At 44.5% G+C, this 55,076-nt stretch carries 46 protein-coding genes; 25 read left to right on the top strand and 21 right to left on the bottom strand.

All coding sequences use genetic code 11. The features are described from left to right. Positions 1-297: 297 nt before the first annotated feature. The 6 genes from JC606_RS13260 to JC606_RS13240 all read left to right on the top strand — a co-directional run bounded on the left by JC606_RS13260 (position 298) and on the right by JC606_RS13240 (position 7,075). Positions 298-1,818 carry an ISNCY family transposase gene (locus JC606_RS13260; RefSeq protein ID WP_082040340.1) on the top strand — a complete coding sequence of 507 codons (1,521 nt, stop codon included), beginning with the start codon at positions 298-300 and terminating at the stop codon, positions 1,816-1,818. A gap of 205 nt (positions 1,819-2,023) precedes the next feature. Next, complete coding sequence (locus JC606_RS23670) at positions 2,024-2,488, top strand: hypothetical protein (RefSeq protein WP_233090328.1); 465 nt, start codon at positions 2,024-2,026, stop codon at positions 2,486-2,488. Between the two features lie 30 nt (positions 2,489-2,518). Then, complete coding sequence (locus JC606_RS13255; RefSeq protein WP_233090325.1) at positions 2,519-3,406, top strand: hypothetical protein; 888 nt, start codon at positions 2,519-2,521, stop codon at positions 3,404-3,406. Positions 3,407-3,843: 437 nt separating this feature from the next. After that, positions 3,844-5,598, top strand: a complete 1,755-nt coding sequence (locus JC606_RS13250) for a YncE family protein (protein WP_198778735.1) — start codon at positions 3,844-3,846, stop codon at positions 5,596-5,598. Positions 5,599-5,921: 323 nt separating this feature from the next. Continuing rightward, on the top strand, positions 5,922-6,056 hold the full coding sequence (locus JC606_RS13245; RefSeq protein WP_008218904.1) for an L-threonine 3-dehydrogenase: 135 nt from the start codon (positions 5,922-5,924) through the stop codon (positions 6,054-6,056). Between the two features lie 173 nt (positions 6,057-6,229). Further along, on the top strand, positions 6,230-7,075 hold the full coding sequence (locus JC606_RS13240; protein ID WP_137408387.1) for a hypothetical protein: 846 nt from the start codon (positions 6,230-6,232) through the stop codon (positions 7,073-7,075). 73 nt (positions 7,076-7,148) lie between these two features. Here JC606_RS13240 and JC606_RS13235 read toward each other — a convergent pair whose 3' ends face one another. The 4 genes from JC606_RS13235 to JC606_RS13220 all read right to left on the bottom strand — a co-directional run bounded on the left by JC606_RS13235 (position 7,149) and on the right by JC606_RS13220 (position 12,181). Beyond that, positions 7,149-7,286, bottom strand: coding sequence for a hypothetical protein (locus tag JC606_RS13235; protein WP_170222464.1), 138 nt, complete (start codon positions 7,284-7,286; stop codon positions 7,149-7,151). Between the two features lie 612 nt (positions 7,287-7,898). After that, on the bottom strand, positions 7,899-9,122 hold the full coding sequence (locus JC606_RS13230; RefSeq protein WP_137408388.1) for a DUF819 family protein: 1,224 nt from the start codon (positions 9,120-9,122) through the stop codon (positions 7,899-7,901). Positions 9,123-9,637: 515 nt separating this feature from the next. Beyond that, positions 9,638-11,563 carry a monovalent cation:proton antiporter-2 (CPA2) family protein gene (locus JC606_RS13225; RefSeq protein WP_061031172.1) on the bottom strand — a complete coding sequence of 642 codons (1,926 nt, stop codon included), beginning with the start codon at positions 11,561-11,563 and terminating at the stop codon, positions 9,638-9,640. Positions 11,564-11,566: 3 nt separating this feature from the next. Beyond that, positions 11,567-12,181: an NAD(P)H-dependent oxidoreductase gene (locus JC606_RS13220; RefSeq protein WP_198778734.1), complete on the bottom strand. Its 615-nt coding sequence runs from the start codon at positions 12,179-12,181 to the stop codon at positions 11,567-11,569. A gap of 304 nt (positions 12,182-12,485) precedes the next feature. Between JC606_RS13220 and JC606_RS13215 the strand changes: the two genes are divergently transcribed. Beyond that, positions 12,486-13,562: a threonine aldolase family protein gene (locus tag JC606_RS13215; RefSeq protein ID WP_198778733.1), complete on the top strand. Its 1,077-nt coding sequence runs from the start codon at positions 12,486-12,488 to the stop codon at positions 13,560-13,562. A gap of 99 nt (positions 13,563-13,661) precedes the next feature. Here JC606_RS13215 and JC606_RS23540 read toward each other — a convergent pair whose 3' ends face one another. Further along, on the bottom strand, positions 13,662-13,787 hold the full coding sequence (locus JC606_RS23540) for a hypothetical protein (RefSeq protein ID WP_008218887.1): 126 nt from the start codon (positions 13,785-13,787) through the stop codon (positions 13,662-13,664). Positions 13,788-14,021: 234 nt separating this feature from the next. Between JC606_RS23540 and JC606_RS13210 the strand changes: the two genes are divergently transcribed. After that, entirely contained in the window at positions 14,022-14,456 is a 435-nt protein-coding gene (locus JC606_RS13210; RefSeq protein ID WP_004740303.1) for a YccF domain-containing protein, read from the top strand. A gap of 85 nt (positions 14,457-14,541) precedes the next feature. Here the strand turns inward: JC606_RS13210 and JC606_RS13205 are convergent, their stop codons facing one another. The 3 genes from JC606_RS13205 to JC606_RS13195 all read right to left on the bottom strand — a co-directional run bounded on the left by JC606_RS13205 (position 14,542) and on the right by JC606_RS13195 (position 17,299). Beyond that, positions 14,542-15,465 carry a hypothetical protein gene (locus JC606_RS13205; RefSeq protein WP_137408391.1) on the bottom strand — a complete coding sequence of 308 codons (924 nt, stop codon included), beginning with the start codon at positions 15,463-15,465 and terminating at the stop codon, positions 14,542-14,544. A 195-nt stretch (positions 15,466-15,660) separates the two neighbouring features. Continuing rightward, a complete protein-coding gene (gene yiaY, locus JC606_RS13200) occupies positions 15,661-16,809 on the bottom strand; it encodes an L-threonine dehydrogenase (RefSeq protein ID WP_198778732.1) in 1,149 nt (382 codons plus the stop codon). A gap of 238 nt (positions 16,810-17,047) precedes the next feature. Continuing rightward, positions 17,048-17,299: a hypothetical protein gene (locus JC606_RS13195; RefSeq protein WP_137408393.1), complete on the bottom strand. Its 252-nt coding sequence runs from the start codon at positions 17,297-17,299 to the stop codon at positions 17,048-17,050. A 127-nt stretch (positions 17,300-17,426) separates the two neighbouring features. Between JC606_RS13195 and yjjG the strand changes: the two genes are divergently transcribed. Both yjjG and yddG read left to right on the top strand, forming a co-directional pair. Next, positions 17,427-18,101, top strand: a complete 675-nt coding sequence (gene yjjG / locus JC606_RS13190) for a pyrimidine 5'-nucleotidase (RefSeq protein ID WP_004740299.1) — start codon at positions 17,427-17,429, stop codon at positions 18,099-18,101. A 202-nt stretch (positions 18,102-18,303) separates the two neighbouring features. Next, complete coding sequence (gene yddG, locus JC606_RS13185; protein WP_198778731.1) at positions 18,304-19,233, top strand: aromatic amino acid DMT transporter YddG; 930 nt, start codon at positions 18,304-18,306, stop codon at positions 19,231-19,233. Positions 19,234-19,267: 34 nt separating this feature from the next. Here the strand turns inward: yddG and JC606_RS13180 are convergent, their stop codons facing one another. After that, positions 19,268-20,164 (bottom strand): cation diffusion facilitator family transporter, encoded by an 897-nt coding sequence (locus JC606_RS13180; RefSeq protein ID WP_137408395.1) that lies wholly within the window; start codon positions 20,162-20,164, stop codon positions 19,268-19,270. 290 nt (positions 20,165-20,454) lie between these two features. Between JC606_RS13180 and JC606_RS13175 the strand changes: the two genes are divergently transcribed. Continuing rightward, the gene (locus JC606_RS13175) at positions 20,455-20,805 is read left to right on the top strand and encodes a hypothetical protein (RefSeq protein WP_008218874.1); all 351 of its coding nucleotides are present in this window, start codon (positions 20,455-20,457) and stop codon (positions 20,803-20,805) included. 10 nt (positions 20,806-20,815) lie between these two features. Here the strand turns inward: JC606_RS13175 and JC606_RS13170 are convergent, their stop codons facing one another. Beyond that, positions 20,816-21,694: a LysR family transcriptional regulator gene (locus JC606_RS13170; protein ID WP_063522763.1), complete on the bottom strand. Its 879-nt coding sequence runs from the start codon at positions 21,692-21,694 to the stop codon at positions 20,816-20,818. 162 nt (positions 21,695-21,856) lie between these two features. On the opposite strand from JC606_RS13170, the gene JC606_RS13165 reads away from it, so the two are divergent. The 3 genes from JC606_RS13165 (at position 21,857) to JC606_RS13155 (ending at position 25,245) form a co-directional block, all read left to right on the top strand. Then, positions 21,857-22,438 carry a class I SAM-dependent DNA methyltransferase gene (locus tag JC606_RS13165; protein ID WP_198778730.1) on the top strand — a complete coding sequence of 194 codons (582 nt, stop codon included), beginning with the start codon at positions 21,857-21,859 and terminating at the stop codon, positions 22,436-22,438. Positions 22,439-22,749: 311 nt separating this feature from the next. Beyond that, positions 22,750-24,306: a YjjI family glycine radical enzyme gene (locus JC606_RS13160; RefSeq protein WP_198778729.1), complete on the top strand. Its 1,557-nt coding sequence runs from the start codon at positions 22,750-22,752 to the stop codon at positions 24,304-24,306. A gap of 24 nt (positions 24,307-24,330) precedes the next feature. Next, the gene (locus tag JC606_RS13155; RefSeq protein WP_102423161.1) at positions 24,331-25,245 is read left to right on the top strand and encodes a YjjW family glycine radical enzyme activase; all 915 of its coding nucleotides are present in this window, start codon (positions 24,331-24,333) and stop codon (positions 25,243-25,245) included. Positions 25,246-25,292: 47 nt separating this feature from the next. Here JC606_RS13155 and JC606_RS13150 read toward each other — a convergent pair whose 3' ends face one another. The 5 genes from JC606_RS13150 to yccS form a co-directional block, all read right to left on the bottom strand. Then, positions 25,293-26,204 (bottom strand): LysR family transcriptional regulator, encoded by a 912-nt coding sequence (locus tag JC606_RS13150; RefSeq protein WP_198778728.1) that lies wholly within the window; start codon positions 26,202-26,204, stop codon positions 25,293-25,295. 74 nt (positions 26,205-26,278) lie between these two features. Continuing rightward, positions 26,279-27,541 carry a hydroxymethylglutaryl-CoA reductase gene (locus JC606_RS13145; protein ID WP_198778727.1) on the bottom strand — a complete coding sequence of 421 codons (1,263 nt, stop codon included), beginning with the start codon at positions 27,539-27,541 and terminating at the stop codon, positions 26,279-26,281. A gap of 208 nt (positions 27,542-27,749) precedes the next feature. Then, positions 27,750-28,091: a hypothetical protein gene (locus JC606_RS13140; RefSeq protein ID WP_198778726.1), complete on the bottom strand. Its 342-nt coding sequence runs from the start codon at positions 28,089-28,091 to the stop codon at positions 27,750-27,752. Between the two features lie 121 nt (positions 28,092-28,212). After that, positions 28,213-28,398, bottom strand: a complete 186-nt coding sequence (locus JC606_RS13135) for a hypothetical protein (protein ID WP_061031158.1) — start codon at positions 28,396-28,398, stop codon at positions 28,213-28,215. A 332-nt stretch (positions 28,399-28,730) separates the two neighbouring features. Beyond that, positions 28,731-30,914 carry a YccS family putative transporter gene (gene yccS / locus JC606_RS13130; protein WP_198778725.1) on the bottom strand — a complete coding sequence of 728 codons (2,184 nt, stop codon included), beginning with the start codon at positions 30,912-30,914 and terminating at the stop codon, positions 28,731-28,733. 177 nt (positions 30,915-31,091) lie between these two features. Here yccS and helD point away from each other — a divergent pair, with 177 nt between their 5' ends. Both helD and JC606_RS13120 read left to right on the top strand, forming a co-directional pair. Further along, positions 31,092-33,167, top strand: a complete 2,076-nt coding sequence (gene helD, locus JC606_RS13125; RefSeq protein WP_137408401.1) for a DNA helicase IV — start codon at positions 31,092-31,094, stop codon at positions 33,165-33,167. A gap of 84 nt (positions 33,168-33,251) precedes the next feature. Continuing rightward, positions 33,252-33,602, top strand: a complete 351-nt coding sequence (locus JC606_RS13120; protein WP_102422972.1) for a VOC family protein — start codon at positions 33,252-33,254, stop codon at positions 33,600-33,602. 92 nt (positions 33,603-33,694) lie between these two features. Here JC606_RS13120 and JC606_RS13115 read toward each other — a convergent pair whose 3' ends face one another. After that, complete coding sequence (locus tag JC606_RS13115) at positions 33,695-34,150, bottom strand: methylglyoxal synthase (RefSeq protein ID WP_008218843.1); 456 nt, start codon at positions 34,148-34,150, stop codon at positions 33,695-33,697. 62 nt (positions 34,151-34,212) lie between these two features. Further along, complete coding sequence (torT, locus tag JC606_RS13110) at positions 34,213-35,241, bottom strand: TMAO reductase system periplasmic protein TorT (RefSeq protein ID WP_198778724.1); 1,029 nt, start codon at positions 35,239-35,241, stop codon at positions 34,213-34,215. A gap of 92 nt (positions 35,242-35,333) precedes the next feature. Here torT and torS point away from each other — a divergent pair, with 92 nt between their 5' ends. Beyond that, positions 35,334-38,348, top strand: a complete 3,015-nt coding sequence (gene torS, locus JC606_RS13105; RefSeq protein WP_198778723.1) for a TMAO reductase system sensor histidine kinase/response regulator TorS — start codon at positions 35,334-35,336, stop codon at positions 38,346-38,348. A gap of 127 nt (positions 38,349-38,475) precedes the next feature. On the opposite strand, the gene JC606_RS13100 is transcribed toward torS, so the two are convergent. The 3 genes from JC606_RS13100 to JC606_RS13090 form a co-directional block, all read right to left on the bottom strand. Beyond that, the gene (locus JC606_RS13100) at positions 38,476-40,830 is read right to left on the bottom strand and encodes a fatty acid cis/trans isomerase (RefSeq protein ID WP_198778722.1); all 2,355 of its coding nucleotides are present in this window, start codon (positions 40,828-40,830) and stop codon (positions 38,476-38,478) included. Positions 40,831-40,974: 144 nt separating this feature from the next. Further along, positions 40,975-42,639, bottom strand: a complete 1,665-nt coding sequence (locus tag JC606_RS13095; protein ID WP_198778721.1) for a VRR-NUC domain-containing protein — start codon at positions 42,637-42,639, stop codon at positions 40,975-40,977. A gap of 56 nt (positions 42,640-42,695) precedes the next feature. Continuing rightward, positions 42,696-43,931, bottom strand: coding sequence for an L-lactate MFS transporter (locus JC606_RS13090; protein WP_137408982.1), 1,236 nt, complete (start codon positions 43,929-43,931; stop codon positions 42,696-42,698). 597 nt (positions 43,932-44,528) lie between these two features. On the opposite strand from JC606_RS13090, the gene JC606_RS13085 reads away from it, so the two are divergent. Further along, a complete protein-coding gene (locus tag JC606_RS13085; protein ID WP_061031149.1) occupies positions 44,529-44,909 on the top strand; it encodes a hypothetical protein in 381 nt (126 codons plus the stop codon). A 137-nt stretch (positions 44,910-45,046) separates the two neighbouring features. Here JC606_RS13085 and JC606_RS13080 read toward each other — a convergent pair whose 3' ends face one another. After that, entirely contained in the window at positions 45,047-45,391 is a 345-nt protein-coding gene (locus tag JC606_RS13080) for a YajD family HNH nuclease (protein ID WP_004740276.1), read from the bottom strand. A gap of 274 nt (positions 45,392-45,665) precedes the next feature. Between JC606_RS13080 and yghU the strand changes: the two genes are divergently transcribed. The 7 genes from yghU to JC606_RS13045 all read left to right on the top strand — a co-directional run bounded on the left by yghU (position 45,666) and on the right by JC606_RS13045 (position 55,002). Beyond that, on the top strand, positions 45,666-46,523 hold the full coding sequence (gene yghU, locus JC606_RS13075; RefSeq protein ID WP_137408984.1) for a glutathione-dependent disulfide-bond oxidoreductase: 858 nt from the start codon (positions 45,666-45,668) through the stop codon (positions 46,521-46,523). Positions 46,524-46,723: 200 nt separating this feature from the next. After that, positions 46,724-47,950, top strand: coding sequence for an NAD(P)/FAD-dependent oxidoreductase (locus tag JC606_RS13070; protein ID WP_137408985.1), 1,227 nt, complete (start codon positions 46,724-46,726; stop codon positions 47,948-47,950). Positions 47,951-48,170: 220 nt separating this feature from the next. Next, entirely contained in the window at positions 48,171-48,494 is a 324-nt protein-coding gene (locus JC606_RS13065) for a DOPA 4,5-dioxygenase family protein (protein WP_004740273.1), read from the top strand. A 278-nt stretch (positions 48,495-48,772) separates the two neighbouring features. Further along, complete coding sequence (locus tag JC606_RS13060) at positions 48,773-49,660, top strand: ABC transporter six-transmembrane domain-containing protein (RefSeq protein ID WP_233090317.1); 888 nt, start codon at positions 48,773-48,775, stop codon at positions 49,658-49,660. Continuing rightward, a complete protein-coding gene (locus JC606_RS13055; RefSeq protein WP_198778719.1) occupies positions 49,650-50,825 on the top strand; it encodes an efflux RND transporter periplasmic adaptor subunit in 1,176 nt (391 codons plus the stop codon). The genes JC606_RS13060 and JC606_RS13055 overlap by 11 nt, the downstream gene beginning before the upstream one ends. Beyond that, entirely contained in the window at positions 50,822-53,971 is a 3,150-nt protein-coding gene (locus JC606_RS13050; protein WP_198778718.1) for an efflux RND transporter permease subunit, read from the top strand. The genes JC606_RS13055 and JC606_RS13050 overlap by 4 nt, the downstream gene beginning before the upstream one ends. Next, positions 53,968-55,002, top strand: a complete 1,035-nt coding sequence (locus tag JC606_RS13045) for a helix-turn-helix transcriptional regulator (protein WP_198778717.1) — start codon at positions 53,968-53,970, stop codon at positions 55,000-55,002. The genes JC606_RS13050 and JC606_RS13045 overlap by 4 nt, the downstream gene beginning before the upstream one ends. Positions 55,003-55,076 lie beyond the last annotated feature (74 nt).

The raw sequence follows: 55,076 nt of genomic DNA, 5'->3' as shown, positions 1-55,076 counted from the left end.
CGAATATCTATCGTTCTTTTTGTTGAAACGGGGGAGTCCATATAAGAGACTATGGTTTCAAGATACTTTTTCATACCTGATCTTGATGCAATTAAGTCATTTAAGCTAACAAGGTTTTGTCCAAAACCTTCACAGGCTGAATTTTTACCCGTGTGTGATCACCAAGCGATTCTGTCGTACCTTAATTACCAAGCGACTTTGTCATTACACTAACTACCGAGGGAAAATGTCGGGACTGATTTAGCGTACTTTTTAAAGTAATCAAATGAGCTTTAAAGGGTGCTAAGGATGCTAAGGATGTTCTATATGGATTCAAAATCACAGTTTACTGTCGATATTATTAGCAAAGTCATTGATGGCAAAATTACTATCAATAGTGCTACGCAATTACTGCAAAAATCACGAAGAACCGTTGAACGTTACTTGAGTCGCTATCGCAAGGAAGGCATTCGGTTCGTGGTTCATGGTAACACTGGTCGTGCTCCCATCAATAAAATCCCTGAGTCACTCAAGAAGGAGGTTCAAGCCCTCATTCAAACCAAGTACTACGACTTTAATCTTCAACATCTCTCGGAGCTTTTGAGCAAAAATGAAGGACTGTCGATTAAGCGTGAAACGTTGCGTTCTTGGGCTCATGACATTCACCATGTGAAGCGTTCTAAACGCCGTAGAAGTCGAGTAAGGAAGTATCGAGAGCGTATGCCGTTGCCTGGGCTTATGCTGCAAATGGATGGCAGCCCTCATCGCTGGTTTGGTGATGAGAAGTCTTGCTTGATTGCCATCATTGATGACGCTACTAGTGATATTCATGCGCAGTTCTTCCCTTCAGAGACCACCGAAGGCTGTATGAAGGTGATGCGAGCTTATATTGAAAAGCGAGGCATATTCAAAACTCTCTACGTGGATCGAGCAGGTATCTTTGGTGGGCCGAAACGCAGCAACTTCTCGCAAATGCAGCGAGCTTGTGATGAACTCGGTATCGAAATTATCTTCGCCAACTCACCTCAAGGGAAGGGACGAATCGAACGAGCCTTCGACACCTTCCAAGACCGCCTTGTCCCCGAACTGCGCCTCAATAACATCGCTGACATGGAGAGCGCAAACCGATACTTGCAAGAGGAGTTTATCCCCAAATACTGGGTGAATAATGTGATGGTTCAGGCGACTAAATCGAGCTCTGCGTTCAAGTCGTTGCCACCTGACCTAGACCTTAACAGCATCTGCGTACAGAAAGAGTATCGAACGATACGACGTGACCACACGTTTAGCTTTGATAGCAAAATGTACGTTATCGACTCGCCAGTACGTTACTCCATAGAGAACCAAAAAGTAGAAATACGATGTCAGTTCGATGGTACCTTCTCTGCTTACTTCGGTCATCGAAGATTAGACATCACTGAGTTAGTAGAGCCACGTAAATGCAACGAATACGGCAAAGAGGTACAACGTAAAATAGAGGCTCTGGAGTTGGTTGCAGAGCTTGGTAGTGTCTCTAAAGCCGCTCGTATCTTAGGTTGCTCACGCCAAACCTTATATACCTATCAGCAAATAATGGAAGAGGAAGGGCCACTAGGCCTCAAACGGATTAATAAACCACTGAAGCGCAGTAAAAACGCAATCCCAGAGAGCACCGAAGATAGGATTATCGAGTTGACGTTGCTCAACCCGCATAATACGTCGATACAAGTGATGAAACTACTCAAACAAGAAAACATTACCGTGAGTATCAGTACCATCCAGACTATCTGGAAAAGAGAAAAGCTCAATACACGAGAGATGAGGATCAAGCAATCCCAATCAATGAGTATCGATGTGTGAGGCAGTTGAACGATATGAATACTAGAATATAAAGGCATGACAGAATCGGTTGGTACTTATCCCGTCATGTTCCCTCAGTAATGACATTGAGTTTTTACCCGTGGCACTTTCTAGCTCGAAAGTGCCCCAAAATTGGTTTCGCTAAAAAGTCCAACCTGCAGCCAACGGTTACCACAAGCTCACGGTCAAAGAGCTAACAGGCATCTTGTCTAAACGCTGGGCGGTTAGCCTAGAGTACCCAACCGCAGAGCTGGCGCTCAGCGTTCTTTCGGATATGACAGGGCTTGAATTCAATCTGCCTGATGCTGACTACATCAAAACCACGATCCCAAACTTTGTTTGCCAAGGAACTGGCTACCAATGTTTAGAACAAATCGCCAAGGCGTTTTCTATTCCTGACTGTGTTAGGTTCCAACATACCGATCAGGTGGTTTACTTCGGTTCGTATCAAGATAGTCACTTCCACAATAAACCTATGCCGATACAGGAAGAGTTCACCAGTCGCCAAAGTGGTAACAGTGTCACCTTTGTTCCGTTCCCTATGCTAAGGCCGGGCAGAGTCATGAACGACAAGCGCGTGAATCGAGTGGACTTGATTCAAGGCGAAATGACCGCTTATTGGAAGGCTGAGCAATCCGAAGTACCACTAAATAAACGTGAAACGCTGTAGAACTTCCCAGAGTTGGCAGCAGGTTTTCATTTGCCGAAGTTTGGCCGTGTTGAGGTAGTAAGAGATACAGCGACAGCCGGGCAAGTTGCTGACCCGTTCCGGCCAAGGTTTGCGGTAGATGTTCAGGTGTTTGATGAAAACTTAAACCCAAATAGTAACGTGCCTGTCTATCGCTCGATTCCACTGCCTGTTCATATGAGTGGGCATGAATCTGGATTGCTGGCTTACCCACTAGAGGGAACACTTGTCGAAATCGCCTTCGCATATGGCCGGAACGACAGGCCTATCATTCGTGGTGTTTATGGCCGTGAATATGCTTTGCCGTCGATAGAGCCAATGGAGCAACTGCAGCAGCAACGTGAAGAGGTCAGCCATCGAATTGATGTAGCAGGAAACACCACCCAGAAAACTGACCAAACGCAAAGCCAAAGAGCATTTGAAAAGCTGGACCAAGTGGAGCGCTATCGTGGTGAATTTGGTCAGCACCATATTTTGGTTGATGAGCACAGCATTGAAGAAGTGGTAGGCAAAAAGCTCATTGAGGCACTCGGCGCGATTAACATAATTGCAGGTGATGACATCGTGCTAGGCAGTTTGGGTAACATGCAAACTGCGACTGCTGGCGAACTGGTAGAGACGATTGGCAAAGTACGCAAAAGTATTGCTGCTGATCACCAATTGTTGCAGTCACCAAAAACGTGGGTAGGCTCTAAGCAAGAGAACATCTTGATGATTTTGTCTGAACTTATGCAGGTAGTGAAAGAGTTGGCCGACACATTGGCGACTCATACGCATAGTGGCGTAGTAGCTGGCCCGGCAACAACTAAAGCACCAGTTCAAGCGAGTGCCATTAGTGGCCATGGATCGGATAGCTCCAACCTTAAAGGGCGACTCGACCCAATTACACAAACAAGTTAGCTCACAGAAACGCCCACAATCCCAAATTACAGCGTAAGCTGTTTGTAATTTTGGTCGACGTTTTAGCGTTGTCACGGCAAGTACCCCGGGTATGCCCGGGTGAATCTTTTCGTTGCGTGCTGGCACTGGGTTTTAAACTGCTTGGCATCAAAGAAGGTGTCAGCCTTAAATAGTTACAAAGACAGGCTAGTAACAACATTATGCATTCAGTGGATTGATATTAAAGGTCGGTTTATGTAAATTGATGCTGATCATGTTGCACATGGTATTGGAAAGATGTGAGCGTGATGGGAGTCAAACGTGAGCATTTACGATACTACTGTCAACGTTGATGGTGAGTTTAGTGACTGAGAGCATGACCTTGTTCGTAAGAGTTAACAAGTTATGTCTAGGATGAACTTTGAATGAGTATAATCATATAAAAATTAGGATACATAATGTTCGGTAGTGGTAAACATATTTTGGGGCCTTTAATTGCACTGTTCATCCTTAATGGATGTGGTGGTGGTGGTGGTGGCGGTTTGTCTATTAAACCCAAAAGTCAAACAATTGATATTCAGGCAAAAGCTGACACAACCTCCTTAGGGGTAATTGATGTTTCAATCGATAATTATGAAGACAAAAAAGTTTTTATAAATGTTGAGTCTGAAACTTATAAATTAATTAAAGATGTATCTGCTAAATTTACCTCAAAAACTGATGGGTTTATAAAACTAAAATATAAAGCGCATTCATCTATGGCACCAGGTGTTTATAATGATAATATGAAAGTCAGGTTCTGTTATGATAGAGAGTGTAATAATCTTGTTAATGGTTCACCTTTTATCGTTAAGACGACCTATTCAGTACCAAATAAGTCTATTTCAATTAGTAAAAATAATACAAGCATTGATCTTTTAGATGTTAAGTTTGAACCTGGAAGACTATCTGCCGAAAAAAAAATACCTCTGAATGTTAATGGAATAGGTATAAATGGCGTATATATTAAACAATCTTATACTGGTGATGCAACGCAGTATTCATATGTATCTTGGACTGAATCCAATCGTTTAGATTTATTTGTAGAACTCAAAAATCCAGACATTTTTGATCTTGAAGAAGATGATGATAGTGAAATAGAAATCAACGCATGTTATGACTACCAATGTAATTACCTTGTTCATGGTAGTCCAATAAAAATATCCGTAAACGTGAAAGCTACAGAAACTATAAGTCTAACTAGTCAAAAGTTACTCGATCACAATATTGTTGACGCGGAGTTTAATCCTGTTTTAAATTCTATAGTTATGGTTTCATCTGAGCCATCAAACTCTGCTTATATATATGATACTGACTCTGAACTGAGCTATAAAATTGAACTTAATAAAGAGCCAACAGCTGTAACGGTTGCAAATGATAATGGTGCTATTGCAATCGGTCATGATGATAGTATAAGTGTTATTGAACCTAATACTCTACAGTTAGATAAGTCAACAGTCTCAGAGTTTGAAGTTTCTAGTGCGGTTTATGATTTGGTGATGAACAATAAAAAAGTACATTTTGTACCAAAATCTGGCCAATGGACTGATGTTGTTACAGTTGATACAAACACAAAGCAAGTAAGTACATCAACCGGACCTAATATTTACGATAGTTCTAAGATAAAGCTTAGTCCATCGGGTAATTCTCTTTATATAATTTCAACATCTTTATCGCCCTCTGATATTGCTAAACTTGGTATATCACCAGACTCAGTAGAGTATAAATATGATTCACCATATCATGGCGATTATGGTATGTGCGATGGAATGTGGCTCTACCAAACAGATCGGATTTATACTAGATGTGGGAATACATTTAGTACGAGTGATAACAAAGATGATGATATTATCTATACTGGTACATTACCATTGGTTGAATCTATGCCTTGCTCGAAAATAGAACATTTAGTAGAAGCGAATACTAGTAATGAGGTTATGTATATTGAAGACAATGGCTGTTATCCGTATGACCCAGACGCAAAGCAACGGTTAAGGTTATCTGAAAGTGATACTTTAGAAAACAGAGGTTATTATAGCTTACCAAAGGATAATGGCTCTCGCCTACGCGGAGATTACGTTTTCTATAATAACAATGATAAACGTTTTTTGATAAGCCATACAAAAGAAGATAGTGAGCATTATTTGAGTGAGATAAATATAATCTCAAAATAACACATGAACATGGCGACTTAAGAAATATATTACCTTAAGTCGCTAAATTTTAATTATTGAATACATCAAAACTCTCAGTGCTAGTTCACTTAACAGTTATTCGAAATACATGAAAAACCGTGACTACTGGGGTAGTTAATTGTTTGTCCGCTTGTTATTTCTATCGTAAGGGACAATTTTTCTCCCACTCTGAAAGTGTTTTTTCTTTCTTCATATCTTGCCGTACTTTATAGATCAAAAGTCGTCACCACTTTGTCGCCATGAACTTTATGTTTTTTAATTAAACTGTTGTTTTATATCGTTTAATTTTGGTTTTGTACATAATGGCTTCACTAATCCAGTCTGGCCTAGATCTGTCTCCAATCATTACTCACCACTACAAAGTAGACGACTTCCAAGCAGGCTTCGACATGATGCGCTCTGGTATGTCTGGTAAAGTAATCCTAGATTGGGAATAAGCAAATAGGGGAGACCCTTAGCTAGTTCCACAATGAAAATGCCCCAAAGAAATTTGGGGCATTTTTGTTTTTTGAGGGCGAACAAATTCCCATGTCGCCTAATGGCTATTTTGAATATCGGCAATCTTTAAAATACGCGTAAATACACAGCGTTTATATTTAGAGAGGGCTTAATGGCTTGTAAATCACTTGCTGTAATAATGAGTGGATTATTATTAACGTCTACTGTTGCGATTGCTAATGAAGAAAGTAATCAAACAGCAGACCAGGCAGCAAAGGAACTTGCAAACCCGAACACGGCTTACGCGAGCCTTAACTTAAAACTTCAATACTCTGGCGGATATGACGGAGGAGGGGACAGTTTTGCTACAGTTCTGCAGCCGACGCTACCTTTCCCTATGGAGAACGGCGACAAAATCATTTTCCGCCCGGCTATCTCTTATGTTCAGAATGATTTCAATGTGAATACGCCGACAAGTTCCCAACATATGGATCAGTCGGGAGTTAGTGATATTTCCTTTGACCTAGCTTATGCGCCCAAAATGGAAGGCGGGACCATTGCCGCTTTTGGTGTGTTTGCTTCGTTACCAACCGGAAGTAGTGAACTCACGGCGGATCAATTTGCTGTTGGCCCTGAGTTTATGTACGGCAAAGTAAGCGCCGATCGCGTGGTAGGTGTGTTCCCAAGCCACCTTTATGGTGTATCTGGCAATGGTGCGGATAACTCAGATACTCGTATTAACAAGACGTCTACGCAGTTATTTTGGGTAGAGTTATTAGAGGGTGGATGGACGGTGGGCTCAGCGCCGACACTTTCTTATGACTGGAATAAAGATCAGGCTGAAATTCCGTTGAATATTAGCGTAAGTAAAACAACAGTGTTCAACGGTCGTCCTTGGAAGTTTGGTATTGAAGCCAATTACTATATCGAGAAAGACGAAAAGACACGCCCGGATTTCATGCTGAGCTTTAACGTCAGCCCAGTCGTTGAGAACAAACTGGCATCTTTGTTCGATTAATCTTGTTTTAGCTGGGTTCGAAGAGAGGCTGGACGGTCGTCGTTTGGCCTTTTTATTAAAACCAATAAGTTAGCTACAAAGCAAATAAAGACACAGCTGAGAGCGTAGCAACCCGCTTGCTAAACATAGGCTTGTTCCAACCAAGGCGAGCGACATCTTGCTCTGTCAGTTCTAGGTTGATTTGTTCACAATATCTATCGAGTTCGCTCATCGTCATCACCTCGTTAATCACTTTGATAAGCAATATAACTGGATAGATTTGTTCGTATAAATCAATGATTTTATAATAGGTGTTTAGCTAGACTGAACGATAGATTGTTTTAGTATCAATAGGATGAAATTAGGTCTAAATCTTCCTACAGAAAAGCTAATGAAAACAAAACCAAAAGCGGTTTGAAACTAAGAATAAACTTAAAACACACGATTCATTTTGAAGTGAGATACGACTTATTCTGTATGATAGATTTCAAGCACTTAATTTAATTATTGGTGTTTCAAATGGTACGAGTAGACGTTAGAAAATTATCTAACACCCTGATTAAGGCAGGCGTTCCAGAGAAGAGGGCGGTGTTACTTGCCCAAAGCATTTAAAGATTCAATTAATGAAGTCGACCCGGTATCTCAGTCGTATGTGAACAAAAAGATTGAGAAGTCCAAAAATGAAACTCTTCAGTATCTGCTGGCATTCTTGGGGCTACAGATGATCTTAATTCCTTGTTTTCATTACATCATGACTAATCTGTAGACATAAAAAAGCCCGATATTGGCGTACCAATATTGGGCTTTGATGTTTAATGGATAGCTTGAGCTAAGGTGAGCTCACTTAACCCGCAGCAGCCTGCATGATTAGGCCACAGATGTAAGCGCCGTATGTACCTAACGCGTAACCTAGTACCGCCATCAAGATACCTACTGGAGCTAATGCTGGGTGGAATGCTGCTGCAACGACTGGAGCTGATGCCGCGCCACCAACGTTAGCTTGGCTACCTACTGCCATGAAGAACAGCGGTGCACGAATGATTTTCGCCATCGCAATCATGAGCAGGGCATGGATAGTTAGCCATGTGATACCAATGAAGAAGTAACCTGGGTTGTCAAAGATTGCTGTAACGTCCATTTGCATACCGATGGTAGCAACTAAGATATAGATGAACGCTGAACCAATTTTCGATGCGCCACTGTGCTCTAGGCTACGTGTCGATTTGAAGCACGAAGCGATCAACGCGAACGTTGTAACTATAACGATTAGCCAGAAGAAGCCAGATGTTAGACTGTATTTTGCTAGTTCTGGAGCATTCGTTGAGATCCATGGTGCGATTATGTCACTGAAGAAGTGAGCAAGGCCTGTTAGACCAAAGGCAATACCAGCGATCTTCATGAGATCGGTTGTTGTTGTCGGGCGAGCGTTTTCTTCTTGGTATTTCGATACCGTTTCTTTCAGTTCTTCGATTGAAGAAGTGTCTGCTTTTAGCCATGCGTCAATTTTCTTCTGACGGCCAGCCATAATTAGTAGCACTGCCATCCAGATGTTTGCACAGATAACGTCAACCGTAATCATTGCTGAGAACAGGTTATCATTTACATCGAACACTTCTTTCATCGCAGCTTGGTTTGCCCCACCACCAATCCAAGAACCTGCTACTGTCGTTAGGCCGCGCCACACGTCACCAGAGACAAGGTCAGGGTTTACTTGGTCGATGATCAGAATCGCCAGAGGACCACCAATGATAATACCTGCAGTACCAGTCAGGAACATGATGACGGCTTTTGAGCCAAGACCAAAGATCTTACGAAGATCCGCTGAAATGATCAGTAGTACCAGTGCCGCTGGTAGTAGGTAGCGGCTTGCTACGAAGTATAGTTTTGAGTTTGACGCATCGATGATACCAAAGCTGTTCAACAATGAAGGAACAAAGTAGCAGAGCAATAGGCCTGGGATGAATGAATAGAATTTTTTCAGTGCGCTGTTTTGGCTACTTTCCGTGATAAATACGCCGCCAAGAATAACAGCTAACATGCCCATAATTACGGCATCATTAGTGATCATTATTATATCTCCTTTAAGGTGAGCGCATAGGTCTCACTTTTTTGATGGCAGGACTATACCGACAACTTCAGTTCGTTACAAATTGTAACGATAGACATCTCTTGAAACATTTGTGTTAATTAGATTGGTTTTGGTTTGTGAATCAGACGCTTCAGGCATTTGTTGTGTGAATGTTTTTGTAATAGTTAGTAAGGTCGACTTTGATATATGCAATGGTGTTCAAAGCCCTGAAACTGGTTATTGGAATTTTAGCTGAGTTCAGTATAGTTAAAGGAAGTGCATATAAAACCATATTTTTACTGAGGTTTATGCATGGCGAGTATGTTTCAAAAATGTAAAAAGTGAATTCGTTTTTGAAGAGAGGGATGAGATTAAAAATTATAGCTTGATCACATAAATTGCGATTATTATCCGCTTAGGTATCAATAAATGGCACTTGTTTGCGGTATTTAGGGGCCATAGATAAAGAAAAAGCGGCTAAATAGCCGCTTTTAATTGGGATTGAGAATCGAAGTTTATGATTCCTCTTCTTCAAAACCGTCTGCATAACCTTTTGGAGGCGGTGTCCAACCACGCTCTGAGCGAGAGTGCTTATCGGATCGGTCTTTCTTCATGTCTTCTTTCATCGCTTCTTCAAGGTGAATAAATATCTGTCGATAGTTGTTGTCGTACCTTGGGTTGTCTTCCGCTTCCGACCAAGCTTTGAATAGCTTTTCAGACTTACGGCTTTCAACACGTTGATAGGTCGATTTCTGCTGTTCTACGAAGAATGGGTGGTGACCCAACGAGCGTAGGGCTTGTGCGCCCATTTCTAGTGCTGAGTGGTAGGTTTCTGATTCCACGAAATCAGCACCAGCCTCTCTTAAGCGGTAACTATGACCACGGTCGAACGCACGAGCCAAGATTTTTACGTTAGGGTAGGAGTGCTTAACGTACTTGACGAGCTCCACGCTTGAGTCTTGATTGTCGATGGCAACAACAAGCATTGCTGCTTCTTCGATACCCGCAGTGTGCAACAGATCGTGACGAGTCGCATCACCAAAGTAAGATTTGATATTAATAGAGCGCAACACGTCGACTTGGTTAGCCTGATGGTCCAGAACCACCGTTTTGACATCGTTCGATACCAATAAGCGGTTAACGATCTGACCGAATCGCCCGATACCCGCAATGATTACTGTGCCTTTCTCTTCGATAGTGTCCTCTTCACGGTCATTCGATTTTTGCTCGTAACGAGGCAGAATCACCTTATCAAACAAAATAAACAGGCCCGGAGTTAGGAACATTGAAAGAGCAACCACTAGTGAGAGCGTTTGAACAATGTCAGCCGGCAATACGTGGTTTTGCGCCGAGAAGCTTAATAGTACGAATCCAAACTCACCGGCTTGCGCCAAGCTCAGTGTAAATAGCCAACGATCACTGTTCTTGATTTTGAAAATCAATGCCAAGGTAAAAAGCACAGCTGCTTTTAGTAACATGACACCCAGAGTTAGCCCTATGATTAGGATGAAATCATTGAATAGAACATCGAAGTTGATTCCCGCACCTACCGTAATAAAGAACAAGCCAAGCAGCAGTCCTTTGAACGGGTCGATGTTCGATTCCAGTTCGTGTCTGAATTCACTGTTCGCCAGTACAACACCCGCAAGGAAAGTGCCTAGTGCAGGCGATAAGCCGACAAGGCTCATCAGTGCAGCAATACCAATAACCAGCATCAGTGCCGTTGCCGTGAAGATCTCACGCAGGCCAGAGCTTGCGACGAAGCGGAAGAGTGGACGGCTTAAGAAGTGCCCGCCAACAACCACAATCGCGATAGATGCAGTAATCACAAGACCATAAGCCCAACCAGGTAGGCCAGCAACCAGACTTAACTCTTCATGGTGGTCAGAAGCTGAAGTGACCGCGCTTTGTGCAGCTTCTATTAATTCTGGCAACGCCAACAGAGGAATGAATGCCAGCATCGGAATAACGGCAATATCTTGGAACAAAAGAACCGAGAAGGCATTCTTACCGCCTTCAGTCTTAGATAAGCCTTTCTCGTTGAATGTTTGCAGTACAATCGCTGTCGATGACAACGCAAAGATTAAGCCGATAGTGAGAGCGATAGTCCAAGGTTGGCCAAAGGCTAGAGCAATGCCCATTACAATGGCTGCGGTGCCCCCCACTTGCAGACCACCAAGGCCCATCAAGCGATTTCGCATTGCCCATAGCATCTTAGGCTCAAGTTCAAGGCCAACTAAGAACAGCATCATCACAACCCCGAATTCGGCAAAGTGCTGAATTGTGGTGGTTTCTTCACCGACAAGGCCGATGATAGGTCCGATAACCACACCTGCGATTAAATATCCCAGTACTGAGCCTAAGCCAAGACGCTTAGCTATCGGCACTGCGATCACGGCGGCGACTAAGTAGATAAAGGCTTGTAAAAAATATCCAGTCATTCTTTAGTCCTTGTTGATGATTTCGTCGAGGTAGTGGTTTAACTTCGCGGCATTCTTTGCTTTTTTATAGTCAATATTGCCCGCGACTAGCGACTCCAACAAAAATTTATAGCGCTCAACATGCCCGCTGATGCGGCTCTCCTCCAAGGCGGTTCGCGAGCCAAATAGCGCATAAGGTGCTAAATATTCCATACCACACAAAGCAGCGGTTTGCTCAAGAGGGTGGAGTAGCTCACGAATGGTAAAATGATTGTAGCCGTCAGTTTGGTAGGCATCTTCTTTAGCCCCCGCAGTAATGCTGCAAAGGAACTTCTTACCTTCTAATTCATTGCCATCCGTGCCGTAGGCAAAACCATACTCAAGAACAAGGTCTTGCCACTCTTTTAAAATTGCCGGAGTTGAATACCAATAAAGTGGGAATTGAAAAATGATGATGTCATGGTCCAACAGGCGTTTCTGTTCACGATCGATGTTAATTTTGAAAGTTGGGTATTCAGCGTAGAGGTCAACACAGGTCACGCCATCAATACACTTGGCTTGTTCGAATAAGGGTTTGTTTGCTTCAGAGCGATGCTGAGAAGGGTGGGCGAATAGCACCAAGACTCGATTTTTCGACATAAAGCCCTCTTTGTCCGTTAACGAATAATGCTTATTGGAATTATAGATATACAATAATAGAAGAATGATTGAAGAACAACGAATTAGCCCATACTTATCTATTTAGATACATAGGTTTATCGAGTGCTTAATTATATAAAACACTCGTTAGTTTGCGTATTTCTGGCACACGTAGACTATGACTAAGTAAAACTAATTATTCGCGAATAATAAAAGCGAATAGACGTATTTTATGTCAACGTTGGTAGCGAACGTAAATAATTCAATCTCTCTACATAGAACAACAATGAATAAAGGAAAAAGTATGAGCATGGACTTGCGTCAACAGTGCAATTTGTTTCTTTCAGGTCACTTCGATCCGACTCCGGCCCAAACATTTGCTCAGATGGCTGAATGGTGTGAAGAGCACAACATACATCACGATACTTACGGTGATGGTGAGTTCATCGAAGGCTTTGAAGCCAAAGTTGCAGATCTGCTTGGATATGAAGCGGCTGTGTTTGTGATCACTGGCACTATGAATCAACCCACGGCACTAGAGATCGCCTGCCAGGAGAAAAGAAACCCGCTGGTTGCGATGCATGAATCGAGTCATATTCTGCGTCATGAACGTCAAGGGTACCAGCTCCAGAACCGCTTTAATGTGTTGCCAGTGGGCAATGTGTTTCGCACTTGGAATGTCGATGACTTGAAAGCGTGGCCAGATGAAATCGCAGCGGCACTGTATGAGTTACCGATGCGAGAGATAGGTGGTCAGCTACCAGGGTGGGAAGAGCTCGAAGCGATTAAGCAGTATTGCAACGAACAATCCATTCATTTGCATATGGATGGCGCGCGCTTGTGGGAGTGTGGTGCATATTATCAAAAACCTTACAGCGAAATCGCAAAGGGCTTTGATACTGCTTATGTCTCGCTATACAAAGGGCTCAATGGGCTTGGTGGCTCACTGTTGTTGGGTGATAAAGCGTTTGTTGCGAAGGCGTCAGCTTGGATGAAACGACAAGGCGGTAATGTGTATCACCGTACACCTTATGTTGTATCGGCAGCAATGCAGTTTGATCAACGACTAGCGCAGATGCCCGCTTTGTATGAACGCACGAAACAGATCTACCAAATCTTGTTAGATTACCCTCAATTCAAAGTGAACCCACAACAACCGCAAGCGAACATGCTACATCTTTATTTGCCGGCAAGTTACGAAGATGGGATTGCTTTAAGAGACAATATTGCTAGTAAGCATAAGGTATGGATAGGAAACCCAGCTATCTGTGAGTTACCGAATCAATGCAAGATTGAGTGGTATGTGGGGGATAACTTATTAAACCTGCCGGATCACGAGTTGATCGATATCTTGGACCTCATTAGCGAAGCACTGATTTGAGTACCGAACGGCTGGACTGAATCTAGTGAGGAGTGCTAACTAGGATGAATACAGGTGTGTTTACCTGTATTCATTTAAGTCGGGACAATAGAGGGTGTGTTACATATATTGGTTGATGTACACGTCGACTAGGAACATGAATACTGGAACGGTGCTAAGAACTCCGAAGAAGACGATAGGCACCCAGTTTTTCATTTTCTTTTTAGGTTGCTCTGTATTGTTCATAGATTCGGCCTTAAATTCGTTGTTGAGTCTGCGCTTGGGTTAGAACTGAATGGTATCAAATAAATTAGCACTGCCCTATGCGGATTTGGTATTTCGTGGTGTGCATCAAACACAGAAAATCGCGTTGATTCATAAACGGTTCATAAAGGCTCAACAATAATGAACTTATTGAAAGAAGCACAGCCTTATTTGGCATAGTAATTAAACAGCATTCAAAGAGTTGGAGAATACAGAATGAAAACAATAGGTAACATCATTTGGTTTCTGTTCGGTGGCGTATTTATGGGATTGGCGTGGTGGTTCTTTGGGCTGCTTGCATTCCTTACCATCGTTGGTATTCCGTGGGGTAGAGCGTGTTTTGTTATGGGGAACTTCTCGTTCTTTCCATTTGGTCAAGAAGCCATTTCTCGTGATGAGCTGACCAATGAAATGGATATTGGTACCAGTCCGTTAGGTATGATAGGTAACATCATATGGTTCTTGTTTGCAGGTATTTGGCTTGCGATTGGTCATATCATGTCAGCGGTGGCATGTTTCATTACCATCATTGGTATTCCGTTTGCGATTCAGCACCTTAAGCTAGCGGTTATCTCACTGGCGCCAATCGGTAAAACGGTGGTTGATAAACGCGAAGCAGAAGCGGCACGAGTGAGAAATTACAAAGGGTAAGATTTTAATTCGAGCTGTAGAGAACTCAAAAGCACATCATTTGATGTGCTTTTTTCATAGAGTATGTCTAACGCTTCTGATAACGCTAAACGTTATTGAACAAGACTTCGACTCGAAAGGTGATGTTGGCTTCTTCAGTGTGTTTCTCGTATGGCTCTCGCTCCCACTGATAGCGCGGAGTAATCTCGTAAAATAGCCACTCTTTCCAAATGTTTTCTCGATAGGTAACCGACACTTGCGAGTATTCGTAGTGGTTATATGGCTCGCTGGTCGCGGTTATCGTGGCGCTGTATTGCAGAGCTTGGTCTTGAGAAAGGTAATGGTACAAGGTAATGCCCGTACCATACTCCCAGCCTTTGAGGTCATCGTTATAGCCAGCAAAGTTAGACCAACGCGCTAAGAAATTGTCACTCAAAGAGAGGTCAAAATCGATATCAGTGATCTCTCCCGTCTCTTTCTTCTCTTGATACACACGTTGGGTTAGCCGAAGCACTGCATCTGTGGTGAGCGGGTAGGTAAAACGGTAGCGAGCCTCGATACGAGGGCGCAGAGTCGCTTTGATATTAAAACTACTGTAACCCTTGGCATAGGCGTCATAACGAAGGCCAAGTGCATTCTCTAACTCTTCAGAATCTTGCGGGAAGAAGTCTAAGAATTCTTCATCGCCAACAGACTCGTAGATTAGCTTAAGCCTTTTGCTGACAAAGGGTAAATGTAAGCGTGCGTTGAGCTTGGTGGAGTAATCCACGTCACCGCCCTCAGAATAGATGAAATCATTATACCAACGTACAGAGGTTCCGGCTCTGGCGTCCTCGGTAATACGGTCATCCACAAAGAAGTTATCGAACCATATTGCGGGCTGACAAAACTTGCTGTTTAGGTAGTGGTAAGCTTTTTCGACGCGCGTGTCTTCTAACGGTTGGCTGTGACACTCATCCTGTTCCTCCGCGAAGGCAGAGTGGGAAACGAGCGATGCTAATAATGAGGAGCTAACTATCCAACGACTCAATGGAACCTGTTTGTCATTCTATGTATCAATAGTTTAACTATAACTAAGCAGTTACGACAATGCGACTTTTAAAGAGATTTATCAGGATCAGTGGCTATTCAAAACAGAGACTTGAATAGCATATGGTAGGTAAAGAAAACGGGCTCAGTAGGTGAGCCCGTTTGTCGATAAGTTTATAAGTGACTTAATGGCCGATTACATTGCCGCTTCGAAAATCGCAGAGATTTCTTCGTGGGTCGCTTGTTTAGGGTTAGTAAAACCACATGCGTCTTTCAGAGCGTTGTCAGACAGAGTAGGGATATCTTCTAGCTTCGCACCAAGTTGCGCGATACCTGTTGGGATGTTCACGTCATTTGCTAGTTGAACAATCGCTTCGATCGCAGCTTCTGCACCTTGCTCTGGTGACATACCTTCAACGTTAACGCCCATTGCTTTTGCAACATCACGTAGACGCTCAGGACAAACTTGCGCGTTGTAGCGTTGAACGTGTGGTAGCAAAATAGCATTACATACACCGTGTGGAAGGTCGTAGAAACCACCCAGTTGGTGCGCCATCGCGTGAACATAACCTAGTGACGCGTTGTTGAACGCCATACCCGCCATGAACTGTGCGTAAGCCATTTGCTCACGTGCGTCAATGTCTTCGCCGTGCGCTACTGCCGTTCTTAGGTGAGCTTGTACAAGTTCAATTGCTTTAATCGCTACAGCGTCTGTTATTGGTGTCGCTGCGATAGAAACGTAAGCTTCGATTGCGTGTGTTAGCGCATCCATACCTGTTGCAGCAGTCAGTGATGAAGGCTTAGCAAGCATTAGTTCAGGATCGTTTACTGAAATAAGCGGTGTTGTGTGCTTATCAACGATAGCCATCTTAATGTGGCGCTCTTCATCAGTGATGATGCAGAAACGTGTCATTTCTGAAGCGGTGCCCGCAGTCGTGTTGATAGCGATAAGAGGCATCATAGGTTTTTCAGATTGATCGACACCTTCGTAATCTGCAATCTTGCCGCCGTTAGAAGCAACCAAAGCGATACCTTTTGCGCAGTCGTGTGGAGAACCGCCACCTAGAGAAATAACGAAATCACAGTCGTTGTCAGTCAGTAATTCAAGACCATCATTTACGTTTGTGATGGTTGGGTTTGGTTGAGTGCCGTCGAATACCACAGCGTCTACACCGCGCTCGCTAAGAAGGTCTTGTACCTGCTTAACCACGCCAATTTGGTTTAGGATTTTATCGGTTACGATAAGACCTTTTTTAAAGCCTTGAGACTGAATGCTATCAGCAGCATCCTTTAGACAGCCAGTACCCATGAAGTTGATTGTAGGGATGTAAAATGCACTAGACATTGGAAAACTCCGGTTAATTATGATTTTTAATTGCCTATATGTTGTCGGCAAACAACTGGTCGACCATTGATCTGGAACAACTTTGATTTCGAACTACCACTTTCTGGTTATTGGTTGTGATAGGGCTCATATAGCAATCGTTTTTATGGTTTTCTGATGTGTATATTGTCAGTTATGGATGGTGAATAATTGATCGTTCTAAGACTGGTATGATGCTTTATAACCATTGAAAATAAGGCTATTCAGTCAACGCTGGCTCATGTTCTTCTTGTGTCGATTCTTGAGCTGGGTTGACAGTGCATTCGACCTGGCTTTCCTTTTTCCCAGGTGAATCTGACGCTTCTTGAGGCTCTTCATCGTAGTATTTGACCAGGAATGGAGTGAGCATGACGGATGACGGTAAGAAGTGCTTCATAGTACATCCCGGTACATTTCGTGTATTTCCTTTATGGTATTGGTTTAATATGTGGCAAAATTTGCGATACATCATGACTTGTTGCTTGTTTTCTATAAATTCTTAGAACTATATTCAGGCTCACAAAAATGGTAGTAGAATGCACACTTAACCGTTGAGGTTAGGAAAATTCGGCTCGATAGCGCGAATAATAGGAGAGATAATGAAGTACGATTGGATATTCTTTGATGCGGATGAAACCTTGTTCCACTTTGACGCTTTTCAAGGAATGAAGCTAATGTTCTCACGTTTTGGTGTGGATTTTAGCGAGCAGGATTATTCTGTTTATCAAGAAGTTAACCTACCACTATGGGTAGACTATCAAGATGGCCGAATTACGGCTGATCAACTGAAGCACACACGCTTCGAAAGCTGGGCAGAAAAGTTAGAAACAACAACTGCAGAATTAAACAGCGCATTCCTAACAGCAATGGCGGACATCTGTTCTTTGCTACCGGGTGCCAAAGAGCTAATGGAATCGTTACAAGGCAAAGTGAACATGGGCATTATTACTAATGGCTTCACTGAGCTGCAATCGATCCGTTTAGAGCGCACTGGCATGACCGATTACTTCGAACATGTGATCATTTCTGAAGAAGTCGGCGTTGCTAAACCAGATGCTGAGATCTTTGAACATGCACACAAGCTTGTTGGCTTACCAGCAAAGCAGCGCATTTTGATGGTGGGAGATAACCCACACTCAGACATTTTAGGTGGCTTAGATTTTGGTATCGAGACCTGTTGGTTAAACAGCCAAGAGAAGGCGACGCCAGAAGGTATTAACCCGCATTATCAAGTGAAGTCTCTGGCTGAGCTACAAGCACTTCTGTTAGCGTAACGGCTTACTGACTTTAGCTTTATTCATTGATCATCTTTTTATTCGTTGATCATCACTTTATTCGTTGATCACTAATGGCCGAGTACAATTCTGTGCTCGGCTACTTAATTTCTACAGGTTTCACTTTTCGATTGTGGTACTCAAGCATATTTATGCTTTAAGCTGCCACGATAACTACTCATAATAAATAGAAGGAATAAGCGTGCTGAAATCTCATCGCCATAGCTGCTTCGGCATTGCTGCCATTTTACTTTGGAGCTGCTTAATTGCGTTATCTCGTAGCGTCTCAGAGCAATTAGGCCCAATTGGCGGCGCAGCCAGTCTTTACACAGTGAGTTCACTGTTTTTGGTTTGCGTTATGGGGTTACCTAAGCTGAAACGCTTCTCAAAGTCTTATTTGTTGATTGGTGGCGCGCTGTTCGTTTGCTACGAGATCTTTCTAGCCTTGGCATTAGGCATGGCAAATAACCGACATCAAGCCTTAGAGATGGCGGTTATCAATTACCTTTGGCCTGCTCTGACGGTATTGTTTGCGGTATTACTCAGCGATAAAAAGATAAATTGGCTGGTGTACCCTAGTATCTTTTTGGCTTTCTTTGGTGTGGCTTGGAGCATCAGTGGCGACCAAGGCCTCTCTGTTGAACAGATTGCGGCAAATATCGCGACTAACCCTAAAACCTATTCGATGGCGTTCTTCGGTGCGATTATCTGGGCGGTTTACTGTAACTATACTCAGAAAGTTGCGAAAGGGCAGAATGCGATTGTGTTGTTCTTTATCGCTACAGCGATCACCTTGTGGATCAAATACGCACTTAGCAGCGAAACCGGAATGGTACTGACGAGCAGTGCCGCGATTGATTTGGCTTTAGCTGGCGTGTGCATGGGCGCGGGCTACGCGCTTTGGAATACCGCGATATTGGGTGGCAACATGGTCTTTCTTGCTACCATGTCTTACTTCACGCCAATTTTTGCAACCTTACTCTCTTCTATGATTTTAGGTTTAACGCTGGCTATCACATTTTGGCAGGGGGTATGTATGGTGACGATTGGATCACTGGCTTGCTGGTGGGTTACAAGAGAAAAAAAGCCGACGGTTAAGGCGTCGGCTTCTGAAGAGATTCAATCTCAATAGCAATTGCGTTTATCTACCGATTGCTGGGTGAGAATTAGCTCGCGATGTTGAGGTTCAGTTGAAGCTCATATGGCATCTTAGACAGGCGTCGCTTTAGTTGGCGGCGCGTACGTTCAATATCATCGACCGCAATCGCTTGTTGGTCGTTGGTATGAATATCAACGTTGATTCTTAGCTCAGGACCAACCTTAGTCACACCGATTAGCTCCAAATCTTGTTCTGCTTCTTTGTCTACCGCGACAACGTTCTTATCTACCGCGTCACAAATTTCTTTGTTTGCCGACATCATTAGTAGCTCACGCATCGCTTCTCTTAGCATATCGAACGGTACTTTGATGAAGTAGAAAGACATCAGCAACATCATCATTGGGTCGGCATACACAGCATATTCTGCGAACGGTGAGAATGTCATTGACCAAGCCACGACGAAACCTGCTGTTACCGCGACACTCAATAGTGTATCCATTTGCCATTGCTTAGACTCAGCCTGAATCAAGCCAGATGAAATGCTCTTACTCTTCTTAGCGATGTACCACCACGCGTAACCACAGCCCAATACGTTAAAAATACCAAACAGAGTTGCGATAGAAGCATCAACTTCACGACCACCTGTCATCAAGGCGCCAATCGCTGAATACAGTGAATAACCAACCACAAGTAAAATGACAGCAGCTTTAATCGTGATGACGATAGGTTCAATGATCGCACGACCGAACGGGAATTCACGATCAGAAGGGCGATTAATGTATTTTGAGGCAGCTAGTGACAATAAAGTTAACAGTAAGCTAATAAGAGAGTAGACACCGTCAAATACTATGACCAGAGAGCCAACGAGAAGACCCAACATCAATCCGCCAATAGCGAAGCCTGATGCTAAAAGGGCTGAGAACAATAGAACTCGGTTTTCGTTTTGGCTTTTCCTGTCACACATAATATTTTCCAGATGTTTTTGATAATTTCATTGTTCTAATATTGAGCGAGATTTTCAAACTTTATCTGATGATGTTTATGTTACAGAACATGGTTTTTTATATTATTCATTTTAATTCAGTTGTTTACATTAATATTTAGGTGTCAGTAAAATTGACGATGACTGTTTTCGTGGACTAGTGTGCAACTGAATCAAGATCGCTTATCATTAATAAAACACATCATTGAGCGGTGTTTTATAGCGCGGTGAAGGGCATTAGCGCTTGGAATAGTGGGAAAGAAAGGATGACGATGAAGTTTGATGATATTAGCGACAGCGATTTGTGGGCAATCGCTAACCCTATTATGGATAATTTGATGGAGGGCTCAACCAATGTTGATCATGCCCAACATTGTCGCGACTTTACTCAACGAATGAAGGACATAGTGACACCTGAGTATTTAGAAAAGGTGTGCCATCATTATCAACACAGCAACGGCTTTTTTGCAGAGCGCGAACCTGTTGCGGTGTTTAGGCGTTCTGATTCCGTCGCTTTTATATGGAAGCAGGCATACACCATTGCCAAAGGCGAATTCGTTGCTGAAATGGTGCTAGTTGAAGAAGACGGACGTTATCTAGTGGACCATGTGATGGTCTTCTAACCAGCCTCAATTAGAAATCGAACAAGTAATCACTTAGCTGGTCTGCGAGCCAGTTCATACCTGGGTGTTCTGCCATTCCAGCTGCCGTAAACATGCAGTAATCTTCTTGCGTTAGGCCGTAGGTGTGTTTGATTACTGCTAATTCTTGCTCACGCAGCAGATGACGTATCAGCGGCTCTGGCATTACGCCCCATGCGTCTTCACGCAAAATTGTATCTAGCATAAAGTCAAAGCTAGAGAAACCAATGTAACGACGAGAGAATGGCTCAAGCTCTGGATTATCTTTTTCGTTGAGATAAACCATGGTCGCTTGCATCGAATTTCTTAGCACTTCGTCGGAGACACGGCGCATTGCACTCAGGTCATGTCCTTTCTTACACACAGACATCATCCGAATCTTACCAAGTGGGTTATAGATGATTCTTGGGTCGTCTACACGTTCGTAATCAACACCGAATGCGAAATCAACTTGTTGAGTTTCAACGAGGTTGGCTAAGTCACCACTCGATGCTAGAACGAAGTTAAAAGAAGTAGAAGGGTACTTGTTGTTCAGCGTGTGAGATAAATCTTGCCACATTTCATCGGGCAGAGAATCATCGCGAGCAATCCATATCTCGGCGTTGAACTCACCAGAAACATGGAGGCAGGTTTGTTTAATACGCGCCGCTGTCACTAACATTCCTTCGCAATCTTTATAGATGGCTTTGCCTGCTTCAGACAGCTCGACGTGGTTGCCGCTGCGTACGAAAAGTTCTACATCTAATTCTTTCTCCAAGGCTTTGATCGACATACTAAGCTTGGTTCGGTTGCATTCTAGCTGGCGTGCAGCTTCAGAGACTGATCCTAAATCAGCAACAGAACAGAAGGCTTGGACTTGAGAAAGGTTCATTTCATTTCCAGATTAGGCGGGTATTGGTGCATATTATATTGAATATTGTGCTGGCTATCTTAGAAATAGTCCATCTTTGCATGATAACTCTATGACGAATTGACTAATTTAGTTTACTCTGGGCAGGTTCCGAACCTACAAGAAGTAAAGATGGAGGCCATGATGGCGAAACAATGGGACGAGTACGCCGTTGATTGGGATAAAGATCCCGCGACCGCAGGATTCGCACAGTCCGTATTTGACCAGTTAACACAGCTCGTTGATTTAAACGGAACCCGTGTCCTTGATTTTGGTTGTGGTACAGGACTACTCAGCCAAAAAATATCTCCTTTAGCAAAAGAGATCATCGCACTCGACATGTCTGAGGGGATGATTGAAGAGCTAGATAAGAAAGAACTACCCAACGTTGAACCGGTTGTTGATATTCTATCGCGCGGGCTAGCAGCGCAGCATCCAGCATTCAGAAACCAGTTTGACTTAGTGGTTGCATCGTCGGTTTGTGGCTTTCTCCCGAACCTACAAGACACAGTTAGCCTAATTTATACGCTACTCGAAAACGATGGCACATTTGTTCACTGGGACTGGTGTCTAGAAAACGACAGCGATGACTACGGCGTAAGCCCTGAGCGCTCAGAGAACGTATTGAGTGCTGCTGGATTTTCTGTTGTTGAAGTATCGGCACCTTTCTCTGTTAATACCCCACAAGGCAAGCTAAAAGTGCTGATGGGCGTTGGACGTAAGTAGTTCATTTGAAGCTTATGGCTAAGTGATTAGCGAGAACTAAAATCCAAAACACGTTTTAGCGAACGAAGTAAAACATAAATAACCGAACCCACATCAACGGTCTTAGTGCCAGTTATGTGGGTTTTCTATTTTTAGTTGTTGAGATTTATGACACTTACTAACGTTTTAAACGCATAAATCCGCCCCTCTAAAATCGCCCAATGACAAATTGCTCATTTCCATTTTGGAAATGTATCCTTGCATACATTTCACTAGTGGAAACTGAATGGTCAGATATAAAATAAGCCCATAACTATTTTAAGGGTTTTATCATGAGCCACCAATCTGCTTCTCCACAACTTTCCAAGCAGCAACAACGCTTTAGCAATATCATTTCAGATGCCAATCTGTCACCAAAACAGAAGTCGAGCTATCTTGCTTTAGAGGCTGAAGCGAGCCTACCGTACATGCCGGTAAGTAGTGAAGTAGAACAAGCCTTACAACAAGGCGTGCTATGTGACATGTTTGAAGGTCACGCTCCATTTAAGCCGCGCTATGTGCTTCCCGATTATTCTAAATACTTACATCAAGGCTCAAAGTATTTAGAGCTTAGCGCGGCAATTAATTTTGATGAAGCATTGAACATGCTTACCATCCTTTACCATCACGTCCCATCGGTAACATCTATTCCTGTTTACTTAGGTCAATTGGATGATGTATTAATGCCTTTCGTTGGCGACTTAACAGAAGAGCAGGTTTATCAGAAGCTTAAGTTATTCTGGATCATGCTGGACCGCACACTGCCAGATGCGTTCATGCATGTGAATATCGGGCCAATAGACAACATTATCTGCCGTACTATTTTGCGAGTTGATGCTGAACTCAAGCAGATTGCGCCAAACCTTACTTTTATGTATGACCCTGCTGTAACACCTGATGATTTGCTACGTCATGCTGCGAGCAATATTTGTGAATGCAGTAAGCCACACATCGCTAACTACCCAGCACACGCTGCGGCATACGGTGATAAGCGCTTTGGCATCGTGAGTTGTTATAACTCTCTTCCTTTGGCTGGTGGTTCAAACACTTTAGTACGTATGAACCTAAAACAAGTAGCGTTGAAGTCTGAGGACAGTGTCGATTTCCTACAGCAAGTGTTACCACACTACAGCGCTATCATGGTTGAGCTAATGAACGCTCGTAGCCGCTTCTTGCATGAAGAATCTAATTTCTTCAAGGGTTTCTTAACCCAAGAGGGTCTGATCGAAGAAGATCGCTTTGCACCAATGTTCGGCATCTACGGTATGGCTGAAGCTGTGAATATCTTGATGGAGAAAGAGGGTAACGCAGGACGTTATGGTCATGACGAACAAGCTAACCAACTTGGACATCGCATTTCAGAAAAACTGGCTGAGATCGTTGATAGCTCTGAAGTGAAATATGGTTTAGAAGGCAAGGCTCTATTGCATGCTCAAGGTGGTATCAGCCTAGATGAAGGTGTAACACCAGGTGTGCGTATCCCTTATGGAACAGAACCAGATCCTGTCTCTTACGTTCGTGCGACAGCGGGGCACCACAAGTTCTATACCTCAGGTATCAGCGACATTTTAACCATCGACGAAACAGTGAAGTCGAACCCTGAAGCTATGTTTAACCTGTGTAAAGGTGCAATCCAAGCGGGTTACCGTGAGTTTACCGCTAACGTTGCATCAAACGACTTAGTTCGTGTGACAGGTTACATGATTAAGTTGTCTGACATCGCTAAATACGACGAAGAAGGTTCGCGCACCAACACGACTTTCTTAGGAGCTGAAGCGGCGAAAAATACGGGCATCTTAGAGCGTAAACCGCGCGTGGCAAGCTTAGAGATGTCGCCAACGTACGAATAACCTGGTGTTCGAATCACATTAACTATGAAAATTTCTGATCTAACAACTCAAATGGCTAGGGTTAATAACAATAAGACAGAAAAACAAGCGAAGGTCAGCCGTGTGCTGACCTTTTCTTGTGTTGATGGGCCGGGAAATCGGCTTGTGCTGTTTCTACAGGGGTGCAATTTCGACTGTATAACCTGTCATAACCCTCATACCATCAATCACTGTAATCATTGCGGAGATTGCGTTAGTGGCTGCCCAAGTGGTGCCTTGAGTACTATTGGTGGCAAAGTGATATGGGATCCGGTGGCTTGCACCAATTGCGACCAGTGTATTGATGTTTGTGGTCACAAATCGAGCCCGAAAATCACCACGATGACGGTTTCAGAAGTGCTAGAACTTGTGAGACATAACCAGTTCTTCCTGAGTGGTATTACCGTGTCGGGCGGAGAAGCGACCATGCAGTTGCCGTTTATCATTGATCTATTTGAAGCGATGAAAAGCGATCCGCAGCTAGCGCATCTCACATGTTTTATTGATAGCAATGGCTCGCTGTCAAAACAAGGCTGGGACAAGGTGTTGCCTTATCTTGATGGAGCGATGATTGATCTTAAATCTTGGCAATCAGAAACCCATAACTGGCTAGTGGGAAGAGGGAATCATCGTGTGTTTGAAACCATCAATTATCTAGCGGAACAAGGTAAGTTACACGAAGTTAGGCTTTTGCATATTCCGGGTAAGAGTGACCTTGAGGATGAGATAGAGCAAGTTGGGTATTACTTGAAAGGATTGCCAGCTGATGTTCGGATTCGACTCAATGCTTTTCAACATCACGGCGTGACTGGCGAAGCGTTGGAGTGGCCTAAGTGTACAAAACAACAGATGCAAAGCTTTCACGACCAGCTCTACACGATTGTTCAAAGGCCGATGCAAACGCCAGAGGTGTACACTTAATATTCTCGGTCTTCAATGACCAAAGAACTAGGCTTCTAAAAAAAGAGCTAGGCTTCTAAAAACAGGTCACACAGCCATTTGATCGCCTGATCATTCATGTTTGGCTTGTTCCACACTAAGCTGTACGCCACTTTTCCGTAATCGAAGGGGAGTGGCTTACTCACTAATCCGTGGGCTTGTTTTGCGTGTTCAGCCCACTGTTTCGAACAAGTGAACAGGAAAGGTGTATTGTGACAAAGCACAGCCGCTGCCCCAAAGTCAGCGACCGAAATAGCCATCTCTCTTGGCTTATGGCGTTGCACTAAGCTTTGTTCAAAGTAAGGCTGTGACAGTTCATTATCTAAGATGCCAATGTGCTTGTAGTTTAGGTAACCCTCTACCGTCAGCTCTTGCTGTGCGAGCGGGTGGTGAGCACCCATCAAGCAAACCATCTCATCCGGCAGGATCGTTTCCCACACCAGATCTTTGTTGTCTGTCGGAGGTTGAGAGATATCGTGAGGTAATAAGATCAAATTAACCTTGCCGCTGAGCAAAGCATCGAACCCAAGCTGCTGTTTCGAATAGATATGAAGTTTTGCTTGCGGAGCAAGCCCTGTGGTGATTCTGCTGATCTTAGAGGCGAATACTTCAAAAGTACTCTCGCGCATCGAGAGTGAAAAGCTGCCTTGGTATTCCTCTGGAGCGAAGCTCTTCTGATGAAGCAATCCATTCATGCTGGAAAGAATCGCGTGAACCGTTGGAGCGATTTGAAGTGCAAAGGGCGTTGGGATGAGCTTAGTGCCATCTCGGTAGAACAGCTCGTCGTTGAGGATCTCACGAAGCTGAGACAGGGTCTTACTCACACTTGATGGGCTAACACAGAGCTGCTCAGAGGTTTGAGTCACGCTATGGGTATTTAGCATTATATGTAGAGCAGTGAGGTGCTTAAGGCTCACTCTCGATAAGTGTAAGTAATCCATGTATGACTCGCGAATTCAAATTGGCTTGTGATTTTGAATTTACACCAAAACCGAACAAGCCAAATTGATAAAGGTTATTTTCGAGCTAACTTATGGTGAGCTCGTGAAAAGTGGCCTGCGCAAAATGCACCAACGATGGAAAGCTCACCGGCTAAACACAATGCAGCGCAAACTTCAGCTAAGGCTTGGGATTTACCATTGCCGTGCAGCCCTAGCAAATCAAGACACGCTTTTTGGCTTGGAAGGCTGGTACCGCCACCAACAGTACCCACCATTAGGTTAGGAAGCGTTACGCTTGCGTATAAACCGCCTTCTTTGTTTAGCTCCATGCGAGTCATGCCAATGGCAGATTCTGCAACGCACGCGGCGTCTTGTCCGCAAGCAATATAAAGAGCAGCTAGTGCATTAGCGTAATGGGCATTGATACCGATAGTGCCGCTCAGAGCGCCGCCCACAGTGGTCATTTGACCAAACTGAACCATCTTCTCAGGCGTGGTATGTAGATACTTAGCAACAAGTTCTGCTGGGATATTTACTTCAGCGGTTACCTTTTTACCACGAACGCTGCGCAAGGTTTGGGTATTGGCTTTCTTATCACCCGACAAGTTACCATCAAGGAAGGCGTGATCGGGTTTCACTGGTGTATGTTCAATGATGTACTCAAATACCGCGTTGGTCGCGATGGTCACCATATTCTGACCAGAAGCATCTCCGGTTAGAAACTCAAACACCAAATAAACATGGTTACCTTCAATGTTGATATTGATATCGGTAAGTTTGCCGTGTGATGTTGTTGATTCTGCCAAGCTCTTGAACTTTTCATAGTGAGTTACTGCCCATGCCACAAATTGTCCAGCTTCCACTAAGCCTTGGAATGCAAAGCCAGGGGTGCGCGTTACGCCTTCATTGAGCAACATTGCACTCGCGCCGCCACAGGCACTAATGAGTTTAGAACCTCGGTTGTAAGACGCGACAAGTGCTGCTTCGGTTGTTGCCAGTGGAACTAGGTAATCACCTTGGGCAAACAAGCCGTTGACGCGCAATGGGCCAGAGATACCTACAGGTACCTTAACAGTGCCAACGAAGTGCTCGATGTTTTTTTCATAGGTTTGCATCTGGCTTTCAGTATGAGGGTCGAGTAGCTCTTTTTGTGATTCTTGATTATCGAGAGCAGTCCAACGACGTGTCACATTCTTTTCTGTCAGGTAAGGGCTAGGTGTCAGCTTGTTTGCTGGCTTTTCAAAATGAGGTTGGAGTTTATTTTCTAATTCGTCTGCGGAGATATCGCCCCCTAAAATAGAAACATAGTCACGGCGATGCAGATTTAGTTTTGGCATAAATAGTATGAAGTAAAGTTTGTGCAGCAAAATGGTTTGCGCTGATTCTACCGAGTAATAGACCAGAAACAAGCGCCAGATATAATGAGTTACAGTTTGTGTGCTTATTACGTCAAAAAGTATTAAAAGTGCTTGAACCAAAGGGATTCAGACTACAGGAACCGGACGTTAAATTTGATTATAGATCAGTTCAACAGATCAGCACGGCCTAGATATGGATATCGACTAGGCTGCCAATGGCTTCGTTTTGGCGCTCCACAACGCTAGCACCGACACGGTTATAGCTTGCACTCTGCGTTAATTTGACCAACGCATCGCTTGAAGAAGCAGTAGGTTCTGGTTCTTTTTCTTTAAATGAAAGTGATTGCTCAGGTTCAATTTGATTAAAGCTGAAATCGCTGTCTTCGATTACATCGTCGTCAGATTCGGGCACATGTTCAGAGACTTGATTATGTTTTGAGGCTTGGTTGAGTTCGATCGCCGCTTCTTCAGCCATGTTGGCAGACTGCTGAATAATGGCGTAACCAGATTGAATACCAGATATCGACATAGCAGGACCTTTAATTGACGTATTGGAAGAGTCTAGTTGGACGATATTTTAAGCGCAATGTTGAGAAGGGGAAATCTACGGTGAAACGGTGAACTTAAGCTAAAATAGTGATATCTGTCTATTAACTGAACAGATCGTTAAGTGCATTTAGCTCTTCGTCAGTAAGCAGAGTTTCTTTCTCTGTTTCCAGATTACCGTCAATCTCACCCTGCAACGCTTTTAGTTGCTCCGGGTTAAGAAGCTGGATCTGCTGTTTAAATGCTTCAAACTGTTGAGTATTCATAATGTGACCTTGCTGCAATTCCATATGCTCCAAGGAGCATAGACTACTGTAACCAGAAATCAAACAAGATTAAGAGAATATTAAACTTATTTTGTCGTTTCCTAGAACTAAGACAACTATAAATTTCTGTGGTCGCTTTTTGTCCGAGAAATGTTAAGCAAAGTTAAGGCTTGGTCAATCAAAGTCAGAAAGTCATGACAATGTAAAAATCGACTCATCCCTTATGCAGTAAGGCTAGGTGAGGAGTTGCCCTACCCAAATATAGGTATTGGTAGAGCAACCCACAAATTTAACAAATGATCAAAAGGTAAGCGATTGCCGCTATCTTTTTGTTTTTACAGTACTTTGTGCTTCGTTCAAGAAGTGTCCGTTTCAAACGCTTTGTCGATTTTTACTTTAACTGCAAATTTGGTTGCTAGCGTATGCAGTTCTGGAAGCATTCGATAGATCAAATGCAGCTGTTGTAGAACCATTCTGACAGAACTTTCGTCTTCTTCTCGCCACTCACTCAAACGTTTATCCAAATCAGGATCGTAAGTATTTTTGACTTCACACTGTTCGCAGTGAGAGTAAAGCTGATCATTGAGCGCGTCGAGGTGCTCATGGATGACACGGTGAGCATCTAAAACGAGCTTGTGTGTCGACTCGTCGTCGATACGTGTTCTATGCGCACCTAAAGCGGAAATGTAGCTTAATAGGGCGTGGTTGAGCGTTAGGAAGCGGAAACTCTCATCTTCAGAAGTACGATATTTCCCAGGTTCGACTAACATACTGCTGATCGCCACGGTCAGGTTCGCATCGTTATTGTGAGCACTGCGACGAGCGATACGGTAATTCAGCGTGTCTTTTTTGCCGACTCGGTACTGACCGATGATTTGCGCTAGATAGTTTTTGTTGGCGTCCAGCGCGTCAGCCATTACCTTGTGTAGTCGCTTTGATTGCCAATCGGGTAACACATAAACCACTGCCAATACCGCCAAAGCACAGCCAATGAAGGTATCTGCAAGCCTTGGCAGAACCACAGCGTAGCCTTCACCAAGCTGGTTAAAGCAGAACAGTACCAATAGGGTGATGAAGCCTGTCGCGAAGCCGTAGTTATTAATACGGAACGCAAAGAACATCACACCACTGATCACAATGAATACCAACTGGCTTTCTTGAGAAGGGAAGAAGGTCAACAGTGGCACACCGATCAACAGGCCAGCAACGGTACCAATAACACGCGCAGTCAGCTTTTGGCGGGTAGCACTGAAGTTTGGTTGGCAAACAAACAATGTCGTTAGCAAGATCCAATAACCGCGTTCGATCTCAAACCCTTGGATGATACCGTAGCCAAGTGTCAATGTGATTGCCATACGAATGGCATGGCGAAAGAGCATAGAGTCAGTATGAAGGTTGGCTTTGATCTTCTGCCACATTGCCGACAGCGTATGTGGGTTGGTGTCGTCTAATACATCTTCCTCTAGCTTTTCCGCATCTGGGTTACTGATGTTTGATAGCTGCTTCTCAACGGTCGCTAGGTTATTGAACAGATAATCCAGTTGGTTCAACAACGGCTTCCATTCGGGCTTATTTTGTTGATGTAGGTGGTTGAGTGAAGACATTAATTCATCCAGCGCTAACACTGATTTATCACCATGTTGATACTCAGCGCCCACCTTGAGTGAGCTCGCCACCTCTTTACATGCTGTTGCCTGCGCTTCCAGTAGGTATTTGAAGCGGAATAGCACATCAGAACGTTCAAAGTGTTTGGCAAGCTCTTGGTAGCGGTAGTGAGTAGAACTTACACGCTCGTGAATATCTTGTGCGATGAAATAAGTGTTTAAGAAGCGGTCACTTGGGCCATCAATGTGTCCGCGCTTAGAACGGTTAAGTAGCGTTGCTTTACACATGTTGAGCGCATTCACGGTACTCGCATTCAATTTGGCTTCAATAATGCGGTGTGGTTGAGGAATAAGGTCAGAAACAGGGTAGAAAAGCTCAGCCTTCGATTCCATGTAGGTGCCAATTTGGTCAAACACCGTAGCAAGGTTCTGCTGTACAGGTTGCATCGGCCACACGATTTGCCAAATCATCGACATGAAGTAGTACCAAGCTGCGCCCGTTAAGAGTAACAAAGGTTGGAACCATAAGTTGACGCTCTCATGGGCCCCGAGCATGGTGTAGATGGCCACTAGCAGAGAACCAAAGGCGATACTGGCGTATTTAGGGCCGATTGCACCCAGCATGATGAATGAGAATGTTGACGCAAATAGACCCAATGCGAACAGCCAGGGGGTGTCGAAAAGTAGTTCAATAGAAAAAGCGGCGACGGCAAAACAGATAAAGGTTAGGGTCAGGGCTTTTAAGCGACCAGTAAAGCTGTCATCACTTTCGGCCAATGCCGCAGCGATAACACCTAAAATCAACGGGGTGATGAGTGTGTTCTGTCCATAATACCAAGCAGGTACGACTACTCCGAGCAGAGTGATGAGAATTAATATGCTGTAATTTATGGTTTTATTCGCCCAATAGAGGCGTAATTTGGCTGAAAAGTCCACAGTCACTCGCTTGACGCACTAAAAACCATAATCCTAACAGAAATCAAGCACAAGAATTTGATACTTATCCATAATTGTCCATAGGTGGTCATGAAAGCGTCGATAAGATATGAGATATTATTAATTCTCATTGCATCATGATATAAATTCAATATTCCCAATTAAGAGCACACTCCAATGCAGCTAAGCGCTAACAAGACTGCACAATTTTTTATTCAAAATGAATACCATCAGGTTGAACTCGATGGTTCACGTCTACTGTTGTCGTCAGTGGGAAGTGAGGAACGTATCCCGTTTACTATTTGGAGTGGCAAGATCGCGATCAAACGCGGATTGTTTTGGGGATCGTTACAGTTTTTTGCTAACCAACAAGACGGAAAGCAGCGCAGTTGGTTAGTTCAAGGTCTACCTTGGGACCAGTGTCGTCAGTTTGCACGTGCATCTGTGGCGGCATACCAGAAATGGCACGACACACAGTGTGAGCAGCTGGCTGAACACGTACCTCAATGGGAAGCTGAGTTACTACGCTTAGAGCAACTTCCAGCCTTTCTTCCTCATTCTAAAGTCAACACTTGGGTTGAGAAGGTTAACTCTGGCCTCGAGAGTATGACGATGACTCTGGGCGAAGCTGCGCAGCGTATGCCAAATCGCATCGCAAGAATGCAGCCGTGGTTGTCAGACACCGAGGTTAAACAAGCGGAAAGAAACCAGCAATGGCTTGAGACCGAGAGAAAAAACTGGGAAGTGTTGTTTGCCCAGTGTGAGTCATCGCCGTTGAACCTGTCACAGCAATATGCGGTTTTGATGAACGATGACCATAACCTGATTCTGGCAGGTGCAGGTTCCGGTAAAACCAGTGTTCTGACAGCACGTGTCGCTTACTTATTGCAAAGTCACCAAGCTCAAGCCGAAGAGCTTTTATTGCTTGCGTTTGGTCGTGAAGCAGCCGAAGAGATGAAGCAGCGCCTCGACAGTAAAATTGGGTTGTCCGCTGAGAAGGTTCAAGTGAATACCTTCCACCAGTTGGGTTTGAAGATCTTGAATGAGGTTGAAGCCGAGCGTGTGGTGATTTCTCCGTTAGTACTTGATGATAACCAGCGCCAAGCATGGTGTATTGATTGGTTGAAGAAGCACTGGATGACGCCGACCAACTTCAAACGTTGGCAGAAGCATTTATCTAAATGGCCGATTGCTTACCTGACGGGTGATGACGAGCTAGGCAGTCACGTTTCAAACCTTAAACTGATTGGCTGGCTTGAAAAGCAACTAGAACAGCTGAACGCATCAGGCTTAACCAAGAAAGAAGTACAGCAGCAGCTTATTGACCACCGCGATTACACACGTCTTAACAGCGAACTATCACTTTGCTGGCCATGTGTTACGGCGTGGCAAAAGGCACTGAAAGAAGAGAACCATATCGATTTCTCGACCATGATCAGCCGTGCAACTCAGTACGTCGAAAAAGGTAAGTTTATCTCGCCTTGGAAGTTCATCATGATCGACGAATATCAAGATATCTCTCCTGATCGCCTTGCCTTGGTAGAGGCACTGTGTAACCAGTCTAAAGCGGAGCACCAAGCGTCTATTTTTGCCGTGGGTGATGACTGGCAATCCATCTACCAATTTGCGGGTGCAGACGTTGATTTAACTACAGGTTTTAAAGATCGTTTCGCGAGCTCGACAATTCATCACCTGGATACCACGTATCGTTTCAACAACCAGTTAGGTGCTGTGGCGAATCGCTTTGTGCAGGAAAACCCAATTCAGTTGCCGAAAGAGCTGAACAGCTTCAAGCAACAGAAGCAAAAGGCGGTATACAGTGCGCCAAGTAAAGAAGTTGAGAAGATTCTTGATCAACTTAACCGTCAATCTAAAGGCAAAACTAACAAGTCGGTGTTATTGCTTGGTCGTAACCACTATCACAAGCCAGAATTATTGGAAGACTGGAAGAAGATTTTCACCTCCATTGATATCAACTTCATGACTTGTCACGCCAGTAAGGGTAAAGAAGCAGACTTCGTTATTATCCTTTGCGTGGATGAAGGACAATTCCCAGCGAAGAAGAAGCAACTGCATATTGATGGTGCATTGACTGAATCGTCAGACGTGTTCCCATACGCGGAAGAACGTCGCTTGTTCTACGTAGCGATGACACGTGCTAAAGAGAAAGTGTGGATCACGCACAGTGGCGATGGTTCTGGCTTCGTACAAGAGCTACACGGCTCCGACTACCCTATAGTCCGTAAAAAGTAGTCGTCTAGCTAGGGTGTCTAGGTAGGGGTTTAAGTCGCATTCGCCTGTATTTTATTTGCAGACATAAAGCAGAAGGACATGCATATGGAACATGGTTCAATCAACTATATCGAATTTGCCGCGAAAGATATTGCAGCGACCAAGGCGTTTTTCAGCCAAGTGTTTGGTTGGCGCTTTGAGGACTATGGTCCTGAGTATTCCGCTTTTGAAGGTAAAGGGTTAATGGGCGGTTTCTACTTGGCTGATTTGTCTTCTGATGCAGAAAAGGGCGGGGCATTGATGGTTTTCTACAGTGAAGATCTCGAACAGACCGAACGTGACGTGCTTAATGCGGGTGGAGAGGTCAATCGTGAAATATTCAGTTTCCCAGGTGGCCGACGCTTTCATTTTCGCGAGCCAAGTGGCAACGAAATGGCAGTGTGGAGTGACAAATAGCCTTTTCTCATGACATCTATACTCAGATAAACCAAAGCCTGCGATTAAGCAGGCTTTTTAGTCTGTGACGTACTCATCTGTCTTAACGAGAATTAGGTTCGTTCAGCCAGATACGCTTCGTAATCTGGAATCTCGATAACAACTTCTTCTTCAAGTAGTGAAGAGTTGAAAAGGAAGTTCGCAGTAGCGCGGTTGGTTGCTACAGGAATGTTCCAAACACTCGCGATACGCAGTAGTGCTTTTACATCAGGGTCGTGCGGTACGGCATTGAGTGGATCCCAGAAGAAGATCAGCATGTCGATCTTGCCTTCTGAAATTAGAGCGCCAAGTTGTTGGTCGCCACCCATTGGGCCACTGATCATGCTCTTGATTGCTAAACCTGTCTCTTTGCTTAGCAGAGAACCCGTTGTACCCGTCGCATAAAGGAAGTGGCTTTGTAGCTTCTCTTTATTCTCTTTTACCCATCTTAGAAGCTCAGGTTTGAAGTGGTCATGAGCGACTAGAGCGATATGTTTATGCGTTGGCATAGTACGCGTTGTTTTTTGCATGAATGTTCCCTAAATTATTGTTCGTATTTTTATAGTTATTGAGTGCTTGGTTCAATATAACACTATGGATTCACACTGAATACCGGCCGAAACTCAGAAGGTGACAATGAATCGGCAATAATTTGATCTTTGAGTGTTGCAAGGGTCAGAGCTTCAATTTTTGGTGCGCTGTGCATCTCGTAAGGTTGGTCTCGTAAATAACTCACCGCTTGTTTCACCGACAAGCGACCCTGTTCCACCATTTTGTCTGTTGGTGCAAAAAGTACCTTGTTTCGCAGTAAACCTCGGTAAGTCCCGTGACTTAGGTAGCTAGAAATCAGCCCAATCTCATCGGTTTTGTCTGCCGCTCTTAGCTCGCTGATTGCAGCCTCAACCGCGACGGCACTGCCGACAATGTATTTTACGTGAGCTTGTTCTATTACTTGTTGTAAAAGATTGCGTTGTAGCTCTTTGTCGTTGTCAGCCCAATAGCTCACATCGATTTTTACATCGCTATCTTTAATCGCGTCATAGAATCCTAACGCCACAGGTTTGGTGCCGCCACTCGCTTGAGGGCCAAGCAAGAGTGCAATGGGCGTTTCGCCTGAACCTTTAGGATGAAGCTTGGCAAGGTATTCACCTACTTGAAAGCCCATCTTATACCAATCAACACCAACCGTGCCTTTCAAGACTTTTTGCTGCTCCTTACTTAGTGTTAACTCATTCACGGTCGCAAACACAGGTGTCGATCCAACCCAGTCGGTGAGGTTATCGTGATAGGCGTCTGGTGATACTGTGCCTAAAATAATGGCATCGGCACCCCATTGAGTGCAAAGCACGAGTTGCGAGGCTTGCTTGCCGATATTTGGGTAGCCGCCAGCTTCTAGCACTCGTAGCTCAACCTGCAATTTTTCGGCTTCGGAAATCATGCCGTAATTCACAGATAACCAATAGGAATCCTTGAGATGTGGGTAGATGGCGCAGATCTTCTCTTTTTGTGACGTCGCAGTCGCCGGTTTGATAGGGCTTAATAGCTCATCAGCACTAGCGGAAGAGGCGGCTAACGCAAGTAAAGATAAAAGAAGTTTTGACGCGAAGGATTTTGTGCGCATGAATTGCCGTTTTATTGGTTTTAGATAAGAAACACTGCAAAATATAGCGTATTCTGCAGGGGTAAAGAAGAACGTTTTAAGGTTTAGGTTTTATGTTGTTAGCTTCAGCAAGTATTGGACGCAAGCTGCTGGCCTCATTTTTAGTGATGGCGATGCTCGTTCTTTTGTCTGCATTGATTGGTGTTTCTGGATTTAGCTTTGTTGCAAAAACAGAAAGAAACGTCGTCGATTCTGCTTTGCCTGCGATGATTGAAGCTCGTCAGGTGTCTGAGTTGAGTAATCGTATCATTTCGTCTGTGCAGACCCTCTCTAATGCGAGAAATGAAGCAGAGAGAAAAGAGGCTGGCACACTGTTGTTTGATCAGCTTGAGTCTTTGTTGCAACACATCAAAGACCTGGGTGTCGATAGTTTCGACTCAGAGCTGCTGCATAAACTTGAAAATAACGTGCAGAGCGTTATCAACACGCTAGCTGAACTAGGCGTTTCAGTAGAACGTAAACTCTGGCTAACCAAAGAGCTGACGTCTCGCGTTGAAGAGATGCGCTTATTAGCTGAAGAGCTAGAACAGCTGACTCGAACTCAAGTGCTGAACACGGCGACCATAGCGGTTGCTAACGTTACCCATATCTATGACCTGCTAGAAACTAAAGAAACCGATAAAGCTTACCAAGCCTTGGATGCGCTGGTGGAAGTTGATCTTGACCTATCAGAGCGTCTACACGAATTGCACTTGCTGGCGTTTAAAATGCTTAACCAAATTGAGGAAACTCAAACGGTAACCAATGTTGAGCGTATCCACCAAATCCAGACCGAGTTTGAAACGAATCATAGGATCATGGTGCGCCGCGTGAAAGCGGTAGAGGATCCAACACGTTCAGAGCAAATGTCTCAGCTTCTCCATGAATTACAAAAGCGCCAAGTGGTGTTTGATATCTCTCTGGAGCAGTATGAGAACACCAAAAAATCTGAGCTGTTGATGCAGAATACCTTGAAGTTGTTTTCACAGCTGAACATGACGGTAAACCAACTGATCGATGACTCCAACCTGAGTACGAAAAAAGCGGTAGATGAACTGACTTCTACGTTAAGCCTCGCGCAATGGTCGCTCTCTGTGATTTCTATTATTGGCTTGGTGATAGTGGCGTTTATTGTATGGCGAGTGGTGTATGTGTCGGTCGTGAAACGCCTTGCTGAATACTCTGCTGCCTTGATGTCTATTGCACAAGGGCGCCTTAATATTGATATCTCAGTAAAAGGTAATGATGAGCTTGCGCACATGGGTGAAGCAATCATCACAGCAAGAAACACAGCGCAGGCGCTACAAGTGGTGGCTGTGGGTGAGGCTAAAGCGAAACGAGAGCTAGAGGAACACAAAGAGCACCTTGAAGAGCTGATCACAGAGCGAACTTACCAGCTTCAACAAACCAACGAAAAGCTGAACGTCGAGGTGACGAATCACGCCAAAGCGCGAAGTGCCGCCGAGCAAGCGAGCCGTGCTAAGTCTGCTTTCTTGGCGACCATGAGCCATGAAATCAGAACACCGATGAATGGGGTATTGGGCACGGCCCGTTTGCTAAAAGATACCGGGCTGAACTCTCTTCAATCGGGCTATGCTGACATCATTAACCGCAGCGGTAAGAACTTATTAGCCATCCTCAACGATGTATTGGACTACTCTAAAATTGAAGCAGGGCACCTTGAGATAAGGATTGCGTCTTTCGACTTGCATCAAATGGTTCAAGACACCTATCAATTGATGGAAGGGCGAGCAGCCGAGAAGAAGCTTGGCTTTAGCTACCATATTGAAAGCGATGTACAGCGCTACTGGCGTGGTGACGTCACCCGTATTAGCCAGATATTGAATAACCTGGTTGGTAACTCAATCAAGTTTACCGATAAAGGTGATGTCGACATCTTCATCAGCTTAGATCTCGAAGATGAAAACCGCGTCATGTTTGAAGTGTCCGATACGGGCGTTGGGATACATGAAAGCGAACAAAAGTGCTTGTTTGATGCGTTTAGCCAAACCAACAGTGGTCGAAACACAACGGGTGGCACTGGGCTAGGTCTGGCGATCAGTAAACGCATCATGTTGGCAATGAACGGTGATATTGGCGTTCATTCAGAAGAGGGGGAAGGCAGTCAGTTTTGGTTCTCTTTACCGCTTCAAGCTGGTGAAAAAATCGAAACTAAAGCTGCAGTGGTTGAAACCTGTATCCGCGCTAAAGTGCTGTTGATTGAAGACAACCCCGTGAACTGCATTGTTGCCGAAGGCTTCTTAAACAACCTAGGGTATGAGGTCGTGATTGCCACAACCGGACAAGAAGCTCGTCAGATATACAGTGAACAGGTCTTTGATATTGCACTTGTTGATATCAACCTCCCGGACTGCGATGGCGTTGAGCTTATTCAGCAGCTTAAAGAGATCGAGGTTCAAGCATTTGCTTTAGACTGTTTACCAGAGAGCACTGCACAGTATGCGCCTCCTATGGTGGCGGTATCGGCTCATGTGTTTAATGAAGAAGTAGAAAGTTATTTGGCGTCTGGCTTTGATGGCTTCTTACCAAAACCTTTGGAGAAAGAAGCGCTTGCAAGGCTGATAGTGACTCAGCTAGATGGCAAGACCTTGCTATTGCCACAGCCTGATCCGAATGATTCGACCTGCCAAAGAAACCAAGATAGTTTTTGTGAAAAGCGTATTGAGAACGACCTAGTAGTCGAAAGCAAAGTTAAACAGCCAGACCAAGAGGAAAGTCCTGTGACCATTTCTGATAGCAAACTGATAATTGATAGCAAAGTAATAGAAGGCGACTTGTCTATTCTTGGTTTGGACAAGATGAAGCAGATTGTCGGGCTATTTGAACAAAGCAGCCTTGAAACGTTAAAAGAAATGGCTGACGCCAATGATGCGGAGAACGCCCGTGAGGTGAAATCGCTCGCTCATAAGCTCAAAGGGTCGGCAGGCAGCTTAGGACTATTAGCCCTGTTTGAATTGTGTAAGAACATTGAGATAAGCAGTGAGCCATTAACGCAATACAAGAACAGCTCTGAAGAATTAACGGGGCTCGTTAAAGACTCTCTAGCGGCGTTGCAACAACATGTCTGATATAGAATGTTCTCTGCCACATAGTGAGCTTCTCAGGCTAAGCTGAGCTCTGTCTAACTGAGCATCCAGAAACAAAAAAATCCTCTGCCAAGACAGAGGATTTTTGTTTTCAAAGCGATGCTTCAGACTAACGGTTTTCGAAGCGGTTGTAGTCCAACAGGCCAAACTCAATCGGTTGGTCTTGTTGGTACCAATGATGTACTCGGTCACTGAATGGCCAGAACTCGTTAGAGCTGCGTCGGATAGCAAACTTATCGAGTAGCGCTACGTAATCTTCTTCAGTCTGTAAGTTTTGTAGAGACTTCACGAGAGTTGGAATTTCCTTCTCTGTCAGTGATAGGTAAGCGGCTGGATAGCTGCCTACAATACCTCGGACGAGCGTTAAGTCGTCATTAGCGTAATCTCGGTTACCTTCTTCGTTAAACAGGCTAGAAATGTTGCTATGAGCGTTGTTGTGAATCATGGTGAACAGTTGTTCTTCACCGTTTTCTCCCTCAATCATGATCATCACGAGTTGAGGCACATGGCGTAGGCCTTCACCTTTCACCAAGCTTACCTGTTTAAGCAGTGCTTCATTTTTACGGCTAAAGCCAGTATCGACGATCTCATAACGGTCATTGAGTATCGGGCTTAGCTTATCTTTCAGCTTATCGAGCAGCTCGCGTTTTGGATCGGCCGTTTTGTACACCACGCTAGTTGGCTGATCAAAAGGTGCGATATTACGTTGCAAGAAATCGCTCAATTGTACGCTTTGATTTTGGTACCAGCTTGAGTGCTCAAGGTGTCGTACATCTTTTGGTAACAGTGTTAAGAAGTTACTTTCACCTTCAAGACGTAAGAAGTCCATAAACATACGTGTGATAAGCTGGTGGCCAAAGTTTCCATAAACATCGAAGCCAGCTACAAGTAGGTAATGAATTCTCTCTAAAAGTGCATAATCCAGAATCCACGCCGTTTTAGGTTGAGGCCCCACTAAGCCCTGCACGACCGATGCACTGTCAAAGTGACGGAAAACAGTAAGGGCAGCGTTCGGGTTAGTACCATTGCCATCCCAGATAACATCTGTCGTTAAGTTCTCACCATTCTTAAACCACTTGTTAGCAAAGTCTGATTTACCTTCCAGGTAGCGTGCTTGCTGTTTTGAATATCTAACCCAGTTAGTTGCAGGAACCGTGTTACTTTCAAGTTCACTTGGAAGCTTAAGATTGTCACGTTGGCTTGCATAGAAGGCGTTGATCTCTGGAAGATCGGCTTTGTCTGGGTCGATAAAGAATACCCAGAATCGGTCGTTAATCACGTTTAATGCCAACTGACCACGACACACAGGGCCTTTGATGTAAGCCATGATGGTGTTCTGAGCGTTGTCGAGCATAAACTTAAAGCGAGAGTTTACTGGCAAGGCCTCAAATGAGGTCATCGGGTTCGCGGCAACATCAATATCGTAACTTGGCAGCTTATCTACAGTGTAATCGGCATCAACAAACCAAGTGTTCCAGTTTTGCAGGCGCTCTTCATTGAGTGCGAAAGGCATGTGTGTCTTGTCGACAATTGTGCCTTGCTCAGGGATAAGACGGTAGTACACGCGTGGGACTTTTGGATTATCATAAGGACGACGAGTGGTGATGCGCTTAACTGGTTCGCCAGGAGGTGTAGCAGAACGAACGATCGAGAAGAAACGTGTCGGCTGTCCTAACTCAGAAAAATAAACGTGTGATAAGAACAAGTGCTCATAGATGTAACGTGCTGAAAGCTGGCTCTTTCTTGAACTTTTGTTGAGGAACTTTTCGTAAGTATTAACCAGTTCTTGCTCAGCTTCACTTAGCGGAATATGTTCGTTCATCAAAGCGCCATTTTCTAGCCAGCTCATCAGAGTCGCGTATTCTGTCTTGTCTAAGTTAGGCATCCCATAAGGCATACCCCACGTAGGGTAATCTCTCTCATATTGAGCGTACTCTTCGATAGTCGGACACTGCTGGTCACGATCGATTGAAAAGTCGAAGCCTTCTAGCTGCGTTTGCTCCGGAAGTGGATGATTCTCTTTCTGAATCAACATACGAGAGACAAGCCCAGCATCTAAGTTAGCGGTCGAGTTCTGCATACGTTCGTTGAGTACAGGGTGGAAATCAGCGTCGCGCCACTCTTGTGTGGTTAACGCATCTTCAAACAAGCGAGTGGGAGCCGATGCCGTTAAACGCGTACCTTGATAAACCAGTGCTTTACTTGCACCTCGGTCGATACCCTCCACAGAAGACATTTTTAGTTGGCAAGGAGCATCATAGCAGGCGTGACAAACCACACATCGGTTATCAATGATCGGTTTAACTTCGTTGAGAAAGTGTTGCGATTGAGCTGAAAGGATAGGAGTTTGGCGATCACGAACTTGTTGTTCGCCAAACAGCTCATCGAAGTTTAGACCCGCGTACACGGCACAACCTGAGAACACGCTGACAAGAGACAAAATGAAGAGTTTTTTCAAATTCATACGTACTTAGATATTTGGCATTTTTTCTAATTATATCGAAAACGATTGAAAATGCTCATGTTCTGACAATTGTGTAGACAAGATCTCTATAGGATTGAGCGATTCGCAATGCTTGGCTGTGGGCATAGAGCTCAGTATTCAGGCCTACTGGTTAACGTAACAAACAGAAAAGGGGACTGAGAGTCGCTCAAATTCCTTTATCCAACGCCATTGGTTGTCTTGTAATTTGTCTCCAGGGCCTTTGACTTCTATCCAGTGAAATTGGTCATCTTTAAAAGCGATCAGGTCAGGCATTCCGGTTCTAAACAGTTTTAGGTCACTCAATATGACTTTGAAGAGCTCGATCAGCAAGGCTCGTGGTACTGAGTGGATGCTATGTTCGATGAGTGCTTTAGGGAAGTGATTCCAATGAACAAACGGATTAGCAATGCCAAGCTTTTCATCATAGACATCGAGCAAGTGTTCAATGCCTTTGCTCGAGATGGTTTGGAATACGGCATTGATTTGCAATTCACGCTTTTGTTGAAAGTCGGAATGATAGAGATCCAGCGGTCTATGTTGGTAGCGGTTGATAAATGCCCCCTCGACATCTGAGAAAATTACATCCCAAAACGCCAAGCCGAACAACCCACACAGAAAGCTGTTCTCGGAAAAATAGACTTCCCAACCTTGAACTTCAAAATATTGCTTAACGGCAAGCTCGACTCTGGTTTGGCTTAGGTCTAATTCCAATCTCATTTGTTCGCAAGTTGGCTTTGAAGCGCGTGGAACCTTTTGTCCCTGCTTGCGTAGCAACCTCTGCTCAAGCTTAACGGCGACTTCCAGTTCTGATACGTCAGATGGATTGGTTTGCATCTCCGTGACGGTGTCACTCATTAGGTCTAGTTCATCTTGCTTGTCGTAGATGCGAGCAAGCCGCTCTCTGCTCGGTGGAAGTGATGATTGCTTAAACCAATGAACGGCTTTTTCGTTCTGATTGAGTCTTTCTAGATCTCGAGCAATGTCATTGATCAGGCGCGAGCGTTTTCGCGCTATGGTGCGATGTTCTGATTCACACGGTAAGGATTGCAAAAGGTTCTCAAGAACATCGCTGTCCTTACGGTCACTTTCATAATATTGGCGCTGAACATCGCGCATTGAGATCAGTTGATTGAGCTGCTCTCTGGAGTTGAAGAAGCGACGCTGCTTGCTCAATGGGTAGTTTTCAAAAGTGTTGAGGCCAAGATCGCTTAAAACGAACTGACTGAGATCTTGGTATGTATTGGCAAAAAAGAGTAGCAGTAATAAATCGATAACTTCGGCTTCAACAACATGGATACAGTCAAATGTTAAGGCTTGATAATTATCAAAAGGTTGTTGAGTCAGCAGCCCCAATAGCACGTCCTTTTTAGCCGACTTACTGCTTTTGAGGGGAGGAAATAGGTTTAATAGCTCAGGCTTGGTGAGCAAGTGTAAGCCTAACTCATGCTCTGTGATGACAAGGTTGTGTGTAGCTTTAGGATTACTCAGTGCGATAAAGCCGGATGTGCTCAGCTCTTGCAGCGCATCTGAGAGGTTGGGTATTTCAACGTAGTCGAGTTTATCACTGCGAAACCAACACCCCTTACGAGGCAGCATACGAACCATTAAACACTGGCTAGGTGTAGAAAGGCGCTTGTAACCTTGTAGCCAACGAGTTTCATCGGCGCTTAGAAGGTCAGGGTAGTACGTTTGAGCGTGTTCAATCAGTCGATTGAAGTTGTCGAGGTAGTAAGTTGGGTGTAGTTGAGGAGTGGATTCTAATGTCACTTGATACGTCGCTTCATACAAAAAGAGCCTAACCCTAAGGTTAAGCTCTTTCTTTTCAAATTCAATCTTTTATCAGATTAAGCTTGAGATGCTTTTAGCTCAGCCGCTTTCGCTTCAGACATTGGCTTAGTGATGATTGCTAGAACAATACATACTGCCATCATTGCTGCAGAAATAGTGTAAGCAAGGCCGTAGCTGTCGCCGTTAGTCATCGAGTAACCAACAACCGCTGTACCGATTGCACCACCGATACCCCATGCCGTGTAAAGCACGCCGTAGTTAGTACCGTAGTTTTTAAGGCCGTAGAACTCAGCTGTAAGCGTTGGGAATACTGCTAGTAGAGTACCGTAACCAACCGCTGCTACTGCAGTACCGATGATTAGCGTGAACTCAGTGTTAAACGTAGCGAATAGCGCCATGTTTGCACCTTGCAGAATGAACGCAAGTAGAAGAGTACGAACGCCACCGATTTTGTCAGCAAGCATACCAGCAGCAACACGACCGCCTGAGTTAAATACAGCAAGGATAGAAGCAAGGTAAACCGCGTTCGGTAGGTTTGCTTGTGCGCTTGCGATACTTGTGATGTTACCGATGATCATTAGACCAACAGAAGCTGCGAAAGCGTACATGATCCATAGAGAGTAGAACTGAGGAGTCTTCAGCATTACTTTCCAAGATAGGTCTTCGCTCTTCTTAACAGCTTTTGGAGCTTGGCCAGCTTTTACTTTTGGTTCAGCTGGAGCGTAACCCGCTGGTGGGTTGTTGATTGTTGCTGCTAGAGGTACAGCGATTGCTAGTACACCAACACCAAGAATCTTAAAGCTTGTTTGGATGCCCATGCTCTCGATAAGAGCAGCAGTAACTGGAGCAAGGTAAATTGCCGCTAGACCGAAGCCTGCTGCGATCAGACCGTTAACCATACCTTTCTTAGAAGGGTGGAACCACTTCATTGCAGAAGGAGAAAGACATGCATAACCGAAGCCGATACCAGCGCCTGCCATTACACCGAATGTGATGTTTAGCATTAGTGGAGAAGTCGCAAAACCAGATGCGATCATGCCAATGCCAGTAAGAGCTGTACCAAGAATTAGGATCTTACGTGGACCCATGCGGTCTTGTAGGATACCAGCAACAAGAAGACAGATAGAGAATGTGATTGTTGCAGTCGCGTATGGTGCTGATGCTTCAGCTGCAGACCAGCCTTCACCTTGTAGGGCTTTGTTAAATACACTCCAAGCATACAGGATGCCAAGACAAAGGTTGATACAGAAGCCTGCTAGCAGGATACGTGTAGCTTTATCAATCTTGCTCATTTTTATTCTCAGTTTTGTCTTTGGTCTAGTGAGAGCCACAGGACTAAAGACGGGTTATTGTGATTATTTCTTCAAAATTAGTTTGCGTTTATCAATAGATAGCGCAAAAGAGCGCGGATTATAACCAATAAAAATGTGATTGGAATCTCTTTTTCCATTTTTATCAAAATTAAACTTGAGTTGTTAAAGAACTGTTTTTTATGCGTGTTGCAGTTGTTGTTAACACCTTTCTTTTTTGTACACTTTGCTGGTTTAGGCTCCAGTATTCATGCTTTTTACCCAATCTCTTCCTGCTAGTGTCCCTACAAACCGTGCTCTCATCACATCATTGCAATTAATTTTAAATTATTTCTGTGGTTAATTTTGTGTAACAAAATAAATCAAATTGGACATTAATCGCCACAACCCCAGAGGGAACTTAGTTTGTTGAATTTACGAATGTTAATTGATTGTTAATAAGGGGCTTTGTGTTTCTTGTTGGTTACAATTTGTTCGTTTTTTGGGCTTGTTTTGTCCGTAAAAAGTGGGAAAATAGTACGCAAACTGAGATTTCAAATTTGAAAGGATGCGTTTCTAGTCTACAAAGAGGCAAGTGTTATGAAACTATTTTTAATTCTACTGATGTCGATTACTGGTGGTGTAGCAGCCGCTGATCATATTCATTCTTTCTTGTTCGGTTTCTACATTGCAGCACTTGCAGTGGGTAGTTGCTACTGGCTTGCATTCCGCAGCACACGTTTCCCACAGCTAGCACTAGTGCTGCTAATGTGCGGTTTCTTTGCAAAAATCGCGGTAACAGTGGTAGGTGTGTCTTGGGGTATCTCTAACGATATTATCCAGTCACCATTCATCTTCTCATTGTCTTACCTATTCTTCTTAGTGGTTGTGTCTTACGTGTGGTTCTCTTACCGCGATAAGCTGACACTAAAGAAACGTGAGAAACAGATTGAAGAATCTCGCAAGCAAGCTGCAGCATAGTTAAAAACAGATTTTCAAAAGCCTTCTTCGGAAGGCTTTTTTGATCCTGCGAGAACCTATATGGCCTCAGATAAAAGAAATCCCAGTATGGCGACATACTGGGGTTTCTTGTTATCGAGCCAGGAATGAAGAGCGTTTTACTTCTTCATCATTTTCGCTAGATCAGCAAACGGGTTATGTGTCGCCGTTTGGTGGTCGTCTAAACGTGCTGTGGCATCGACACCGTAGCGTTCGTGGTCTGTGTATTTAGAATGTTCATGATCGTGACAGTAAAGACACAATAGTTCCCAGTTACTGCCGTCTTCAGGGTTATTGGTGTGGTCGTGGTCGACGTGGTGAACCGTCAGCTCTCTTAGGTTCGAGTAAACAAATTCACGTGCACATTTACCACAAACCCAAGGGTAAAGTTTGAGTGCTTTCTCACGGTAACCTTGCTCCTGGCGAGCGTATGCCGCGCTTGAGCCATTGTAATCTGAAGACATTGCCAAATTCCTATTTGTTGTAATCAGTCGATACTATCACAGCTTTATTGAAGCTCTAGAGGTGTTGTCACTAAATGATGCTTTGCTTTAACTAACATCAATTTTGCGCTGGACTGGTTTGTGAACGCTTATACAGAGGGGGCCGTATGTTGGATATGTCTTTCTGGAATAAGGCATGCTTAACAGTTTGAAAAGAAAACGCATTGAGGGGTTTTAACCGAGTAAATGTGACTTAATATCTGTTGGTAAGACCCTATACTAATAAGGAAATATCATGTCACATCAATACACACCACCAAAAGTATGGGTTAACGATACTGCCGGTGGTAACAAGTGGGCAAACATCAATAGCCCTGAATCTGGCGCTCGATTCGACAAAGCTCTGGCTGTTGGTGAACATGCTCTGCAACTGTATTCTCTTGGCACACCGAATGGCCAAAAAGTGACGATCATGCTTGAAGAGTTATTAGCTGCGGGCGTGAAAGAAGCTGAATATGATGCGTACTTGATTAATATTGGTGAGTCGGATCAATTCTCTTCTGGTTTTGTTGGTGTAAACCCTAACTCGAAAATTCCTGCTTTGGTCGATAAATCTGGCAATGAAGACGTGAACGTTTTTGAATCGGCTTCCATTCTGGTTCATTTAGCTGAAAAGTTTGGTCACTTCTTACCGAAAGAGGGCGCTGCTCGTTCTCAAACGTTTAACTGGCTATTTTGGGCACAAGGCTCAGCCCCATTCCTAGGTGGCGGCTTTGGTCACTTCTACGCTTACGCAGATGAAAAGCAAGAGTACCCAATTAACCGCTTCGCGATGGAAGCTAAGCGTCAACTAGACGTATTGGATAAGCAGCTAGCAAAAAGTACCTTTGTCGCTGGAGAAGAGCTGACTATCGCCGATATGGCTATTTGGCCTTGGTATGGCAACCTGGTACTCGGTAACCTTTATGACGCCGCAGAGTTCTTGCAGGTTGAGTCTTACACCAATGTCGTTCGCTGGGCGAAGTTACTAGAAGCGCGTGAAGGCTTCCAACGCGGTCGTATTATCAACCGCTCATGGGGTGAAGAGTGGGAACAAGTACCAGAACGCCACTCGGCTGAAGATATTGATAAGGTACTGAAACTAAAGCCTTAGTTTTTATTTAAGGTAGACAGAAGCGTCACAAATTCTTTTTGAATGTGGCGCTTTTTTGATCCTGTAATTAATCAATTTGAGTTTCATTATTACAAATTAGTAAAAGTGATTTGATTTAAATTGGGATTATCATTAATTTTGTTATAAATATAATGCGCTCCATCAGAAAGATTTTGCCTTTAGGCATGGTGGGTAAGCGAATGTTGAAACAGAAAGAAAAGATTGTTGTGGTTGGTGGCGGCGCTGCTGGCCTGGAGTTAGTTACGCGTTTAGGTCGTGATAAACGTTATGATGTGACACTTGTAGAGCCATCGTCACACCATTACTGGAAACCGCGTTTACACGAAATTGCAGCGGGAACATTCGACGAAGAACTCGACGCTGTCAGCTACTTCCAACATGCATCTTGTAATGGTTACACCTATGTTCAAGCCTCCATGAGCGGCTTAGAGCGTGCTAATAAAGTCATCAAACTGAATCATTTTAGCGGTACGATGCAAGAGCTAGAGTACGATTATCTTGTTATCGCAGTCGGCGCCATCAGCAATGACTTTAAAACAGAAGGCGTGAGTGAACACTGTCTATTCCTTGATTCAGCATTGCAAGCCCAAAAAGCTTGGCAGGAGATCAACCCTCTACTGAGAGCAAGCAGTCAGCGCAAAATTTCAATTGTTGGCGCAGGTGCAACGGGCGTTGAACTGGCGGCAGAGCTAGCAAAAGTGAGTGCCAAGCTACAGCGCTATCGTCAGGAAGGCAGTCTTGAGATCACTTTAATTGAAGCGGCTGATCGTGTGTTGCCTGCTGGGCCTGAATGCATGTCGAAACGAGTTCATGAAGCTTTGGTAAAACAAGGCATTAACGTTAGGACTGGGACTCGCATTCAAAGAGCTGAAGAGGCGAAATTAGTCACTTCAGAAGATGAGATTATTTCAGCAGATCTGCAAGTATGGGCTGCTGGTATTAAATGTGCAGATTGGCTAAGTGAATTAGATGGTTTAGAGACAAATCGAATCAATCAACTAGTTGTAGATCAGACACTAAGAACAACCAATGACAACGATATCTTTGTGATTGGCGACAGTGCAGAGTGTCCACAACCGGATGGTTCTTTTGTTCCGCCAAGAGCTCAAGCTGCTAATCAAGCCGCGGGTCACTTGGCTCAGCAGTTCAAGCGTTTAGCGAAAGGTAAGGCATTACAACCCTTTGTTTTCCATGATGGAGGCATGTTGGTAGCGGTTGGTCATGACTATGCGGTCGGCGCGCTGATGAATGACAGAGTACTTTTGCGTGGTCGATTTGTGCGGAACCTTTACGACACTATTTTCCGTTTACATCAAAGAGTGTTGTTTAGTTGGGGGCGTGTGACCGCATTGGTCGTATTAAAGAGACTGAAATGTGCACTAAACCCATACAGTAAAAAGATCTAACGTAGGTAGGTTTGAGGCTTACCCTCAAGTTGCTACTTCAATGAGCGCCATGCATAAGGTTATGTATGGCGCTTTTCTTTTGTGCAAAAGACATCCTAGAACTGTGATACATCGTTAAAATCGTAAGTACTGATTTTGGCTGACTTATCATATTTAGATTTAGCTATTGCAGGCTATTTAGGTATAAAATCGCGTCATCATAATTCTAAAGGATGGTGCCATGTACCACGGTCATGTTTATTTCCCTCTGCGATTTGCGGAGCAAGCAGAAACACTTCGTCAAAAGATTCTATCTGAGCGTAAAGATGTATTAGAGGTTTTTCCTTTAGTACAACGTTTGGTTGGCCCACATAAAATGCCGATGTTTGAGATTCATTTTGCCAACAAAGAGTCAGGCATCGTGGAATGGCTTGAGCAAGAGCGCGGTGATATGTCGGTGCTGATTCACCCAGTAACTGGTGGTGAAGAAACATTAGACCATACAGTACGTGCGATCTGGCTTGGCCGTGAGCTAGGTGTATTTGAAGACACGCTAAGTAGCTAATTTAATTTACGCCCGACAGTACGTACCTAATAAACAATACGTTTGTACCAAACATAAGTGAATCATTGTTTTCTTCTGTCGGGTGAGTTATCCCAGTTTCCACTTCGATAAATTCAACCTTCCTGTCTGAACTTCCCTCTAATTAATGTAATTAAGTTCGTCGCCTATAGGGTTTGCTGCCCTTGAATTGCATGTGATTTCCCAATACAGCAATCTGGGACACTTTTTCCCATGCCGAATTGGTAATACTGACGCCATATTCATTTATGGGCTCAATAATGCTATTCAAACATCCCATCTCTCTGCTAACGATTATTCGGCTTAACCCATTAAAGGTCGCTTCGACTTGGTTAATGGTTTTAGCTGAAAACGTGATGCTTATTCTGCTGCCGCTGTTTATTGGTTACGCCATCGACGGTGTGTTAAACCAAAGCTTCCAGCCCTTGATGATGCTGGCATTGATTCTCTTTGTGTTGGTCATTCTCAGCGTGGTTCGTCGTTTCTACGATACCCGTGTATATGGCGCTATTCGTGTCAAACTGGCGAATATCGTGGAGCGAAACCTGCGTGGCTTATCTGTATCAACCAAAGACGCTCGTCTCACAATGTCGCGTGAGCTGGTTGATTTCTTAGAAGACGACTTACCTGCTTTGATGACGGCCGTGGTGCAGCTTGTTGCGACTGTGGTGATTCTCTCTACATTCCATTTCTCATTGGCGCTTTGCATGTTGTTTGCAGGGCTATCGATGCTCGCGATTTATGGCGTGTTCCACCGAACCTTTACTCGGCTTAACGGCCAATTTAACGATCAAGTTGAACAGCAGGTTCAGTTGTTGAGCGGTGTTCGCTTGTCCGCGCTTCGTTGGCACTTTGAACGCTTAAAACAATGTGAAATCAAGCTTTCAGATACTGAGGCGATTGTCTACGGACTGATCTTTACTGTGTTATTTGGCGCTGTCGTAGGCAATTTGTGGATGGTGAGTCAGCTTATCGAGCCGACTGCAGGACAAGTGTTCTCTATCGTTACTTATTCACTGGAGTTTGTTGAAACCGCAGTGATGCTACCAATTACGCTACAAACCCTTTCTCGTCTTACTGAGATCAGTCAGCGACTCAATCATACCTTTGTCCAACAGGCTACCAAGGAGGTGCCTTATGAAGCTTAAAAAGCCACTTTCGGTATTAGTCGGTTGCGCGGCTATCTTTGCTGCCTTGATTGTTGTCGATGAATTGGAACCTGAGGTAGTAGAGCCAGTGAAGAAACAAGCAGTACTGGCACCGGTTTCTGTATTGGAGGTGACACCTTCGCAGCACGAATCGACGTTAACGGTACTTGGCTTAACCGCTGCTCGTTGGCCAATTCAACTTAAAGCGTCGAGTAGTGCGCAACTTAAGTGGCTGAATGAAAACATTGAACCGGGACAGCTAGTGACTAAGGGCGACGTGTTGGCGAGGTTAGATACCAGCGCCGTTGATGCGAACTTGGCGCAAGCGTTAAGTGCGTTAAAGCAAGCTGAGTTGGAATTGAAACAGGCTAAGCATGAACAGACTGTCGCTCTTAAAATGCTCAACCCAAAAACAAGTTCGTCCTTTGCGCGCAGAGAGCCCCAAGTGCTTGCTGCAAAAGCCAACCTGAAACAAGCCCAACAAGCTTATGTCAGTGCGAAGAAGCTAGTGGAAGAGTCAGTAATTACTGCGCCTTTTGATGCTGTGGTCATGAAACGCCACATTAGCCCAAGAGAGTGGGTAGAGGCGGGGCAAGTGACCTTTGAGTTAGCCGCCAGTGATTCGATTGATATTGAGCTTCCAATCTCTGAAATGCATTGGCAACAAGTGCAAACTGCCTTGGTTAAGCCGAGTATTCGTGTCGTGAGTCGTTCTGGTCATCAATGGCCAGCGAAGGTGCGCTATGTGTCGCCGGAAGTCGAATCGGTGACTCGTCAAAGACAAGTAGTGCTCTCGGTTGAAGAGCCTTACCAACACAAGCCTAGGCTATTCCCTAATCAGCAGGTTCAGGCTGTGGTTAACCTTGGCCTACAAGATGACGTAGTCAGTGTTCCTCTGAGTGCAATGACTCGAGACGGCTATGTGTGGACATTAGATACAGAAGATCGCTTACGAAAAGAGTCGGTAACGCTTATTGGTCAAGGCAGCCAAGAGCTTGATATTCGCTTTAATGATCGAAGTGATAAGGCTCGCCGCGTGGTGCAATATCCGCTTTCTTCGATGTTAATCGGTAAACAGGTCGCGCCTAAATTCGATGACGGTCGCTCCGAAGCCATGCTCGCGGGCAAATCTGATGTCGCACAGATTAAGGAATCAAACCGATGAGTTGGATGACAAAATGGTTCATTAATAATCCAGTCGCTGCCAATTTGTTGATGATGGCGATTGTTATCAGCGGTGTGTTGGCGTTTGGACAACTGCGTGTTGAGTCGTTTCCGCAAATCGCACCATCATCAATCAGTATTACTGTGGCTTATCCTGGCGGTACTGCACAACAGATTGATGAGAGCGTGACGCAACGAATCGAAGAGTCGATTAGTGGCATTGCAGGCATCAAGCAGATCACCAGCCAATCGAGTGCTGGAATGTCACGAGTCGTGGTGCGTAAAACCAGCAGCACAGACTTAGACAAGCTGTTGGATGACATTCGTAACCAAGTTAACGCCATCAACGGCTTTCCCGTGCAAGCAGAAAGACCGCAAGTGGTGCGTAATGAATTTACCAATTTAGCCGCGTTTGTTGTGGTGTCAGGCCCAAGAACCGACGACGAATTACAACCGATTGCTAAGCAGCTTGAACAAGCGCTGAAGAAGAACCCTCAAATTTCAAAGGTATCAAACTGGGGAACTCGAACACCTCAGTTGGTGATCGAGCCAGACCCTGATGAACTCAAAGCATTAGGGCTGAGCTTGGAAGATCTTGCAGGTTTAGTTGAGCAGCGCTCACTTGAGTCTCGTAGTGGCGAGCTAATTAGTGACAAAGGCCGAATGGTGATTCGTGGTGACGGTTATGCCGATGATTTGCAGAAGCTCAATCAGCTTGTCGTGATTTCGGGAAGTAATGGAGAAATACGCTTGGGAGACATTGCCAAGCTAACCCGTGGCTACCAATTCAGTGGTTCTATCGTGCGTAACAACGGTTCTAACGCCATCGCCTTACTAGTCAGTACTAGCCAAACCGATAACCTGCTTAAAGTCAGCGAAGCAATCAGTGAAACACTGGATGCACAACGAGCGATTCTGCCTTCGGATATTGAGCTGAATACCATGGCTGATATGGCGCCTTACATTGAAGAACAGCTGTTTCGTTTGAGCGAAAACGCCTGGCAAGGCTTACTAATTGTACTGATCCTACTTGGGATATTTCTTGAGATTAGGCTCGCGTTTTGGGTCGCTATGGGGATCCCGATTGCGTTCACTGGAACACTTGCCGCAATGCAGTGGTTTAACTACAGCATCAACGACATCACCTTGTTTGGTTTTATCTTGGTACTCGGAGTACTAGTGGATGATGCCGTGGTTGTGGGGGAAGCGATACATGAAAAACGGACGCGTAGCACAGGCTATTCTCCTAATATAAACGGAAAGAAAGCCGCTTGGCAGGGCGTGCATTCCGTCTCGGTGGCAACTGTATTTGGTGTGTTGACAACTATTGCTGCATTTTCTCCAATGCTCTGGATTAACAATGAGTTAGCCAAGGTGCTTGCTGGGTTTTCGGCCGTGGTGATCTTCGCTTTGATCTTCTCGTTGATTGAAAGCAAATTTATTTTGCCGTCACACTTGGCTCAGCTTTCAGTGAAAAAGCCATCGACCAGTATTTTTGCCAAGGTTCAGAACGCCGCTCAAGGCGGTTTGCAGTGGTTCAACCTCAACATCTACAAGCCAATATTGGAGTTTGCACTCGGTTACAAAGTGGCGTCTTTACTTGGGTTTGTCGCGGTTATCTCACTGGCTTATGGTATGTGGTCGAACGGGGCGATTCGCAGTGCTCTGTTCCCTGAAATTCCGGGGCGTTACATCACAGCGGTGATTGAGCTAGAAGATGGTGCGCCGTTACCACTGCAGCGCCAAGCTTTGTTGCAAGTAGAGCAAGCGATGACTCAGGTTGAGAAAGGCTTAATGGAAGATTATCCATTACAAGAGAAGCCCGTCGTAAACCTGCTCGCGTGGTCAGATGGTTATGGGGAAATTGAAGTCACTGCCGAACTTACCAATGAATCTTTAAGCTTATTGCCGGGTAACTTACTGCTGAGGCGATGGCGAGAAAGTACTGGGCAAATCGAAGGGGCTTACTCGGCCAAATTCAGCGCAGCGGAGGAGCCTGCTGGTGGCACATTCTTAACGATCTCTTCCAACGATCGTGAATTGGCGTCTCGTGTCAGTGAACAGCTAACAGATACTTTAGCGTCCTTAAAAGGTGTTTCGGATGTTTACGATGATGGTCAGGATGGTTTACCACAAGTTCGTTTGGTGCTGAATCAATATGGTCAGCAGCTTGGATTAACTCAAGCCACGCTAGCTCAACTCGCAGGTGAAGCGTTCGGCGAAAGGGAAGTTCATCGTCTGTTAGAAAACGGACAAGAGACTAAGGTATTGCTGCAATACCCAAGAGATGAGCGCAGAACCTTAGCTCAGCTACAGCAAGCCATTATCATGTTGCCGAACGGTGGCAGCGTGATGATGGGGGATATCGCTGAGTTCCGTCACGAGCAAGAACCGCAAGCGGTTTATCGTCGAGACCGAGAGCAAGTAATAAACCTCTATTGGAAGCAAAACCGCGACCTACAATCACCAGAGAAAACACGTGAGCAACTTGAAGATACGATTGAATCTCTACACCTACAATATCCAAGCGTAACCATCAAAGCGGGCGGTGAGTTTGAAGAGATAGGGGAAGTGTCGGATGGCTTTAAATCCGCAATGATTCTGACTCTGCTGATGATCTATATCTTGTTGGCGGTGCCTTTGAAGTCTTACTGGCAACCAATGATCATTATGGCAGTCATCCCGTTTGGATTCGCAGGCGCGATTTTTGGTCATTACTTGATGGACTTGCCGATCAGCATTCTTTCAATGTTCGGTATGATGGCCATGACGGGGATCGTGATTAACGACTCGTTGGTGCTGATCACGCGTTTTAATACGGAATATCGCCAAGGCGTGCCACTTCAGAAGGCGTTAGTAATTGCGGGCACCAGCCGTTTGAGGGCGATCTTCTTAACCACGATAACCACTGTGTGTGGCTTGTTGCCGTTACTAAGTGAAACGGCAGAACAAGCACAATATCTAAAGCCTGCAGCGGTATCCTTGGTATTTGGTGAACTGTTTGCTACTGCGGTAACGTTGATCTTGATACCTGTGTTGCTTGGTCTGTTTTGCCGAAAAGCGCCTCAAGCTGAAGAGCTTATTGAAAAAGAGCAGGTCGAACAAGAATCACATGTACAGGCACAGCTCACTTTGGAGCGCTCATGATTGATTTTATAAAGGACAAAGACGATAGTGAAGCCAAGCGATCGAATTCGATCAAGTCGACAGAGACAAGAGCTTCTATGCCTGAGAACAAAGACCGTATGACGCAACAGAGCAAACCTGACTATCAATCAGTGCCTGGCTTTAAGCTGGTGCCTGAGATTGCGTTAGTGGAATCTTTGCCAGAGCACCTCCAAAAACGCTTTAGCCATGCACTTAATTTAATGCATGAAGAGTGGGGTGAACGTCGTACTTGGGAAGAGATCGCAACCGAAAGCGCAATTTCGCCATACCACTTTCATCGTCAGTTTACAGAGCTGTTTAATGAAACGCCGGGGCAGTACCTAAGCCGAGTACGTCTACAGATTGCGGTTAGTTTGTTGATCAATGACGAGCCATGGAGCGTTATTGAGATAGCTCAGTATTGTGGATTCTCATCATCACAGTCGTTAGGCAAGGCGCTCAAGCGTGAGTTGGGCGTGACGGCAAAGCACATTCGAGAAATGGGTTACAACGCGACTCCCAAGGAGACTGCCGATTTCATCCAGAGATTGGCACATCCGGGGGTGCAGTCTTCCATCGAAAAAGAGCTGGTTAAGTCGATGCCGACAGAATTAGTTTGGTATCCAGAGCGCGGTATGCAGAAGCTTAAGCTAGACGATCCTGATTGGGATACCGTGTTTGAAATGTACGGTCTGAAATCAACACAACTCATGGGCGCAACACCAATTAAGCAGATGAGAAACAAGTGGGACGACATAGACGCTGAAATCGGTAACTGGCAAGTGGCTAAAGAGCGTTACGATATGATCATTCCAGAAGGATACTACTTGTGTAGCGATGTGTATCTGGTTTCCGATGTCGCCTACAGCACGGCTTTAGAAGCGCTGTTTAACGCGGTTAAGCAACAAGGCTTGCAGTTAGACGTGAATGGCTATTTAGTGGAGATGATTCGCCATATAGATGATGACGATGTAGAAGGGGTGACTTTCTCTTTCCAGTTGCCCATTTTAACGACCCAAGATAGCGAATAACAAAAAGGCTCCTCATATGAGGCTGTCTCTTGATCACAAGTCTGGTTAATCAAGAGACTTGGCGAGTTCATACC

This window comes from Vibrio sp. IB15 (assembly GCF_016406055.1).
GTDB lineage: Bacteria > Pseudomonadota > Gammaproteobacteria > Enterobacterales > Vibrionaceae > Vibrio > Vibrio chagasii.
This window is presented reverse-complemented; position numbering and strand designations above follow the sequence as displayed.

Bases quoted from the DNA above. Each gene is read 5' to 3' on its own strand.
- JC606_RS13260 (WP_082040340.1), top strand. From the start codon at position 298: ATGTTCTATATGGATTCAAAATCACAGTTTACTGTCGATATTATTAGC.
- JC606_RS13250 (WP_198778735.1), top strand. From the start codon at position 3,844: ATGTTCGGTAGTGGTAAACATATTTTGGGGCCTTTAATTGCACTGTTC.
- JC606_RS13245 (WP_008218904.1), top strand. From the start codon at position 5,922: ATGGCTTCACTAATCCAGTCTGGCCTAGATCTGTCTCCAATCATTACT.
- JC606_RS13240 (WP_137408387.1), top strand. From the start codon at position 6,230: ATGGCTTGTAAATCACTTGCTGTAATAATGAGTGGATTATTATTAACG.
- JC606_RS13235 (WP_170222464.1), bottom strand. From the start codon at position 7,286: ATGAGCGAACTCGATAGATATTGTGAACAAATCAACCTAGAACTGACA.
- JC606_RS13230 (WP_137408388.1), bottom strand. From the start codon at position 9,122: ATGATCACTAATGATGCCGTAATTATGGGCATGTTAGCTGTTATTCTT.
- JC606_RS13225 (WP_061031172.1), bottom strand. From the start codon at position 11,563: ATGACTGGATATTTTTTACAAGCCTTTATCTACTTAGTCGCCGCCGTG.
- JC606_RS13220 (WP_198778734.1), bottom strand. From the start codon at position 12,181: ATGTCGAAAAATCGAGTCTTGGTGCTATTCGCCCACCCTTCTCAGCAT.
- JC606_RS13215 (WP_198778733.1), top strand. From the start codon at position 12,486: ATGAGCATGGACTTGCGTCAACAGTGCAATTTGTTTCTTTCAGGTCAC.
- JC606_RS23540 (WP_008218887.1), bottom strand. From the start codon at position 13,787: ATGAACAATACAGAGCAACCTAAAAAGAAAATGAAAAACTGGGTGCCT.
- JC606_RS13210 (WP_004740303.1), top strand. From the start codon at position 14,022: ATGAAAACAATAGGTAACATCATTTGGTTTCTGTTCGGTGGCGTATTT.
- yiaY (WP_198778732.1), bottom strand. From the start codon at position 16,809: ATGTCTAGTGCATTTTACATCCCTACAATCAACTTCATGGGTACTGGC.
- JC606_RS13195 (WP_137408393.1), bottom strand. From the start codon at position 17,299: ATGATGTATCGCAAATTTTGCCACATATTAAACCAATACCATAAAGGA.
- yjjG (WP_004740299.1), top strand. From the start codon at position 17,427: ATGAAGTACGATTGGATATTCTTTGATGCGGATGAAACCTTGTTCCAC.
- JC606_RS13180 (WP_137408395.1), bottom strand. From the start codon at position 20,164: ATGTGTGACAGGAAAAGCCAAAACGAAAACCGAGTTCTATTGTTCTCA.
- JC606_RS13175 (WP_008218874.1), top strand. From the start codon at position 20,455: ATGAAGTTTGATGATATTAGCGACAGCGATTTGTGGGCAATCGCTAAC.
- JC606_RS13170 (WP_063522763.1), bottom strand. From the start codon at position 21,694: ATGAACCTTTCTCAAGTCCAAGCCTTCTGTTCTGTTGCTGATTTAGGA.
- JC606_RS13165 (WP_198778730.1), top strand. From the start codon at position 21,857: ATGGCGAAACAATGGGACGAGTACGCCGTTGATTGGGATAAAGATCCC.
- JC606_RS13160 (WP_198778729.1), top strand. From the start codon at position 22,750: ATGAGCCACCAATCTGCTTCTCCACAACTTTCCAAGCAGCAACAACGC.
- JC606_RS13155 (WP_102423161.1), top strand. From the start codon at position 24,331: ATGAAAATTTCTGATCTAACAACTCAAATGGCTAGGGTTAATAACAAT.
- JC606_RS13150 (WP_198778728.1), bottom strand. From the start codon at position 26,204: ATGGATTACTTACACTTATCGAGAGTGAGCCTTAAGCACCTCACTGCT.
- JC606_RS13145 (WP_198778727.1), bottom strand. From the start codon at position 27,541: ATGCCAAAACTAAATCTGCATCGCCGTGACTATGTTTCTATTTTAGGG.
- JC606_RS13140 (WP_198778726.1), bottom strand. From the start codon at position 28,091: ATGTCGATATCTGGTATTCAATCTGGTTACGCCATTATTCAGCAGTCT.
- JC606_RS13135 (WP_061031158.1), bottom strand. From the start codon at position 28,398: ATGGAATTGCAGCAAGGTCACATTATGAATACTCAACAGTTTGAAGCA.
- helD (WP_137408401.1), top strand. From the start codon at position 31,092: ATGCAGCTAAGCGCTAACAAGACTGCACAATTTTTTATTCAAAATGAA.
- JC606_RS13120 (WP_102422972.1), top strand. From the start codon at position 33,252: ATGGAACATGGTTCAATCAACTATATCGAATTTGCCGCGAAAGATATT.
- JC606_RS13115 (WP_008218843.1), bottom strand. From the start codon at position 34,150: ATGCAAAAAACAACGCGTACTATGCCAACGCATAAACATATCGCTCTA.
- torT (WP_198778724.1), bottom strand. From the start codon at position 35,241: ATGCGCACAAAATCCTTCGCGTCAAAACTTCTTTTATCTTTACTTGCG.
- torS (WP_198778723.1), top strand. From the start codon at position 35,334: ATGTTGTTAGCTTCAGCAAGTATTGGACGCAAGCTGCTGGCCTCATTT.
- JC606_RS13100 (WP_198778722.1), bottom strand. From the start codon at position 40,830: ATGAATTTGAAAAAACTCTTCATTTTGTCTCTTGTCAGCGTGTTCTCA.
- JC606_RS13090 (WP_137408982.1), bottom strand. From the start codon at position 43,931: ATGAGCAAGATTGATAAAGCTACACGTATCCTGCTAGCAGGCTTCTGT.
- JC606_RS13085 (WP_061031149.1), top strand. From the start codon at position 44,529: ATGAAACTATTTTTAATTCTACTGATGTCGATTACTGGTGGTGTAGCA.
- JC606_RS13080 (WP_004740276.1), bottom strand. From the start codon at position 45,391: ATGTCTTCAGATTACAATGGCTCAAGCGCGGCATACGCTCGCCAGGAG.
- yghU (WP_137408984.1), top strand. From the start codon at position 45,666: ATGTCACATCAATACACACCACCAAAAGTATGGGTTAACGATACTGCC.
- JC606_RS13070 (WP_137408985.1), top strand. From the start codon at position 46,724: ATGTTGAAACAGAAAGAAAAGATTGTTGTGGTTGGTGGCGGCGCTGCT.
- JC606_RS13065 (WP_004740273.1), top strand. From the start codon at position 48,171: ATGTACCACGGTCATGTTTATTTCCCTCTGCGATTTGCGGAGCAAGCA.
- JC606_RS13060 (WP_233090317.1), top strand. From the start codon at position 48,773: ATGCTATTCAAACATCCCATCTCTCTGCTAACGATTATTCGGCTTAAC.
- JC606_RS13055 (WP_198778719.1), top strand. From the start codon at position 49,650: ATGAAGCTTAAAAAGCCACTTTCGGTATTAGTCGGTTGCGCGGCTATC.
- JC606_RS13050 (WP_198778718.1), top strand. From the start codon at position 50,822: ATGAGTTGGATGACAAAATGGTTCATTAATAATCCAGTCGCTGCCAAT.
- JC606_RS13045 (WP_198778717.1), top strand. From the start codon at position 53,968: ATGATTGATTTTATAAAGGACAAAGACGATAGTGAAGCCAAGCGATCG.